Source organism: Bacillus sp. BB081 (assembly GCF_008368895.1).
In the GTDB taxonomy this organism is placed as follows: Bacteria; Bacillota; Bacilli; order Bacillales; family Bacillaceae_G; genus Bacillus_A; species Bacillus_A wiedmannii.
Genome location: NZ_QOZX01000079.1, coordinates 1 through 49,544, shown reverse-complemented (window position 1 = coordinate 49,544; position 49,544 = coordinate 1). Strand labels below are relative to the sequence as shown.

Sequence of the window (49,544 nt, the reverse complement as noted above, 5' to 3'; positions counted from 1 at the left end):
TATTAATAATAAAATAAAAATCTATAACAAGGGGATTCAATTCCAGTTAAAAAAAACTAGGACACAGTAATACATTAGTTACCAACAAATAGGATGCATAAAAAATTGTGTTCATCTTTTTTCCTAGAAAAGAAAAAAAGTTAATTTATATAATTTTTTACACAACCGCTCAATTATTAAAATTACCGACCGCTCACATTATTGAGTGACTGGAAAACAACAAAGACGTTCTTAAATGTATGTAAAAACTTTAATAACAAAGATAAAAAAAGAATAGGTAATCGGAAATGTCGAAAGGATTAAATTGATATTAAAAATTGAAGGTGATACCATAAAATTAAACGATGTTTAAAACGTTGTTTAATTGATAAATTTTAGAGGAGGAGATAAGTTGAGGGGAAATGAAAACATATCAACGAAAGAAAAGATTTTAAATACAACATTGGAGTTAATTAAAGACGAAGGATTCGAAAGTGTAACAATAAGAAAAATTGCAGCATTGTCAGATACAAATATCGCGCTTGTAAATTACCATTTTGGCTCAAAGGAGAAGTTGATTAGCGAAACAATTAAAGTCCTATTAATTAGCTTTCAAGGCACTTTTTCTATTTTAGATGATATTAAAGTGCCAGCGAAAGAAAGATTAAAAATATTTTTACTTGATTATGTACTAGTAATTCGGCAATACCCTGAGTTAGTTAGGAAAATTATTGCAATGGGAACTACGGTATTTACATCTCAATACGAATATGGAGATTTTTTGAAGAGTCTTGGTTTTAGTAAAGTGAAGAATACTTTGAGTGAAATAACAAATGAAACGGAACAGGAAATTTTAATGATGATGACAGTGCAAATATTCGGATCCGTTTTTCTTCCAGCATTAATGATGCCAATTCTTGAATCAGGAGCAGATATAAAAATACTGCCTGTAGAAAAACAAATTGATTTCCTATTTGAACGCTATTTTTATAAAAATTGAGATAGTGGGTGGTAGAGATGATTAGTTTTTTTAGAAAACACTGGTGTGATGTAGGCTTAGTAATGGCTATTGCTGTCGTAGGTTGTTTAGTCGCAAATTTTGGAGAAATGAGTGAAATAAAAGTACTGTTAGCGTTAAGTTTTGTAGCCATTTTAGTGCATCAATTTGAAGAGTATCGTTGGCCAGGTTATTTCGCTGGTCTGTTTAATGTAGTTATATTTAAAAGTGATATACCAGATCGTTATCCATTAAATACGCAATCTGCTATGGTAATAAATATTTTGATTGCGTATGTTTTTTATTTACTTCCGGTTTTCTTGCCAAATATTATATGGCTTGGATTGGCACCTATTTTAATGGGGTTTTTTCAATTCATATGGCATGGTATTTTTGCGAATATAAAAGCAAAAACAATATACAACCCAGGATTAGGTGCGGTTGTATTACTACATGTTCCGATTGGTTATGCATATATGAGATATGTTCTTTTACACAATTTAGCTACAAATTTGGATTGGATATTAGGTTTAATCTATTTTCTAGTAGCTACCTATTTTTTTATTATAAAAGGAAATATGTTACTGAAAAGTAAGGAGACAATTCATTACTTTTCAAAAAAGCAATTAGGTCCGTACAATGATGCATTTAAGTGATTCAGAAGGGATTTTGGGTGCTGAAGAGAGTACAAGTGAATTACAAAAGAAAGGTGTGTAGGCGCCTTTCTTTTGTTTGAAGGAGATTTTTGTATTTTGGGGTAGCGTCTCATGCCCATCAACCTAAGAAATTCATTGTTCCTCAAAATGAAAAAAATGACCTGAATTCTCATAAATAATGGTTGTAGTTATATAAAATTTTTGTTTTAGGGATACCTCAAAGTGTTAGCTTAATAAGAATAATCCTTAGCCTCCTTTAGATGAGAAAGGGGCTTTTTTACATATGAAATTACATGGGTCTTTAAAGATAGCTTTGAGCGTAGAGAGAAACTGAAATAAAAGTAAGGTCGGGTAAAGACTAGTATTGAAAAATATAAAAGATGGAAGTAGCATAGGGGATTTACGCATAAAGTAATATTGATGGTAAAATTAACAAAATTTTCATTTGATTCAGATAAATATGTGGTGCTTTTAACTTATAATAATGTTACTACAATGAAAATACGGCTGCGAACTAGTTATTTTAAAAATCAAATTTAGATGGGAAGAGGATAATGAAGACCAGAGATAGTTATAAAATTATTGTAATTGGTGCTGGGACTGCAGGAATATCTTCTACTGCACATTTGTTACGAAATGTACCCCTATTGAAAGAAAGTATAGCAATTATTGATCCATCAAAAAAACATTATTTTCAACCACTATGGAGTTTAGTGGGGGGAGGAATTGTTTCAAAGGAAAGTACGATGCGTGATCAAGAATTGCTTATTCCAAAAGGTGCAACGTGGATTCCTAAAAGTGTCGTTAAGTTGTTTCCGGAAGAAAATAAGCTACTTTTAGATGATGGACTGCTGATTGAGTATGAAATACTTATTGTAGCAGCCGGTATACAAATAAATTGGGACGGCATTAAAGGTTTAAAGGAGTCTATTGGGACTAATGGGGTTTGTAGCAATTACTCTTATAAATATGTTGATTCTACTTGGAGAGAAATTGAAAAATTTAAAGGAGGAAATGCAGTTTTTACCCACCCAAACACTCCAATTAAATGCGGTGGTGCTCCACAAAAGATTATGTATTTAGCAGAAGAGTATTTTTCTAATAGCGGTGTAAGAAACAAAAGTGAAGTAATGTTTTATACGGCGAACGCTAATATATTTCAGGTTCCACGTTATGCTAATACATTAGAACAAGTACTAGAAAGAAAGCAAATTATAACGAATTATAATAAAAACTTAGTAGAAATTATTGCCGAAAAAAGAGAAGCAATTTTTGAAGATACGCAAACACTGAAAAGAGAAACTGTACCATACAGTATGATCCATGTTGTTCCACCAATGGGGCCACCTAATTTTATTAAAGAGAGTGAGATAAGTGATTCTCAGGGGTGGGTAGATATAAGCCCTTATACTTTGCAGCATGTACAGTATAAGAATATTTTCGGACTTGGAGATTGTACCAATTTACCCACCTCTAAAACTGGAGCGGCAATTCGAAAACAAATACCTGTCTTAAAACAAAATATTAAGGACGTACTTAACGGAAGAGACTTGCATGCTAAATATGATGGATATACATCCTGTCCGATTGTTACAGGTTATAAAAGTCTTATACTCGCTGAATTTAACTATGAACATGAGCCTCAAGAAACATTTCCGTTTAATCAAGCGAAAGAACGATATAGTATGTTTTTACTTAAAAGATATATGTTGCCCTATATGTATTGGAATTTTATGTTGAAAGGGATGCTATAGGAGAAGATAGAAAGCAGTTATACAAATGGAAAAGTAATTTGAAATAACTATTTGGAGGGAATAGCTATGCTTTTAAAATATTTTTATGATGAAAAATTAGCACATGCTTCCTATTTGGTCGGTTGTCAGAAGGAAGGCGTAGCAATTGTAATTGATCCAGGTCGTTATATAGAACAATATATAGAATTTGCTAAGAAAGAGGGAATGGAATTAATTGCTGTGGCTGAAACTCACATTCATGCAGATTTTCTTTCTGGGTCTAGAGAACTTTCTAATCTTTATCATGCAAAGTTATATGTATCTGATGAAGGAAATTGTGATTGGAAATATCAATATCTTAACGAAGGTCGATACAAATTGGTTAAAGAGGGCACAGAGTTTAAAATAGGTCATATAAAATTTAATGTAATTCACACTCCAGGGCATACGCCTGAAAGTATTTCTTTTTTAGTAACTGATACAAGTCAAAATAATTATACAAATGATAAGCCGATGGGAATATTCACAGGTGATTTTATATTTGTAGGAGATATAGGAAGACCTGATTTATTAGAAACTGCTGTAGGTATGAAAAATACTGCAAAAATAGGAGCGAAACAATTATTTAATTCTATACAAAAAATAAAAATACTCCCTGATTATTTGCAAATATGGCCATCACATGGTGCAGGAAGCGCATGTGGAAAAGCATTAGGAGCAATTCCAACTTCTACATTAGGTTATGAAAAGATGTTCAATTGGGCATTTCAGTGTAATGAAGAAAGTGATTTTGTATCGACTTTATTGACGGGACAGCCAGAGCCTCCAAAGTATTTTTCATTAATGAAGAATTTAAATAAGTCTGGTCCTCCAAATCGTAAGAAGAGAGATGTTATTGCTATTAAAACAGTAGAAAAACTTCAAGAAGTTATGACGAGCGTTCAGCAAATAGTTGATATAAGGGATGTAGAGAGTTTTGCTTCTGGTCACATTGAGAAATCAATTAACATACCTTATAACAATTCCTTTACAACTTGGTGTGGATGGTTACTAGATTATAAAACAGAAACTTTAATCATTCTAGATGAGGAAAAGGTTAGAGTGGAGGAAGTTATTAGAGACTTTGAATCTATTGGGCTAGATAATATTATTGCTTTTGTACCTGTAAAGGTAATACAAAGATTGAATAGATTAGAAAGTTACAAAGAAGACACATCAATCGAATTATATCCGCATATAAAAGGTGGAAGTGTTAAGTTAATCGACGTGCGTAGTAAAAAAGAGTGGGAGGAAGGACATCTTCATGATGCAATACATATCCCTTTAGGAAATCTATTTAAGCAGCTAGATTGTATACCAAAAGATTGCCCAATAGTTTTACAATGTCGAACCGGATTGCGTTCCGCTATAGCAGCTAGTATTTTACAAAGAGCAGGTATAAAGGAAGTAGTGAATTTAAAGGGAGGATTTCTTGCATGGCAAAAAGAAGAGCTTCCTTATAAAACATGTAATCGCAATGTGTAGGGAAATAAATTTTATTAATTTATCCGATAAGGAAAATTGCGGATTACATAGGAGTATATCTATATATAGGAGCAATAGATGATTTATTCTATAGACCTGAATTTATTCAGAATTATGCTGATGAGCAAATAGATTTAGTGTTATCAGGGCATGCTCATGGAGGGCAAGTTAGATTGCCATTTATCGGAGGTTTAGTTGCTCCAAATCAAGGGGTTCTCCCTACATATACAGCCGGTTTATATGAAAAACAAAATACGTCTATGGTAGTAAGTAGAGGACTAGGTAATAGTATCATTCCGCAAAGAATTTTCAATAGACCAGAACTTGTAGTCGTACAGTTAAATTGAACTGTACGATTTTTTGTATAGAAAAATAAGCCATATGTAATTTATACAAGTTAACATTACAATTTTGTTAAAAATTTTCTACGTTACATAAAGTAACAAAATTTGACCCGTAAAGTTTGTTATAGTGTAAATAATCAAAAAACTTAAAAATTAGTCGAGTGAAAAGTGTGATAAGGAATCTGTATAAAAACATAAAGGGGTGTACACATGCATAAAGAATATGAAATTGAAGAGTATACGGCGATTGAGGAACAAATACATTATTATTGTAAATGCTTATTAGTAAGTCATCCTGATCAAATTATAAAGTATTTAGAAAAAAGGTTAGAAAAATATGCAGAAACATTACAATATGCCCATTTATATCCCGACACAGTTATATTACCGTTACAGCAATTAGTTATCGAATATTCTTTAGATGTTGCTAGAATTAGGAAATATATGAATTTAAAAACGTAAAATAAAATATATAATTTAAATGAAACAGAGTCGACTTTAAGAAATGATATTCTAATGTCGACTCTGTTTCATTGTTTAAGATTGAAAATACATACTAATCAATGAAGTTTGACATATAATTACGCAAGAGTAAAATAAAAGTGAGTACTCACTCATTTTAGAAAAGGGGGAAGAATACGTGCAGCAACCTGCCATTATTTTACGGACTGTATCAAAAAGTTTTGGAAAAAAAGAAGTGTTACACAATCTTTCATTGCAAGTTGAAAAAGCAGAGATATTTGGTTTAGTTGGGCCTTCAGGTTCAGGGAAAACGACTCTTATTAAATTGATTGCAGGTATTAATGAGGCAACGAAAGGTGAAGTGCTTGTATACAACACGAACATGCCTAATTTAAATGAAAAGAATTGGTTATATGGCTCAGGCTGATGCATTATATGAAGAACTATCAGCATATGAAAATGCAGATTTTATTGCAACGATGTATGGATTAAAGGGAAAACATAAAAAAGAAAGAATCGAAGAGGTTTTTGACCTTGTACAATTATCACAACATATAAGACAGCAAGTGCAGCATTTTTCAGGTGGGATGAAGAAGCGTTTATCATTAGCGATAGCACTCCTTCATGAACCTGAAATATTAATTTTAGATGAGCCAACAGTGGGGATAGATCCACTTCTTAGAAAAACAATCTGGGAAAAATTTTATGATTTGAAAAAGAAAGGCACAACTATTATTGTAACGACGCACATTATGGATGAAGCTGAATTTTGTGAACGCCTAGGATTAATTAGAGAAGGGAAGCTAGTTGCGACTGGAACACCTGAAGAATTGAAAAAACGGGTATCATCAGGACGGATTGAAGATGTCTTTTTGTTGGAAGAGGTGGCTCTATCATGAGAGTTACTGGTGTAATCATTCGTATTATTCGCCAATTTTTTCGAGATAAACGTTCGTTAGCGATGATGTTTGGGGCACCAATGTTATTACTTTGGTTATTGTCTCTAGTGTTTACACAAAAAGACTATGTACCGCATATCGCTGTAGTTGATGTGCCTGCTCCTATTGTAAAAACAATGAAAACTCAAGAAGCCTCAATTTATGAATACGGCAAAGAGAAAGCAATTTCAGAGTTAGAACTGCAAAAGGTAGATGCAGTAATTTATTTAGAGAATAGGAAAATGAATCTTTTATTAGAAGGAAGTGATTCATCAAAAAATCGTGCTGTACTTCAAGTTTTACAAAAGAGTACAGAAAAGAATGAAGTATCAGTTATGAAGCCTGAGGTAAATTACTTACATGGCTCTAAAGACTTTACAATGTTTGATGGGCTTGGTCCCGTATTGATTGGTTTCTTTACATTTTTCTTTGTATTTATATTGTCTGGAGTTTCCTTTGTTAGAGAACGTTTAAGTGGTACATTAGAGAGGTTATTGTCCACTCCAGTGAGAAGATGGGAAATAGTTGTAGGATATATTATTGGTTTTGGAATCTTTGCGTTTATACAATCAATTATAATCGTGAATTTTTCAGTTTATATTTTAGATTTGTATGTAGCTGGTTCCATATGGCTAACGCTACTTATTACATGCCTGCTTTCTTTAACGGCATTAACTTTAGGGACGTTTTTATCAGCATACGCAAATAATGAATTTCAAATGATCCAGTTCATACCGCTTGTCATTGTGCCCCAAATTTTCTTTTCTGGGTTGTTTCCAATTGAATCTATGAATAAGTGGCTACAAATGTTAGGGAAATTATTTCCGCTCACATATGGAGCTGACGCAATGAGACAAGTGATGATTCGAAATCAAGGATTTACAGAGATTGCGTTAGATCTAACTGTATTACTACTTTTTTCTCTATTATTTGCAATAGGGAATGTATTTGCATTAAAGAAACATCGGAAAATATAATGATGATACAAAGGGGCATTATAGATGAAGAAGGATTGGTTGGATGAATTAATTGCCGCAACTAATACGGATAAACGAAATGAACGTCAAATGCGTATTTTAGAGGCAGCTGTTGATATGTTTGGAGAAAAAGGATATGCATCAACTTCTACAAGTGAAATTGCAAAGCGTGCTGGTGTAGCGGAAGGAACAATCTTCCGCTACTATAAAACGAAAAAAGATTTATTGTTAGCAGTCGTCATGCCGACATTAACAAAGTTTGCTGCACCATTTTTTGTACAAGCCTTCGCAAAGGAAATTTTCAAATCGCAGTATGAATCGTATGAAGGGCTGCTAAGAGTTGTTATTCATAATAGATTTGAATTTGCAAAAAAGCATTTTCCAATGATAAAAATATTAATTCAAGAAGTGCCATTTCAGCCAGAATTGAAAAACGAAATACAACATTTAGTAGAAACAGAGTTACTTTCACATTTTAAAAAGTTGATTGTAAAGTTTCAAGAAGAAGGGGAAATTATTGAGATGCCTCCATCTTCTGTATTACGTCTTACTTTATCAGCTGTATTAGGTTTACTATTAACAAGGTTTTTATTATTGCCTGAAGAAAAATGGGATGATGAAGTGGAGATTGAAAATACGATTCAATTTATATTGTATGGATTAACGCCACGAATCTAACTATAACAACATTTTAGGGGTTTGATTTTTTGTATTTAAATAAATGTAATTTAATAGGTTTAATCATAAGTAAAAATATGTTGATGTGTGAATTTCATATACTATTTTTAAGCAAATAATAAATCGCCTTTAAAAAGGCGATTTATATTCATTATACAATTTTGATAAATAAGTACTTGTTTACTAAAAATATTTTGAATTAGCGTGTTTCTTTGTCTCTTCTTCTAAGACCTAATAATCCTGCTAGACCTAATAAACCGAGCCAAGCCCAATTATTATTTCTATCACGATTATTATTTAAATCATTTGTCGTATTTACATTTCGAGTTCTCACATCATTATTAACTCTGTTCAAGTTATTATCATTAACTCTGTTCAAGTTATTGTCATTAACTCGAGTTGACATATCAGTGTTATTAACTCTATTCATATGATTTCCATCGTATTCAGCTTGGGCAGATGTGCCTAAAAACATAATAGATAGTGCTAAAACACTTAAAATAGATGATAATTTTTTCTTCATAAATTTCCCCTCCTTTCTTATGTATTAATTTTTCCATTGCTTTTGTACATTATTCGTATCACAGTATCTAAATCATAAAGTTAAAATTATTAGAACTATCTTTAATCTCCATTATTAAAAGTACAGGTAAATACAACGAAGCGGTTAACAAAAGTTAACCGCTTATGCCATGTTATGCTTGATCAGATTGAAGAACATGTAAAGGGGGAGGAATAATCCAGCCTTTTTTCTTATTTAACCGTAGTAAAGTAGCACCTGCTTGTGCTTTTTTCATATGGAATTGTCCAAACATCATTCCTACGTCTTCTCGAAGTGATTGTCCCATCGCTTGGCTACATGCTACTAGTCCAGCAGCAAGATCCATAGAAACTTTAGCTGCAATTTCTGCGTCATTAATACGAGCACCAGGAGGGATTGTTTCAATAGATGCAACTGGACGTTCTGGAGGTGCTGGTGGTAATGCCACACCGTTTGATTTTAACAAGTTTTTTAGTTCTTCAACTTCTGATTGGATATCATTTTCTATAAGATTTTCTAAAAACTTTTTTAAGTCCTCGTCTCCAGTATGATTGACAAGAACTTGGTAACCAGCAATTGCACCTTGTGCCCCTGCAAGATAACTCCAAATTGCAAAGACTTCTCCGTAATGCATTGGTTCATTTTGGGGATTACCACTTAATACTCCCATTTTAATATGCCTCCTTAAACTGAATGGATTTTTTGAAATATTTCTTACCAAAGAAAAAATACTTCTGAAAATGTTCCGTAATAAAGAAAGTAGGTTTCTAAAATTCATTTGGAACACCCTAACTACAAGTAATACTTTCTCAGTCTATAATGTACAAATTTAAAGAATATATTCTAAATAACTTGGGATTAAAATTCATATTAAGGCTTATTTTAATTTAAATGTAAAGAGGAAAGGAAAGAATCTGTAACTATGCTAGTAAAGATGGATTGTGTTTAGACAAAAAAGTGTTAACAAGTTTGTACAAGAACTTGTTAATACATATACGAAATAGATTTGAATTGCAGTTGATATAGCATTAAATTTATAGTTATTATAAAAATAATCAATATAAACAGACTTTGCTTAAGATACTAATATCAGTACAATTTAGATTGTATGGATTGATACCATGGAGGTAATGAAATGCGGCAATTTGCAAAACCAACAATTGTTGTAAGTAAATGTTTAGAATTTGATGCCTGTCGTTATAATGCAGAGATGATACCAGATGTAACAATACGAAATTTGCAGCCATTTGTTACATTTATACCTGTTTGTCCAGAAGTCGAGATCGGATTGGGGACTCCTCGTGAAACGATACGAATTGTAGAAGAAAATGGTGTGAATAGGCTTGTACAGCCGTCGACACGAGAAGATGTAACTGAAAAAATGAAGCAATTTTCAAATGACTTTTTACAAACGATATCCGATGTGGATGGTTTTATTTTAAAGAATCGTTCGCCAAGTTGTGGTACGCGCGATGTGAAAATTTATTCTGGTTTTGAAAAAGCGCCAGTAAAAGGAAAGGGATCTGGCTTATTTGGCGGAGCAGTAATAAAAAAATTTTCGCATCTTCCAATTGAAGAAGAGGGTAGATTGTCGAATTTTATTATTAGAGAACATTTCTTTACAAGACTGTTTACAATCGCGCATTACAAAATGATTAAACATACTAAAAACATAAAAGAACTCGTATCATTTCAATCAGACTATAAGTATTTATTTATGGCATATAATCAAGTGAAACAAAAAGAATTAGGGCGTATTATTGCAAATCAAAAAAATGAAACGATTGAAGTTGTATTTGAAAACTATGAGAAGACTTTATATGAATTATTTATGCGCACCCCCCGCTATACATCGAATGTAAATGTATGTGAGCATATTTTTGGATATTTTAAAACAAAGTTGAAAAAACAAGAAAAAGATCATTTTTTAGATTTGATACAAAAGTATATAGAAAAGAAAGTCCCGCTTAGTAGCTTACTTACAATTTTAAAATCATGGGCCATTCGATTTGACGATAAGTATTTATTAAGACAAACATATTTTGAACCATACCCTGAAGCTTTAGTAGAAATTTCTGATTCGGGAAAAGGTAGAGATTATTAAACGATAAATTACATAATTCGACACAAAACTTCCTATGTTGTTGTAGAACAATGTAGGAATTTTTTTGTGCATTAGTACAGAATCTGTTTTAAAATTGAGTTATGACAGAATTATAGCAATTGTCTAACTAATATTCGTGTCTTTTAATTCGTAATGTTTGTAGTAGAAACTCGCACGCTGTCGAAACTCAATATTCGATAAGGGGTGTGTAGCGGAATGGAATTTACTCTAACTCGCGAAAAACAAATGATTAAAGAAATGGTACGTGACTTTGCTGAAAAGGAAATCGCACCGAAAGCTGTGTATTATGACAAAACTGCGGAATTTCCATATGAAACATTTCAAAAAATGGGCGAACTAGGATTATTAGGTATCCCATTCCCTGAAGAGTATGGAGGTTCAGGTGGCGATACTGTATCGTACGCGTTAGCAGTTGAAGAAATTGGTCGTGCTTGTGGTGGGACAGGATTAAGTTACGCTGCAACAATTTCATTAGGTGCTTCTCCAATTTATTATTTCGGTACAGAAGAACAAAAACAGAAATATTTAGTTCCAATGGCGTCAGGTAAAACATTAGGTGCTTTCGGATTAACTGAGCCGAACGCTGGATCTGATGCAGGTGGTACACAAACGAAAGCTGTATTAGATGGAGACGAGTATGTTATTAGTGGTGAAAAGTGTTGGATTACAAATGCAGAGTATGCAAATACAATTATTGTAACCGCTATCAACGGTGTTGAAGATAATGGTAGAAAGCGTATTTCGGCATTTATCGTACCGACTACAAGTGAAGGATTAACGATTTCAAGTCCTTACGATAAGATGGGTGTTCGTGCTTCTAATACATGTGAAATCGTACTTGATAGTGTACGTGTACCGAAAGAAAATATTCTTGGTGATGTAAATAAAGGATTTAAACAATTCTTATATACACTTGATGGAGGACGTATTTCAATCGCAGCATTAGCAGTAGGTATTGCACAATCTGCATTTGAACGTGCGCTGCAATATGCGAAAGAACGTCAACAATTTGGAAAGTCAATCTCTAATTTCCAAGCGATTCAATTTAAATTAGCTGATATGGCGACTGAAGTAGAACTTGCACGTAATTTAGTACATAAAGCAGCTTGGTTAAAAGATAATGATAAACCTTTCGGTAAAGAAGCGGCTATGGCAAAGTTATTTGCATCTGAGGCTGCTAGTCGTATTGCAAATCAAGCGGTACAAATTCACGGTGGATACGGCTATATGCGTGAATATGAAGTGGAACGACATATTCGTGATGCAAAACTATTAGAAATTGGTGAAGGAACTTCTGAAATTCAACGTCTCGTAATTGCAAGACATTTAGGATGTAGATAAAAAGGAGGAATCACTATGTTTCAAAAAATATTAATTGCTAATCGCGGGGAAATCGCAGTTCGTATTATAAAAACTTGTCAAAAACTTGGCATTCGCACTGTTGCTATTTATTCTGAGGCTGATGAAAATGCCCTTCATGTAAAAATGGCAAATGAAGCTTACTTAGTAGGTGGATCGCGTGTCCAAGAAAGCTATTTAAACCTTGAAAAAATTATTGAAATAGCTAAGAAGACAAATGCTGAAGCAATCCATCCGGGATATGGATTATTATCAGAGAATCCGTCTTTTCCGGTTCGCTGTAGAGAAGAAGGGATTGTATTTATAGGTCCATCAGAAGAAATCATTACGAAAATGGGAAGTAAAATCGAATCTCGTATTGCAATGCAAGCTGCAGATGTCCCAGTAGTTCCAGGTATTACTACAAATATTGAAACTGCTGAAGAAGCAATTGAAATTGCAAAACAAATTGGTTATCCATTAATGCTGAAGGCATCCGCAGGCGGCGGAGGCATTGGAATGCAGTTGATGGAAACTGAGCAAACGCTCACCAAAGCATTTGAAAGTAACAAAACAAGAGCACAAAACTTCTTCGGTAACGGAGAAATGTATTTAGAGCGCTATATTGCAGATGCACATCATATTGAAATTCAGCTTTTAGCAGATACACATGGTAACACAGTGTATTTATGGGAGCGTGAATGTTCCGTGCAGCGCCGAAATCAGAAAGTAATTGAAGAAGCACCTTCACCATTTTTAGATGAAGGTACGCGAAAAGCGATGGGAGAAGTTGCTGTACAAGCTGCCAAAGCTCTAGGCTATACAAACGCAGGTACAGTTGAGTTTCTTGTAGATGATCAGAAGAACTTTTATTTCTTAGAGATGAATACGAGATTACAAGTAGAGCATCCAGTTACAGAAGAAATTACTGGTTTAGATCTTGTAGAACAACAACTTCTAATTGCATACGGTGAGAAACTATCATTTACACAAGATGATGTAAAACGTAGTGGTCATGCCATTGAGGCACGTATTTATGCAGAGGATCCGAAAACTTTCTTCCCATCACCTGGGAAAATTACAGATTTAGCACTTCCATCAAATGTACGTATTGATCATTTTTTAGAGAATCAAGTCACGATTACACCTTTCTATGATCCAATGATTGCGAAAGTCATTGCTCATGGTGAAACTCGTGAAGAAGCAATTTCAAAATTACATGATGCTTTAGAAGAAATAAAAGTAGAAGGTATTAAAACGAACACGCCAATGCTACTTCAAGTATTGGAAGACGATGTGTTCAAAAGTGGTATTTATACAACGGGTTTTGTAACGAAACAACTTGTTAAAAAATAAGATTTAACAATATTAAGGGGGAAAAAATGATGACGAAGGTATATGCATCGATGGCAGGAAATGTATGGAAGATTGTTGTAGGAGTAGGAGATACAGTAGAGGAAGAGCAGGATGTCGTCATTTTGGAATCTATGAAAATGGAAATTCCAATCGTTTCAGAAGAAGCTGGCACAGTTATGAAAATTAATGTGCAAGAAGGCGATTTTGTAAATGAAGGAGATGTATTACTAGAAATTGAATAGGGAGATATAGGGGGAAGCGAATTGAAACTACCTAATTTTGCTGTCATTAAAGAAGTCGGGCCACGCGATGGCTTACAAAATGAAAAAAAGATTGTTGGCACAAAAGATAAAGTAAAATGGATTCAACTACTTACAGAGGCGGGATTATCGTACGTTGAAGTTTCCTCATTCGTTCACCCTAAATGGGTCCCTGCATTAGCAGATGCAAATGATGTGTTTTCTGAGCTAAAAAGGGATCCCAATGTTACATATGCAGCGCTTGTTCCAAATCAAAATGGTTTGGAACGAGCTTTTTTGCAAAATGTAGATGAGGTGAATGTTTTTTTATCAGCAAGTGAATCTCATAATAAAAGTAATATTAATAAATCAATTAAAGAAGCATTAGTTGTAATTGAAGATATAACAAAACAGGCATTATTCGAAGGGAAAAAGGTAAGAGGCTATGTTTCTACTGTATTTGGATGTCCTTATGAAGGGGATATAAGTACCGCAGCAGTTGACGAATTATGTAATCAACTATTTTCATACGGCATTTATGAAGTCTCGCTTGGTGACACGATCGGTGTAGCGAATCCACTACAAGTAGAGCGAGTATTAGAACATTTATTAAAGAAATACGATGCTTCGCAGTTTGCAATGCATTTCCATAATACGTACGGTATGGCTCTGGCGAATGTAGTTAAGTCTTTAGAATACGGTATTACAACATTTGATAGTTCTTGTGGTGGCCTTGGGGGTTGTCCATATGCACCTGGAGCATCAGGTAATGTTGCAACTGATGACTTAGTTTATATGCTCCATAAGTTAGGGGTCCAAACGAATATTGATGAAGAGAAGTTATTGAGAGCGAGTCAGTTTATTCAAAGTAAATTAAATATCCAATTACCAAGTCATGTGTATAGAGCGCTTCAACATAAAACGATAAGTAGGTGAGAAGATGCTACAATTACAAAATATTTCAGTTGATTATGTAACACCTCACGTTGTAAAGATTTCATTAAATCGTGAAAGACAAGCAAACTCATTATCTTTAGCGTTATTAGAAGAGTTACAAAACATATTAACTCAAATAAGTGAAGAGTCAAATACTAGAGTAGTTATTCTAACAGGTGCTGGTGAAAAAGCATTTTGTGCTGGTGCTGATTTAAAAGAACGCGCTGGTATGAATGAAGAACAAGTTCGTCATGCTGTTAGTATGATTCGCACTACTATGGAAATGGTTGAACAATTACCACAGCCAGTTATCGCTGCTATAAATGGAATCGCACTTGGTGGTGGTACGGAATTAAGTTTAGCTTGTGATTTTAGAATTGCGGCTGAATCTGCAAGTCTTGGTCTTACTGAAACTACACTTGCAATTATACCAGGAGCAGGTGGTACGCAGCGTTTGCCAAGATTAATTGGTGTTGGTAGAGCGAAGGAATTAATTTATACAGGAAGACGTATTTCGGCGCAAGAAGCAAAAGAATATGGTTTAGTAGAATTTGTTGTACCAGCTCATTTACTTGAAGAGAAAGCAATTGAAATAGCAGAGAAAATTGCTAGTAATGGTCCTATTGCTGTTCGATTAGCAAAAGAAGCAATTTCAAACGGTATTCAAGTTGATTTACATACCGGATTACAAATGGAAAAACAAGCGTATGAAGGTGTAATCCATACGAAAGATAGATTAGAAGGATTACAAGCATTCAAGGAAAAACGCACACCAATGTATAAGGGGGAGTAAATATGTTAGACCAAAAACAACAATCGAATACATTTGAAGAACGAGTTGAAACGATTAAACAAGGCGGCGCACCAAAATATCATGAACAAAACAAAGCAAAGGGAAAACTATTCGTTCGAGATCGTTTAGCGCTTTTATTTGATAATGGTGAATATGTAGAAGATGCATTATTTGCAAACTGTGAACAAACTGGATTACCTGCTGATGGTGTTATAACGGCAACGGGTAAAATACATGGTCGTATGGCATGTGTGATGGCAAATGATTCAACTGTAAAAGCTGGATCATGGGGGGCACGTACAGTTGAAAAGATTTTACGTATTCAAGAAACGGCAGAAAAATTACGTGTTCCGTTATTTTATTTAGTTGACTCTGCTGGAGCGCGTATTACTGATCAAGTTGAAATGTTCCCAGGGCGCCGTGGTGCAGGAAGAATTTTCTATAATCAAGTGAAATTATCAGGTAAAGTTCCGCAAGTATGCTTATTATTTGGACCTTCTGCAGCTGGTGGCGCATATATTCCAGCCTTTTGTGATGTTGTTATGATGGTGGAAGGAAATGCATCTATGTATTTAGGGTCTCCTCGTATGGCTGAGATGGTTATCGGCGAGAAGGTAACCTTAGAAGAAATGGGCGGAGCACGTATGCATTGCTCTGTATCAGGATGCGGAGATGTTTTATGTAAGACCGAAGAAGATGCGATTACACAAGCAAGACAATACATTTCATATTTTCCAAACAACTACTTAGAAAAGACTCCATTGGTTACACCTCAAGAACCGAAACAATTCGATAAAACGTTAGAACAAATCATTCCAGAAAATCAAAATGCTCCTTTCAATATGAAAGATCTCATTAATAGAGTTATTGATGAAGGTTCTTTCTATGAAGTGAAAAAACTATTTGCTCAAGAACTAATTACAGGCTTGGCACGTATTGATGGTAAGCCAGTTGGTATTATTGCAAATCAACCGCGTATGAAAGGCGGCGTATTATTCCACGATTCAGCGGATAAGGCTGCGAAGTTTATTAATTTATGTGATGCATATCATATTCCGTTGTTATTCCTTGCAGATGTACCTGGATTTATGATTGGTACAAAAGTAGAACGTGCTGGTATTATTCGTCATGGTGCAAAGATGATTTCTGCAATGAGTGAAGCAACTGTACCGAAAATTTCTATCGTTGTTCGTAAAGCATACGGTGCTGGTTTATATGCAATGGCAGGTCCAGCCTTTGAACCAGATTGCTGCTTAGCATTACCGACAGCTTCTATTGCGGTAATGGGTCCAGAAGCAGCAGTCAATGCTGTATATGCAAATAAGATTGCAGCTTTACCAGAAGAAGAGCGTGATAGCTTCATTGCTGAAAAACGCGAAGAGTATAAGAAAGATATTGATATTTACCATTTAGCATCAGAGATGGTCATTGATGGTATTGTTCATCCAAACAATTTACGAGAAGAGTTAAAAGGACGATTCGAAATGTATATGAGTAAATATCAAGTATTTACGGATCGTAAACATCCTGTTTATCCAGTTTAAAAGCCCTATTTAGGGCTTTCTTGCTCAAAAAGTCAAGGAGGGGAAAACATTGAAACAAGCAGTTTGGTTTCCAACAGAAGAATATAAAGAAAAAACGCGTTTATATGGTTGGATGAAATCATTGGGCTATGAAGATTATGAAACGTTTTATAATAAATCTATTGAAGAAACAGATTGGTTTTGGGGAGAAGCTGAGAAAGCGGTTGGCTATCAATGGATGAAGCCTTATACAGAAGTGCTAGATTTAGAAAATGGTACGCCGTTTGCACAGTGGTATAATGGCGGAACATGTAACGTTGTAGAATCAGTTTTATCACGCTGGCTTGCAGATGATGAAACAAGAACGCAACCAGCACTACAGTACGAGGGAGAAAATGGAACTTCAAAATCATTTACATATGAAGAGCTTGACAACTGGGTAAGTCGCGTTGCAAACGGTTTGAAACATGCGGGTATTGAAAAAGGTGACCGTGTAACAATTTATATGCCGATGATTCCAGAAACAGTTGTTTCAATGCTAGCTGTTATGAAAATCGGAGCAATTATTTCACCAATATTCTCAGGATTTGCGTCTGATGCAGTCATGACTCGCGTGCAAGCGGCAGGGTCAAAAATGATCATTACTGCAGATGGTTTTTCACGCCGCGGTAAAATTGTTTCATTAAAAGATGAAGTAGATAAAGCTTGTGAGCATTGTCCAACTGTTGAAAAAGTTGTTATCGTTCGTCATGCAGGAAATGATTTTACACCGCATCATTACGATTTCTCATGGAGTACGCTAGAAAAAGAAAAACCATTTACACATGCTGAAGAAATGCATAGTGATGATCCGTTAATGCTCATTTACACATCAGGTACAACTGGGAAACCGAAAGGAACAGTACATACACATGCTGGTTTCCCTTTGAAAGCTGCATTTGATGCAGGATTTGGAATGAATATCAAACAAGGTGACCGCGTGTTATGGGTAACTGATATGGGATGGATGATGGGACCATTTCTACTATTCGGCTCTCTCATAAATGGAGCAACGATGGTTATGTACGAAGGTGTTCCTGACTTTCCAGAGGCAGATCGTTTATGGGAGACGGTTGATAAATATGAAATTACACATCTCGGTATATCACCAACATTAATTCGTGCGTTAATGGCAAAAGGTGATGAGTATGTTAATAAACATTCACTAAAGAGTTTAGAAGTATTCGCATCAACAGGTGAACCTTGGAATCCAGACCCTTGGATGTGGCTATTTGAAACAGTTGGAAAAAGTAATGTACCAATTTGTAACTATTCAGGCGGTACTGAAATTTCTGGTGGAATTTTCGGAAACGTCCTTATTAAACCAATTGCACCGATTAGCTTTAACGCTTCTTTACCAGGAATGGCAGCGGTTGTGCTCGATGATCAAGGTAATCCAATTCGTGATGAAGTTGGAGAATTATGTTTAGAGAAACCTTGGGTTGGTATGACGAAAAGCTTCTGGGAAGACGATGAACGCTATGTGAACACATATTGGTCACGTTTTGAAAATAAATGGGTTCATGGTGACTGGGTGATTTATGATGGTGAGCAATATATTATTACAGGACGCTCAGATGATACGTTAAACATTGCTGGAAAACGTATTGGACCTGCAGAATATGAATCTATTCTTGTGAAGCATAATGATGTCATAGAAGCTGCCGCGATTGGTGTACCTGATGATGTAAAAGGTGAAGTTTGTCATTGTTTTGTAGTATTAAGGGACAATGTAACATTCACAGGAGAGTTAAAGAAAGAATTAATGAGTTTAGTAAACTCTCATATCGGAAAAGCATTGTGTCCAAAAGATATTCACGTTGTAGAAGATTTACCAAAAACACGTAATTCTAAAGTAATGCGACGCGTCATTAAAGCTGCTTACTTAGGAAAAGAATTAGGTGATTTATCATCACTTGTAAATCCTGAAGTAGTTCCGTTTATTCAGGGGTTACAGTCTAGCAAACTATAAAATTACGAATGAGCTCTATGTAAATAGAGCTCATTTTTAATGTTTACAAAAAGATAAGAGAGAAAAAGTAAATTTGAAGTTAAAAAATCTACTATTAGTGTTAAGTATGTCTGTGTTTGTTTTTAGTTTTTATCAAAATAGGATACTGTTGCATATCTATCCAATGGAGTAATTGAATTTTGTTAAGAATGAAAATTTAGTGAAGAAAAAAGTAATGAATAAAAGGAGAAATCCCTGGGGGACAGGGATTCAATAAAGGAAATATCATCGTCGTTCAATGTCGAAATTTGGCGTATTAGACAAATTAATATTATCACGAATTTTCAGGAGATTGTGATAGTGGATGTGTCAAAAATGTGTACGGTTTTCATATAAAAGTGTTAATTAAATAGGAAAAGGGAAAAGAATTAAGTTCACTCGTTCTTAAGATTTTTCCCTTTCAAATTTACTGCTTGTTCGTTGTTCTATATACATCTGAAATTGGTAAATCGTCGCCATGTAAAGCTTGAGTACTGTCCTTTTTGTTTGAATCATGTGCCTCCTGAGATGTTTCTTGCATTTGCTCTTGAGCTTTACTAGGAGTATTCAGCGCATCCGATGACACATAATCAAGTTGTTGACTTAATAGATTTTTTTTATCCATGTTATGTAGCTCCTTTTTGAATTTAGATATAAAAACGAAGTGTTTTTAAATAGTTACGTGGGTATTATGTTTCTTTGAATGGAATTATATACATAACCTATATTGAGAATTTAACTAATTATAAAAATCACTTGTGATGACAAGTTTAAGAAATATAAAGATCATTAGTTCTTAATAAAAGCTTTATTTTAGTAGGGTGTTTCGAAATTTCATTTGAAAGGAATATCCCAATGATAAGATGAGCACTGTAAATCAGTGCTCATCTTATCAGAAATTGCTTAGTACTTAAAGATAAAACCATTACGGACAATTCACAATGGTAATAGTGACGCTAGCCATTGTTCCAGGAGAATCAAGAAGTGAAGCAGTAACGGTTACTGTTCCAGGCCCATTAGCGGCTAGAAATACAGCGGTAAAGTTACCTGAAGCATTTGTAATGACAGCAAGAGGAACCATGAAAGCAAGAGAAGGATTACTAAATGAAAAACTGACCACTACTCCTGGAGTAGGACTACCGTTTACTAATACTTGACCCGAAAAAAATAAAGTATTATTTCCTTGAGTGGATACACATGTCGTGGTTTCGTTAGAAGTCAAAGTAATAGATGCAGGCCCAGCAGGAAGATTAAATCCAGTTGGTCCAGTTGATCCAGTTAGTCCAGTTGGTCCAGTTGATCCAGTTGGTCCAGTTGAACCAGTTGGTCCAGTTGATCCAGTTGAACCAGTTGGTCCAGTTGATCCAGTTGGTCCAGTTGAACCAGTTGGTCCGGTTGAACCCGTAGCTCCTGTAGAACCGGTGGGACCAGTAGGGAATTGAAAGGGTTGAACAGGTGGAAGTGTAGGTCCAATAGACCCCGGATTAAGTGCAGCAAAAGATAAAAACTCGTCCATTATTTATCACCTCTAAAAATCGTATTACTAATAGTAAATGTAATGATAAAGCAAAGTGAAATGGACAAGCGGTTGTATTTTAATAAATTAAACAAAATTTTTATTTGATAGAAAGAGAGATTAGTATGATTCCTTTAGAAATTAAATATAAAAAGGCGAGTATTTTCAAATCGCCTTTTGGGTAATGCAGTGTAATTTTATTCAGTTATTTTAAAAATAGTTTCATTCGGTTTGGAAAATCCATACAGTTTCCTTGCGAATTTTAAAATTTCTTCTTCACTATCTGTTAAAGCTTTAACATCATTCTTAAGGGAATGACCATCCTTCTTTAAAGAAGATAATTTTTGTTGCTCCGTATTAAGCGTGATTTGTTTTTCTTTAATCATTTCTTGTTGGTTATTAAGAGAATATTGAAGGACAAAAATGATAGGTAATATTAAAGCCAAAATAGTTATAATACGGCGTCTTGTTTTTTTATTATTACCTTGTTGGGTGTTAGGGTTCACTTGCTGTGAGGGTATATTAGGATTTGATTGTTGTGATGATACATTTGGGATGTTTCCCATTAAAATGCCTCCATTACTGATTGTAGAATTTAAACCATTTAAAAGTATTATAAATGTTCAATAGGGATTTTAGAAGATATTTTAATATAGGTGAGTTTTGTAAAGTTTAAACAAAATTTTTATTTAAATAAAAGAAACCCCGATTGTCTATGGGGCTCTTGAAGATAATGGTTAAGTAATGAAGTACTCCACTAATTAAAGATATCATGAATTTTTTGGTGAAAATACTGGTGAATTCATCCGAATTAATGAGAGCCTCATTTGAAACAAAAATGCTATTTTAATAGGGAGGGGAATAATGATGATTCCATGGGACAAGCGAGTATACATTGTATCAAGGTGATTATTTTATTAAAGAGGGGACAATTTTAGAGGTTAGTGAAAAGGCGAATAAATCATTATATTGGCTTCGGTGCATGTTAGCTCCAAGCTATGAAAAAGTGTGTCGTAATAGTACAAAGCGACTTTGGTTGATTCGGATAGATGATGACGAAGAATGATGTGAAAATTTCATTTCGTAGAGAAATAAGGTGATTAAGGGTGGGCATAGAATATGCCCTATTTGTATTAAAAAAGAGCAGAATTTCGCCTATATATAAAGATGTTGGAATTGTTCTAAAGGGGGGAATATCTGAAATATAAATAATTGAGGGGAGTGAATTAATAATGGAAACTAGTACTTTTTTAGGATTGTTTTGGGGATGGGTAACGGTTATCGTATCGGGAATACTTTTCGTACGTCCATCGGTACTACGTGAATTGAAAAAATTAGTGGTTGAAGACAGAGGATTTGGTATTATGTATGGTTTTCTATCGATTTTCCTAGGGTTAGGTAGTGTAATCCTACATAATGTATGGGTATTCAACTGGCAGGGGTTCCTAACTTTTATTGCATGGCTTGCATTATTAAAGGGAATCTACATAATTGCATATCCTGAACCTTCCAAGAAAACAGACTTTGAAGTAAGGGTACTATCTACACGTATAGTGCTCGCTATCATTGGCGCCTTGGCTTTATGGATGCTTATAGTAATCTATATAAAATAATCTTTTTCTAATAAGGAAGTTAATAAAATATGAGGAAATTCCATAATAATACTAATTTTAGAATGTTCCATTGCGAAATGGTCAGAAATTCTTGCTTACAAATCGTGCATTCCCTAATTTATATGCTCAAAAATTTATAGGAGCATTAGAATTTGCGAGTGTTCGGGATTTTGGTGTATGTGGTCTTTTAGTTAGACAAAATGGTGCGTACATTTTTAAAACTCATAGACGGCTGGTTGAATCTTGGCGAAGAGCAATAGATTAAATACGATTCTTTGATGTGAAGTTCGATAAAAAAGTACAGTAGATTCATCTATTGGAGGAAAACGTGGTGTTTCTAAAAGGAATAATTTACGTTTCTATGATTCACCAACTTGGCAGGATAAAGACGTTGCTGGTTCTGTTAATGTATGATTAGAGTTTATTATTGATGCAAAAGCAAGTGTTAAAGGAACATTACAATACAAGATGCACAATAGCAAAGGAAAAACATACTGCTGGTAAATAAGCTTATATGTATGTGAAGTAATTAAAGAGTCGATTTATAAGAGTCAGCTTATTTTTCAATACTCCACTCAACTAGTAATTATAGATGCCAGTTTAAATCTCTACGTGTTAATATATAAAAAGCTGACTATATTTAGTCAGCTTTTTATATATTCTAGTATTTACCGGTCCCAAAAGATATATTCTTTCCTTTAAGTTGACATTTAAAATATTACCAATGTTTTCTTTTACAATGACAACAAATAAAGAAACATTTACAGCGACACTTATTTCGTTTAGAACTCCAATCATCATTGCAATGCTGTTCTTTAGATTTCCACCAATCATCATCACAATGGTGTTTTTCTTTAGATTTCCACCAATCATCATCACAATGGTGCTGTTCTTTAGATTTCCACCAGTCATCACAACAATGCTTTTTCTTAGAACTCCAGCAATCATTTTTCCAGGACATTCTTTTATACCTCCCTTCAATAGGATTACTATTATTCTATGTTTTAGTAAAAAAATGGCTTGTTTATTCACCTATTATTTTCCCTTTAAATGATAGAGTGCTTTCTACTAGATATAGAATCCATACAAACTATGCTAAATTTTACAAAATAGTGGAGAGAACTACTGGTTATGAGATTGATCAATAAACACTTGGTGAAGAAAACGTTCTGATTATAAATAATATCTTATTTTGGAGTATGTTTTTCTGAATGTATACTTCAAAACAGCAAAGGAAAAATATACTATATTACTGCAAACAAAGTCTATGTATATGTGAAGTAATAGGAATAGCTGGAGATTCTTTAAAAAGTCAGCTTATTAATAAAAAATTTTTTTGAGAAAGGGTCTGTCTAAATTTTAAATTCAGCAGAATTAAATCCAAGTCCAATCATTAAACAGGCCTTTAATTGTTAGAGGTCCGTTTTGTTATTAATAAAGAAAAGAATGTTATTGTCGTTGAAAGCACGTTTATACTAATAATGCTACATATTTGGAGTATTTGAATTGAGTATTCATACAGTAGTATATTCGTTTTTAATATATATAAAAAGGTTTAGTACAAGTGTTTGTTTTTTTGTTTCTATGCTTTTGTCTCGTACACTTTTAAGCTATTGGACATACTTTACTAATAGAAAGGATTAGGGGGTGAGGATTTGGGTTCTCGATTTAATAATTGTAGAAAAAAATGTACGTGTAAACATGATGATTGTTGGGATGTTTTTGAAGAGTGTAAAAAAGAACAGCATGAGAAATGTGACAGCTCTTGTGTACAAGGAATTAGAGACGAACTTAAAAAATTAATTAATAAAACAGTGCGAATTAACACTGAAGGACGTACTTATATAGGTACTGTTTCTTCTGTAACTTGCGATGTTGTTAAGCTGGCTGCTATTCCTGGTTCAGTTGCAGCAATTATATCTCTTTGTAAAATTGAAGCGATTTTACCACCTGCTACAACTGTTGCTGATGAGTTTGATTTTAACGGTGTTGACGTAGCAAATAAAGAGTAATTATGCTTTATTGATTGCAAAGCCATTCTTATGAATGGCTTTTTATTTTGTTTAAAAGGGAATATATTTTTCATATAGAAATAAATTTGAAGGTGTATAAAAGGTTGTGTGAAAGGAGAATGAGAGTGATCAAGCTGAAACAATTTACAAGAACTGATTTCAAACAATTAATAAATTGGATTGATTGCGAAGAATTTTTAATACAGTGGTCAGGAAATGTATTTACATACCCTTTACATGAACAACAATTAGAAAAATATATTGAAAGCAAAAATACGCTTGCATTTAAAGTAATAGATGAAGAGACTAGAAAAGTAATTGGTCATATTTCACTTGGGCAAATTGACAATATAAATAAATCTGCAAGAATTGGAAAAGTGTTAGTTGGTGATACGAAAATGCGAGGGCGTTCTATAGGGAAACATATGATGAAAGCAGTATTACAAATTGCATTTGAAGAATTAAAACTACATAGAGTAACTCTAGGTGTTTATGATTTTAATACGTCGGCCATCTCATGTTATGAAAAAGTAGGATTTGTAAAAGAAGGTTTATTAAGAGAATCCAAAAAAGTAGGAGAAACATATTGGAATTTATGGGAAATGAGTATGTTAGAATATGAATGGAGTGATAAAAAATAATAGTTTTTTATAATTATGTTATGTCAATTAAAAGGGGTATGGTGGGAAGTTATGAATAAAAATACTAAAGTAATTTCAGTTGCAGCTGTTTCAGGAGGAGGTAAAACTACTGTTACAGAAAGTTTAACTCACAAGTTAATGAATTCAAAAGCACTATATTTTGATAGTTATAACTTTGATAATTGTCCTGCTGATATTTGTAAATGGATTGATGATGGAGCAAATTATGATGAATGGGTACTCACACCATTAATTAAGGATATTCAGCATCTGTTACAAAATAGTTATCTAGATTATATTATTGTAGATTATCCTTTTGCATACCTAAATAGTGAAATGCGACAATTCATTGATGTAACCATATTTATCGACACACCTTTAGATATTGCGATGGCTAGAAGAATTTTGCGAGATTTTAAGGAAGATACAATGAGTGAAATACAAAATGATTTAAAGCACTATATAACATATGCTAGAAAAGCTTATTTAGAGGCACTTCATACCGTAAAGCCAAATTCAGATATTGTTTTGGATGGATCTTTATCTGTCGATGAAATAATTAATCAAATTTTAGAGTCACTTAATCGGAGAGAAGTAATCGTCAATGGTTAAATGTATAGAGGAATATGTACAAGTTGATGATTTTAAAATGTATTCAAAAGTATTCCAAGGAAAGCAGTTGCAACCTGTTATTATAATGGAAGCAGGTTATGGCGATTATTCAAAGACATGGGATCATATTGCTGAAGAGTTGACGGAATATGGGACGGTACTTTCATATGATCGAGCGGGATTAGGGAAAAGTGGGAAGAGTTCCAAGAGACGTATTAGTTCTGAAATGGTAAAAGATTTAAGAAGTTGCTTAGAGCAATTACAATTGAAACCACCTTATATTTTTGTAGGACATTCTTTTGGTGGTATAAATGCACGTTTATTTGCGACTTTTTATCCCGAAGATATGTTGGGAATCGTTTTGGCGGATTCGACACCAGAAAATTATAAAGAAGATTTTCTGCCAATCATGTCTAATGAATTTCAAGAAGCTTACTATAAACAGTTTGTATATGAAAGTTCATATGAAGAGTTTACATTTAGTTTAAGTGAAGTAGATAGATGTTGTAAATCAATGAATGATATTCCACTTGTCGTGTTAGCTGCGGGTAAAAAAGCTTTTTATTCGCCAGATGAACAAATGAAATGGTTGCAATTGCAAGAAGAATTATTACGATTATCAAGCAATAATAAATTTGTAATTGCAACACAAAGCGGTCACTATATTCAAAAAGATGAGCCGTATTATGTAATAGATGCGGTTAAGTGGATTATTGGGTAGGGGAGAGATAAATATGTACACTTTATTTCAATACAATTGGCAAGTAAGAGATGATTGGTTTAAGTGGTGTGAACAACTTTCAGAGGAAGAATTGCTCCGCAAGCGTGTAGGTGGTGTAGGAAGTATTTTAGAAACATTATTCCATATTGTCGATGTTGAATACAGCTGGATTAATGCGCTTCAAGGAAAAGAAGATAATGAACCGCAGTTTAAAGATTATCAATCAATCCAAAAAGTGAAAGCGTTATCTGATTTATATAAACGAGAATTAGAAGATTTTTTACAGTTGTGGTCATCTAGCCTAGAATGTAAGATATTAAAAGCTTCGTGGACAGATAAAACATATACATACGGTGAAGTGTTAAGGCATGTAATTGTACATGAAATTCATCACATTGGTCAGCTATCTATATGGGCGAGAGAGCTAAATCTTCAGCCTGTTTCAGCTAATTTAATTGGAAGAGGACTATAGATTTAGAAACCGGCTTGCACTGTAAATACAAGCCGGTTTTTATATATAAGAAGATTTCCTAGTTGAAATCCTCGGATTTTTTCTGACGTATATGTAAAAACATTAAAAAGGTAATAATGAAGAAAATCAACAATGTTTGTATGATTAAATTTTTAAACTGAAGCAAAACTGTCCAAGATGTAACAGCATCTTTAAAAGCTTGGAGTGCAGAGTACGAGGAAGGATCAAAACCGTACTGTAGTAACTTTTTTGTTTCAATAAAAGTACTGTTTTCTTCATTGGAGTCTAATATTACGGAAATAAGTCTAGTATCTCCTCGTTTTGCTGTACTGACAAAACTATAATTACCATTAGTTGAAAAACTAGTTTGTAAGCCGTCAACACCTTGGAGTTTAATGTTTTTATTAAGAGAATAAATCATTTTATTTGTGTTGAAAACTTTTGAGTCTTTGAAGGTAAATTGGTAAGAGGTTAGTTTCGTAACATTCAATACATCTGGAAAGTCTTTTACTAATTGTGTCGCTAGTTTAGCTACGTCTATAGCTGTTGTAGTTGATTGTTTATTTGTATCGTTATTCATTCCAGTAGCATTTAGAAACGGGGATGGTTGTGATAACTTTAGTTGTTTTGCTTTCTCATTCATTAAAAGTGTAAAGTTATCTTCGTTTCCAGCAATGTGTTCTGCAAGGGCAAGTGCGGAACGATTATTCCCTGTCAAAAACAATGCATGAAGTAAATCACGAACTGTCGTTTTATCTTTCGAAGTTACTTGTATAGGACTCGTTTCTGCTCGGAAAACTTCGTTACTTATTTTTACTAATTCATCTAACTGTATTTTTCCTTCATTCAGTTGTTCCATGGTGATATACTCTGTCATTAATTTAGATAAAGTAGCTGATTGTATAGGAGTTTCTTCATTTTTTTTATAAACAACTTCACCTGAATTAGCATCTATTAAAATAGCTGATTTAGCTTGAATAATTGGACCATTTACATAGAGGTAAAAATATAAAACGATAAGTGCTGTAATAACAAAAGATAAGAATAAAATTGTGAACTTTTTCAAGAATTGCATAAGCGATCCTCCTACTATGACATCAATAATACTATTGTAAAAAGGAATGCTTAATTAGGAAGAAAGAAAAGGTAAAGAATTTCTAAAGAATTATAAAGGATTATTAAATTTTGGAGTTTAATGGAAAATAAAAGGTCCAATTTCTTATATGGTAAGAAATTGGACCTAAAATTAAGTTGTATTAACATTTATATGGTTGTAGTTTTACAGTGAAAGTTGTTTTTTTATCATCACTATATACTTCAATTGTTCCTTTATGCAATTCCACAATACTTTTTGCAATTGCCAATCCGAGTCCAGATCCACCAGTGTTCGTAGAGCGAGATTTTTCAACGCGATAAAAACGTTCAAAAATATGAGGTAAATCCGTACTAGGAATAGGTTGGCCGTAATTTGTTATATCTATATTAATCATATTATTGCTTTCATAGGCAGCAAGGTCGATATATCCACCATCGTTTCCATAAGCGATAGCATTTATAATAAGATTTTCAAACACTCGTACTAATTTGTCTCCATCAGCTAATACCATGAGTTTTTGAGATGGGAAAGAAGGTCGACATTCTATATTAGCTTCTTGAACTTGTATGCGGAATTGAACAGTTAATTGCCCCAGTAGCTCTACAATATCAATGGGAACAGAATATAAACTTAACTCTTTATTTTGAACACGTGTATATTCAAACAAATCATTCATTAATGCGTTAAGACGGGTTACTTTATCGTAAATGACTTGTATATAATGGCGTAATTCCACTTCATCTCTATAATTATCATGGTGGATTAAATTTACGTATCCAACTATAGAGGTAAGAGGAGTACGTAAATCATGCGATACATTTGTAATAAGTTCACTTTTTGCTTGTTCCGCCTGTCTTTCTTCATCAATCGAAACTTTCAATTGTTCAACAATGTGATTAACCCCGCTTGCTAACTCTTCCAGATAATTATGGTTTACGATAGAGACTTTATGATTGAAGTTTCCATTTGCAATATAACGAATCTCTTCTATCATTTTTTTAATACAAGTTTCATAATAAATCTTTCTTTCATGACGATAAAAAATGTATAGGTAGGATGAGAAAATAGAAAATAAAAACAAATAAGATACAATCATCATCCATAGAGATTCCTTTATTCCTTTATATTTTTCATATCCAAAAATTCGAATGAATTCTTTTCCAAGCTCGCTTAACGTAAGTGAACTTTCAATTACACTTGTAACGAGGCGATATATAATTAATTCAGTAATAGGAGTAAGTGTGATAGCTAACATGAACCAAAAAATTAACTTCCATTTTGGGATATCTTTTAATATATCAAATGCTTCATTTCTCAATTTTATAGCCTACTCCCCAAACAGTATGAATAAACTTCTCTCCATTCATTCCTGTTTCAAGTTTATCTCGTAAATTACTAATGTGAACCATTACAGTTTTATTTGAACCATAACCATCTTCATTCCAAACGCGTTCAAAAATTTCTTCGGAACTAAATACTCTTCCGGTATTACTCGCAAGTAAATATAAAATATCAAATTCAATAGATGTAAGTTTAATATATTCTCCATTTACTTTAACAGTATGATTATGTTTGTGTATTTCAGCAGAACGAATACGAATAATACCATCTTCATTTTTGGAGGAAGTGGCATTTTGGAAAGATGATCTTCGTAACAAAGCTTTCACTCTAGCTACTAATTCTAATGGATTGAATGGCTTAATCATATAATCATCTGCACCTGTCATAAGACCTAATATTTTATCCATATCTTCTGCTTTTGCACTCAGCATAAGAATAGGTACAGTATTATTCTCACGAACTTCCTGGCAAACTTCTAATCCATTTCGCTTTGGCATCATAATATCCAAAATCATAAGATCAACTTCATATGTAGAAATCATTTGCAATGCCTCATCTCCATCATATGCTTTATAAATGTTATAGCCTTCATTTCGCAAATAAACAGCAAGTAACTCAACAATATCTTTATCATCATCAATAATTAATATGTTTTTATTCATTATGTAGTTCCTTTCCTAACAAATCATTAACATTACTATAATATCAAACATTTATGTATTTTGTAGCAATGATTCGCCATAAAATTTCATGTAACCTATAAAAAAGGGATTAAAACATTCATAACGAATACAAATAAAAAGGATATTTAAATACAGCGTTATATTGAATGTTAGGAAGAAAGGTGACTTGAGATGTTATATATGGATATATATTCATTTACTCCAACTGGAAAAATTGAAAATGATATAAAATCGTTTCTATTAAAATACAATAAAGAACTTACTTATAAACATTCAATTCGGGTGGCAAAAGAAGCCCGTAAAATTGCGAGTACGTATCATGTAAATGAAGAAAAGTCAGCGATTGCAGGATATTTACATGATATTAGTGCAATCTTTCCAAATGAAGATCGGGTTGCAGTTGCTGAACAATTTGGAATAGAGATATTACAAGAAGAACGAGAATTTCCAATGATTATTCATCAAAAGTTATCGAGAGTAATTGCAAAAGAAATATTTAAAGTGGATGATGAAGAAATCTTAAATGTTATTTGCTGCCATACTACACTACGTAAACATGCAACGAAAATGGATTTAGTGTTATTTGTTGCTGATAAAATAGAATGGGATCAAAATGGAGCACCACCATATTTAGTAGAAGTAAAAAAAGAATTAGAAAAATCTTTAGAACATGCTGCTTTTGCATATATTTCATATTTGTGGGATAGAAAAGACACGTTGAAAGTTATACATCCATGGCTAGAAGAAGCATATTGGCAGTTAAAAGAAATTGTAGAGTAGAAAGGAATTAAGAATGCAATTAAAAGAATATATGAATCAAACATTCCCTAGGGTTACATTAGTACCACATATATACTTTCAGTGGAAAAATCATCTGCATTTTAACTTTGGGAAAGGGAAATATCAAAATGTAGAAGGAACCGACGATGTAAATATGGAATACTTCTCTCAACTTTATACATATAATAAACACTTATTTGAAGATATATTTTCAAAAGAAGATGAAGTCTTTTTAGTAACAAATGTTTATCGATTTTAAAAGGAAAATGTGAAAAATCCGCAGAAAATTAATATATATAGACGTTTTATTCATAATAGAGATTTAAAGTATCATATAAGGCAAGAAACAATACCTTTTTTATTTGAAGAAGAAGAAGCTGACTTGTATTGTACTTACCAATTTTCATTAAAATGTTTTGCTTGTGATATAAAGTATACACCGCTTATTCAAGCTGCAAATCATAAAGATTTTCCGGGTCTTTATCCTCGTTTTGGACGCAAAAAAGAAATTTCTTATCCAGATGTATTTCTCATAAATGTAACGAAAGATATTATCATGTTTATTTACGATGATAGAGGATGTGAAGTAATTGCGAAGAATAAAGAAACAATACGAAATTTATATGAGAAATATAAAGAGTGGATTCCAGATTATGAACGAGAAAGTATAGATAAAGTATTTACATGATAACAATAGGGGAAGTGAAGCGTGTAATGAAACGTATTGCAATCGTATCCGCATGGGAACCAGAACTTACGTATTTGCATCAATATTATCCAAGTGAACGTATTGAAAAACGAGCAGCTTGGGAATTTCATTTTCACTATATTAATAATATGGAAGTTATCTCCGTAATAACAGGAGTTGGGAAAGTAAGTTGTGCTAGTTGTGTGCAATTATTAATTAGTGAGTTTCATCCAGGTGAGTTGTTTATGACAGGAATATGCGGAAGTCTATCAAATAAGGTGAAAAATGGACATATTGTAGTAGCCCTTAATGCAATACAACACGACGTTACTGCTGCTGGTTCAGGGGAAGATATTTTTAATTTATATAATGGTAGGACAGCACCTATTGAAACAACAAAGTCACTTGTAAGAAGAATAAAAAAGATACGATCTTATGATCCGATTCATTATGGTACATTTTTATCTGGAGATCAACGTATTCGTAATTCGGAAATGAGATATTTACTCCATACTGTATATGGAGCATTAGCGGTTGATCAAGAAGTGGCAGCTTTTGCTTATGTGTGTCAAATCAATAACAAACCTTTTCTCAGTTTAAAAGCTGCATCAGATCAAGCAAATGATAAAACGAAAGAGGAACAAAAAATCTTTAAAATGTTAGCGTGTGAACGAGCGTGCGAGCATTTAATTGCTTTTTTACGTGTACATGAGATTAATGTAGTAAAGAATAGATAGTAAGAGGGGTTAATATTGGAAAGTACAAATAAAATAGCTATTCTAGGTGCAAACGGAAAAGCCGGGAAATTCCTTGTAAACGAAGCGTTAGAAAAGGGATATCAAGTAAAAATATTAACAAGAAATTCTAATAATATCAAAATAACAAATGGAAATTTAGAGATTATTAATGGAGATGCACGTGATTTTGCTTCAATACGGGAATTACTTAAAGGTTGTCGAGCTGTAATTAATGCGGTAGGTCAACCGAAAAATGAATCTTATATTTTTAGCGCAGTAACGAATCATATTCTAGAAGCAATGAAGGAGTTTGAAATAAAAAGATATATTGTAATTTCCGGAGGTTCTTTAAATGTTACAGGAGATCAAAAGGGAATTGTAAATAAAATAGGGGCTACCTTATTTAAAGTTTTTTTATCAAAAATGATGCAAGATAAATATAAAGAATTACAAATTATCCAAAGTAGTGAAGTAGATTGGACAATTGTTAGATTACCATTTGTTATGGAAGGGAAGAGCATCGGAGATATAAAAGAGAGTTTAGTAGATATGCCAGGAATCAAAATTCAAAATAGTGATATTGCACCATTTGTTATAAAACAAATTAACAGTGAGAGTTATGTAGGGAAGTGCCCGTTTATTTCAAATTAAATGTTAAAGAATGATGGGTAGAGTGGAACTAGTACATTTTACGTATTTGAATGCTAAGTTTAATACGAGTAAGTGGGGGAGAATTTTATATGATTCAATACAAAAGATGCAGTGAAGTACGTATAGATTTAGTGTATGAAGCTTTTAAAGATGGATTTTCAGATTACATTATTAAAATGGAAGTTTCAAAAGAAGATTTTATAAAAAGGTTTTTGGGATCAGAAGGGAATTCACTAAAACATTCCTTTCTTGCTTTAGACGGTAACAAATCTGTTGGTGTAATACTTGGCGGGATAAAGGATTATGAAAACATAAAAACAATGCGTTGTGGAACATTAGCGATTCATCCTAATTACCGCGGTATTGGTGTGAGTCAAAAATTATTTGAACTGCATAAAGAAGAAGCGCTTCAAAATGAGTGTAAGCAACTTTTTCTTGAAGTCATTGTAGGCAATGACCGAGCGATTCATTTTTATACGAAATTAGGCTATGAAAAAGTGTACGATCTATCTTATTATAATTTAAAAGATATGACTAAAATAATAACTAAAGAATGTAAGGGAATTGAAGTAAAACAATTAGAATTTCCAGCTTTCAAAGTTGCAATTCAGAAATGGTTACACTTCCATATAAATTGGCAAAATGATATGGATTATATCGAAAAAACAAATAATACATTTTACGGCGCATATGTCGATAATGATTTAAAGGGTTCTATATGTTTGAATGAACAAGGTAAAATTAGTTTTATTTTCGTAGACAAAGACTATAGAAATCGTAGTATTGGATCAAAATTATTACAAATAGCAAAAGATGAGTTAAATTTAACAAGTTTATCAATTGGGTTTCCAAACAACAATTTACTGGAAGGTTTTTTAAAGAAAACTGGATTTGAAAAGAATTCATTAGCACAATATGAAATGTATATTTTGTTATAAAAAGCGAAAGGAGTCATTCTTTCGCTTTTTATTTTTGTACCATATTGATATTTTACTTTGTATAATATTCTTTTTTTATGTAGAATAGATAGGATGGGAGGGGATGAAATGAATAATGGATTAAAGTTTAAGATTTTTGAATTGCATTGTTTCGTTCAAAAGACTTATTCTGATATTAAAATAGCATGTGATATTGCTATTTATCAAGAAAACACTTCTAAATATTTAATTTCATTAGGGTTTTTAAATAAATCATATATGACTTATATAGAAGCAAAAAGATTTTATCGTGAAAATGAAGAACTTATAAGTGTAGAATTTGATAATTTCTTTGATACATATGATAAATTAGAACAAGAATTAAAAAAAGTTATTTCAACTGAAGATAAGAATCCTTCATTGCTACATAACAGGCTTGATCAGTTTCAGCAAAAAGTTGAAAATATAAATGACCTAATAAAAGTATTGCAAAACGCTCGTTAAAGAATACTTTTTCTTTTTCATATAGAAAGTATGCATTAAAAACAAATTAGGGATATGACATATTGAAGAGGTGACTTTTGTTGATGACAGAAGTCATCTTTTTATAATACGGTTTTGCACAATGTGATGTACTTTTTATTTTTTTCTATTTTTGATAGGAATACATTTAAACAGTTTCATATTTTAGGAAATTATACGAGGAAAATAAAATGAATAATAAAAAAGAAATAGCTATAGTTGCATTAACAACAGGGTTAGTTTTAACAAGTGTAACACCATATTGAGTAGCTTATGCAGAAGAAACGGATCAAATGCAAGTTGAAATTCAAGAGGATTCGTTCCGTACAGGTGAACTTACACAACCATCACAAAAGACGCCAGAGAATGTAGTGAAAGATGCACTTAAGGAAAAGAACGGGCATGCTTTGTCACCAAAACAAGTTAGTGGAGACAAAGGGGTAGATTACACCGTTGTTCAAAAACGTAGTTCTTATGATGGGACTACACTTGTGCGTATGCAACAAATATATGAAGGTAAAGAAGTATATGGACACCAATTGACTGCTCATGTAGATAAAAAGGGTATTATTAAAAGTATTTCAGGAGAAAGTGCACAAAATTTAACACAAGAAGATTTAAAGAATGCTAGTAATTTATCAAAAGAAGAAGCAAAACAATATATTTATACGAAGTACGGGAACGATATTAAATTTATTTCTGAGCCAGAAGTTAAGGAAGTTATTTTTGTTAATTAGAATTATGGGAAGGCTAGCAATGCATATCAAGTTACATTTGCCGCTGCAACACCAAACTATGTATCTGGAACTTATTTAGTGAATGCTCATAATGGTGATATGTTGAAAAATATGGTGCAAGAGTCAATCTTAAAAGTAAGTGAAGAGCAAGTGGAATCTTTAAAGGAAACTAAAAAAAGCAATTCCATATCATTAACCGGAACTGGTAAAGATGATTTAGGGATAACTCGCACATTTGGTATTTCTGAACAAAGTAATGGGAAATATGCGCTTGCAGATTACACAAGAGGGCAAGGAATTGAGACATATGATGTGAATTATAGAGATATTAGTTTTGAAGAAAAATATTATCTTGGTATATTAGCAACTAGCACTTCAACAACATTTAATGATCCAAAGGCGGTAAGCGCTCATTTTTTAGCAACAAAGGTATATGATTTTTATAAAGACAAATATAAGCGAAATAGTTTTGATAATAAGGGGAAAAAGTAGTATCAGTTGTACATGCATGGGATTCTGGAGAAACCGATGATCCTAAAAGTTGGAATAATGTATTTAGTGCTAATGTTAACAATGTTAGTATGCTTATATATGGTGATTCAATGGTTAGAGCATTTGACATAGCGGGCCATGAATTTACTCATTCGGTTACATCTAGCGAATCTAATCTTGAATTTTTCGGAGAATCTGGGGCAATTAACGAGGCGTTATCTGACATTATGGGAACGGCTATTGAGAAATATATAAATAATGGGGAATTTAACTGGACAATAGGAGAACAATCGGGATCAGTGCTCCGTAATATGAAAAATCCATCTTCAGTCAATGATCCAGATGATTATAGTAAATACAGTGATTTAAACGGAGAAGATAATGAGGGCGTTCATTTCAACTCAAGTATTATTAATAAAGTCGCGTATTTAATTGCACAAGGTGGCACTCATAACGGTGTAACTGTAAATGGTATTGGTGAAGATAAAATGTTTGATATTTTCTATTATGCAAATATTGATGAATTGAACATGACTTCTAATTTCTCTGAATTAAGATTAGCGTGTCTTAAAGTTGCAACAAATAAATATGGGGCGAACTCAATTGAGGTTGAAGCGGTCCAAAAAGCTTTTGATGCAGCAAAAATTAAAGGGACAGTGAAAGAAAACGAAAAAACTGCAGAAAACCAAGTCCTGAATTAACTGTACCGCTTACAATTACACTACGTGTTGGTGATACGTTTGACCCGATGAGTAATGTAAAAGCTGTTGATAAAGAAGAGGGTGATTTAACAAATAAAGTAAAACATAAAGGCGATGTAGATACTTCTAAACCAGGTACATACATTGTGGACTACTCGGTCGTTGACTCTCAAGGGGGGAATGCAACGGCTACACAGACGGTAATTGTAGAGGGAAATGGAGAAATATTAGATTTAAAGCATACATTAACAGTGCCAACTGCAACGACAATTCAGGTAGGAGATTCATTCGATCCATTGGAAAAAGTATTAGCTATCGATAAAGAAGACGGTGATCTTACTTCTAAAGTAAAACTTAATGGTGAAATGAATACCTCTAAAGCAGGTACTTACGTATTAACGTACACAGTAACAGATTCTGTAGGTAATGAGGTACATGCAATACAAAAAGTATTAGTGAAGGATAAAGACACTAGCAAAGCTAAAGGTATTACTAATAACAGTAATAACGGTAATATCCCGAACAGCATTAATTCTGATAAAAAGAATCTACATATAAAGAGCTTCCCAACACCGGTGCCAGTACAACTAACAGTGCAACAATGGGCATATGGATGGTTATTGCAGGTACAGTACTCACTTTGGCTCGCAAATTTAGAAAGATATAAAAATAATAGTAGGGATTATTTCTCACACAATAATTATTAGATGAATTTTTTACTTAATAAGATTTTAGTATTTAAGTAGTGTATTTTGCTTCTATAAAAATTTGTGCTTGGACGCTATTTTGCCTACAGACCTACATTACATATAAAGCACGTTACTATTCTCATTCAAATAAAAGAATAGTGACGTGTTTTTTGCTTTAAAAATAGCCTAAATTCAAAAGGTCATGGGTGTGGAAGTAATTCTAATCTGCCATTGATAAGTTACTAGAAACACTTTGTTTTAATGAAAGTTTAACTCTATATGACAACATGAGATTTTCGATATTTACCAGGTGTTTCGTTAGTGAATTTTTTAAAAATTTTAGTAAAATAGCTTTGATCACTAAAGTTGAGTGAAGCACATATGTCTGATAAGGGATAGGTTGTGAAAGTTAATAATTTTTTTGCTTCTTCAATTCGTTCACGTTGAATGTACTCAATTAATGAAATACCGACTTCTTTTTTGAATAATATAGATAAATAATCCGAATTTATGTTTGCAAATTTAGCAAGTTGTTTAACAGATATTTGATTGTAAATATTTTCAAAAATATAGTTTTTGCAAATAGCGATAGTCTTTGAGTGTTTCTGTACTTTTTGTGCTTTTACACGGTCTGCAAAAGTACAGAAAACATTCCTTAATAAATCCCAAACAGATTCTGCGTCTTTTAAATCCTCTGTCTTTTGGATGTATAGATCATAAATCTTGTAAGCAATCCCGGAAGGAAGTCCTCCTTTTATCGCATATCTAGTAGCAAGTGTGATGGATGAAATACAAATGTTTTTATGACGTCTTAATTGATGGAATGAAGATAAGGATGAAAGAGTCTCTTGTTGGAATTCATAATAATATTTGAGTACGCTTTCTTTATCCCCATTTTCTATAGCTCCAAGTAGTTGGTTCTCTATATACAAATTATGACAGATGGATTTGTTTTTTTGCATTGAAATATATACATCCTCGTTTAAGATACTGCTATGACTTACATGAAATGAGTCACTGTTATTTGAAAAGGTACTTACATTTGAATTTTTTTTATAGAGAATGTTATAGAACAATATTGCTATATTTACAAAGAAATTTTGATCTTTGACTGACAATGAAAAATAATGGTCTCTTGTTCTTTTATAATTCGAAATAAAATTAAGGTTACTATCCGTTTTACTTGTAGAAAAATTTACATGTGTCAAGGGCCCAATAATAACAGTACCGTTCACCATATAATGGCTCTTTATGTGAATTAAAATGAAGTGCCCTAAATATTGGTGAGTTCTGAAGATAGGCGAATTAAATGAATCATTTTTTTGAAAAAGCACATGTAACTGTTCTATTTTTGATTTATAAAACGAATGTGAATCATCTTTTGATGTAAATTCTAAAAGAATATTTTTGTTACAATCTAAAAAACAAACTGGAATTTCAAAATATCGGAAAAACATATTACAAATGTACTCTATCTCAACTAGACTGAGCTTTTTAGTCATATTATTCCTCCTTACAGTTGTGCGTATTAGTTGAATGTTTACATATTCCTTTCTTTCATATGTAGAAACGGAAAAACTTTATCTATAAAAATTATAAACTTCTAAGAATAATACCATAATTTAACATGAATAGCACATATTATTTGAATATACAGGTAATAGTTTTAGGGAGTAACGTAAAATATGAATTGTCACACTTATTCGTTGTTCATTGCTTATATGTATCAAAAATGATTAAGATTGGATTTTAAATAGGGATAGGAGGGGAGAGATTAATGAATTGAAGTTAAGTAATTAATGAAAATTAGCGGTAGAAGTAAATGTGTAACGATTTTTGAAGTAGAGATATAAGTGTAATTCAGGGGGAAACTACATATATCATACGGAGAAACTACGTAATAATAGAAAATAAGTAGAGTGAATAAGTGTTTGTAAACAATGGATTGTTGGACGACTATGTTTTAGGTTACTCGTTTAAATCTGGTACTTGGCACACTATTGCTTTTAAGAGGGTAATAGTAATAAAGGGATTTTTAAAATGATAGAAGTAGTAAAGGGGATAAGAGAAATGAAAAAAATATTTAGTGTGCTTTTAGTATTTTTCTTAACATTTTCTACATGGTCTAGTGTATTAGTAAAGGCAGCTTCACCATCCAAAGGTACTTTAACGATTCATAAATATGAACAAGAAAAAGATGGCGCACCGGGGCTAGAAGGTGATGGTTCTGCAAATCAAGAGGTACCAACAAATGCGAAACCGTTAAAAGGTGTAACGTTTGAAGTGAAAAGGGTTGCGTCGTTTGAAAAAATTTCAAACGATGGGAAAATCGTGAAAGAAGATGTGAAGCCTGTAATAGGAGCAACTCCAACTCAAGTAGTAACAGATGATAACGGACAAGCTGTATTAAAAGAACTGCCGCTAGGACGTTATGAAGTGAAAGAAGTGGCAGGACCTCCGCATGTTAACCTAAATCCAAATACGTATACAGTGGATATTCCTTTAACGAATAAAGAGGGTAAGGTGCTAAACTATGATGTTCATATGTATCCGAAAAATGAGATTAAACGTGGTGCAGTTGATTTAGTAAAGACTGGTGCAAATGAAAAAGCATTAGCAGGTGCAGTATTCTCTTTATTTAAAAAAGATGGTACAGAAGTGAAAAAAGAGTTAGCAACAGATGGTAATGGGCATATTCGCGTGCAAGGATTAGAGTATGGGGAATACTATTTCCAAGAGACAAAAGCGCCGAAAGGGTATGTACTAGATCCGACTAAACACGAGTTTTTTATAAAGACCTCCGGAACTATCAACGAAGATGGAACAATTACTTCTGGTACAGTAGTTAAAGTAGAAGTGCAAAACTATGAAGAACCAAATATTGATAAAAAGATTAACGGGGATTTGGAAGCGTTACCAATTAATCCGTTAACTAATTACAATTATGATATCAAAACATTAATTCCAGAAGACATTAAAGAATACAAAAAATATGTAGTAACAGATACTTTAGACAATCGTTTAATGATTCAAGGAAAACCAGTCGTGAAAATTGATGGAGCGGAAGTAAATGCAAGCATTGTAGAGGTAGCTGTAGAAGGCCAAAAAGTAACAGCCACAGTAAAAGATTTCACAAAGTTAGATGGTAAAAAAGAATTTCATTTACAAATTAAATCACAAGTAAAAGAAGGCGTACTATCTGGTTCGGAAATTTTAAATACAGCAAAAATTGATTTTATAAATAAAAATGATGTATTTGGAGAAAAGGAATCTAAACCTGTAGTTGTTGTTCCGACAACTGGAATAATTGAGTTAACAAAAATTGATGGTGCTAATAAAAAGAAATTAAAAGGTGCAGAGTTTGTACTTAAAGATAAAAATGGGAAAATAGTTGTTGTGGCAGGTAAAGAAGTCACTGGTGTATCAGGTGAAAATGGTGTTATTAAATGGACTAACATTCCGTATGGAGACTATCAAATTTTTGAAACGAAAGCACCAACATATACAAAAGAAGATGGTACAACAGCTTCTTATCAATTATTAAAAGACCCCATTGATGTAAAAATTAGCGAAAATAATCAAACGGTTAAATTAACGATAGAGAATAATAAAAGTGGATGGATGCTTCCAGTTACGGGTGGTATAGGAACGACTCTATTTACTGTACTAGGCCTTGCGTTAATGGCTACAGCGGCATTTGTTTTCTTTAGAAAAAAGTTTGCTAATAATTAAGGTTTTAGGAACATGTAACCATGTGATGTGAAAAGGGGAGAAGTAAAATGCTCCCCTCTTTTCGATATTTTAGTATATACAGAGGTGGAAATATGAAACGAAATCTTGTTTTAGGAGGTATTTTTTTATTTGGTTTAGGTATTTTTTTATATCCTACTATTAGTAATTGGTTGGCGACTCGTGCACATTATTCTGAGGTTAGCTCTTACGATAAGAAGATCAAAGCACTACAAAAGCAAGAAATCGTACGAAGAGAAAAAGAAGCAGCCGAATATAATAAACAAGTTCAAACTTCCATGAAAACATTTGCAGATCCATTTTCTGAAGAAAAAAGTAATCATCAAGCGTATGCCGATGCGTTAAATTTAGGTGATGTAATGGGTTATATTGAAATATCGAAAATTAATATAAAACTACCAATCTATCAAGGGACTTCTGAGGAAGTATTGAGTCGTGGGATAGGTCATTTAGATTATTCTTCGCTGCCGGTAGGTGGAGAAAATACGCACACTATTTTAACAGGGCATCGTGGTTTACCATCAGCAAAATTATTTACAGATTTAGATAAGTTGAGTGAAGGAGACCGTTTTTATATTCACTCTTTAGACAAAGTTCTTGCTTATAAAGTAGATCAAATTAAAGTAGTTTTACCACACGAAACGGACGATCTACAAATTGTAGAAAATAAAGATTATACAACATTAATTACGTGCACGCCTTATGGAGTAAACACCAATAGATTGCTAGTTCGGGGTGAGCGTGTAAAGTTCAACCCGGAAGAAAAACAAGGAATGAGTACAGAGGTATCTATGTTTAATAAGTGGACGGTAATAGTTCCAATCCTATTGTTATGTACGCTTCTGGTCGTAATTTATAAGAAAAAAATAATTAGATAGAATGTATGTAGGGAAGGATTACTAATAAAAGTGCATTTTATTCAACTGTAGAAAAAATACGGTAAAGGTGGGAACAAAGGAATTGAGTCTACGATTAAAACTGGTAAGTATTCATTTTATCGTTTTGTTAATGTTATGTGTAAGTTTTGTCGTATATGTACCAAAAGAAGCATATGGATCCACGACTAACTTAGAAGATCTAGGGGATATATCGCGTTATAATGCTGTTGTCTTTGGTAACCATATAGCAGTAGGTGGCGATATTGAAGGAGCAATCGCAGTTCAAGGTGATATGGATGCATCAGGTTATACGATTGTAGGTGCAGCAGCAGGAACATCTAATATAGTAGGTGAAAAATGGAGTAATGAGGGATATCCATCCTTGTTATTGTCTGGAAAATTTAAAAAATCAAGAGAGGAATCTTTTATTATTCAAAACGGAATAGTCGTAATGACAAAAGAGAGTGATCCAGATCGTATCATACAATCTTCTTATGATCGTATCGTTTATAAAGAAAAACTAGAAATTGATGCGAAATTTAATGAATTTCGCATCATAGTCAACCAAGTCAGTAAAAATGCAGGTCAATATAAAACGGATACCCCAATTTCAAATATGAGTTATGGTATTGGAAAAGATATAAACAATCCTAATATTTATGTTTCATCAGAATTGACCGGGAAAATCAATTTAGATATAAGAGATGTATTTTTACCCAATGCTAAAGGAAAAGATTTTATCGTTATGTATTCGGATGCAATAGAGGTTACATTTAAAAATGGGTCCATTCTATATGACACGAACAATATTGGTAGGGCTACGGATATAATTCCTACATCTCAGCCCTATTCTCCTAATTCACCGTTCACTGAGCTATACGGGAAGGTGATTTGGGTTTTTCCTAATGCGAAAAAGATCACAACAGAGGGATATGGTGTTGTTGGGAGTGTGTTTGCTCCAAATGCTGTATTAGAAACAAAAGGCGGCTCAATTAATGGACAAGCATTTGTCAGTACGGTACAACAAACTGGTGGATTTGAATTTCACAATTTCAAATTTAACTGGCAACTATGGAACAAGCCTAGTACAGGAAAAGTAAAGATAAAAAAAGTAGATAGTAATAATGATAATAAAGAATTGATGGGGGCAAAGTTTCATATTGAAGATTCAAATAAAAAAGTAGTTGGTGAGTTAGTAACAGATGAAAAAGGGGAAGCGATATCAAAAGAATTACCAATAGGTAACTATACTCTTGTGGAAACAGAAGCGCCTAAAGGTTACGAATTATTAAAAGATAAAATAGCTGTAAAAATAGAAAAAGATGCAGTAGTAGAAATTAAAATAGGAAATAAGAAATTACCAGATCCGGTGGGGAAAATGAAGCTAGTGAAAGTAGATACGGGAGATAAAAATAAAAAGCTAGCAGGAGCAAAGTTTCATATTGAAGATTCAAATAAAAAAGTAGTTGGTGAGTTAGTAACAGATGAAAAAGGAGAAGCGATATCAAAAGATTTGCCAATAGGTGACTATACCCTAGTGGAAGTAGAAGCACCTAAAGGTTATGAATTATTAAAAGATAAAATAGCTGTAAAAATAGAAAAAGATACAGTAGTAGAAATTAAAATAGGGAATAAGAAATTACCAGATCCAATGGGGAAAATGAAGTTAGTAAAAGTAGATACGAGCGATAAAAATAAAAAGCTAGCAGGGGCAAAGTTTCATATTGAAGATTCAAATAAAAAAGTAGTTGGTGAGTTAGTAACAGATGAAAAAGGAGAAGCGATATCAAAAAAATTACCAATAGGTAATTATACTCTTGTGGAAACAGAAGCACCTAAAGGTTATGAATTATTAAAAGATAAAATAGCTGTAAAAATAGAAAAAGATACAGTAGTAGAAATTAAAATAGGGAATAAGAAATTACCAGATCCGACTGGGCAATTTGAAATTGAGAAAGTTGATGATAAGGATATTAATGTAAAACTAAAAGGTGCTGTATTTCAAGTTTTAGATAAAGAAGGTAAAGAAGTTACTAGATTAACAACGGATGAAAAAGGAAAGGTGATTTCCAATCAGTTAGTACTTGGAAAGTATACGATTAAAGAAATAAAAGCGCCAAACGGATATATGTTACTTAGAGATCCAATAGAAATAGAAATTACAGAAGCGGTAAGGACACAAAAACTAACAGTGAAAAATGTGAAAAATAATTGGGTAATCCCTAATACTGGTGGCAGCGGAACAACAAGTTTTTACGTGATTGGTTTTGTGCTAATGTTTGGCGTGCTATATTTCTGTAAGAAAAATCGTTACATTAGATAATTTTTAGGGGATGAGTTCGTTATTGTACTGGATTCATGCTATTAAATTTGTTGAAGAAGGAAGGATAATAGTAAACATAGAATATATTAATAAATGAAAATGTTTACGAGGTGAAAGTGATGGCAATAAAACAGGACGAAATTAAAGTAGTAGTCGGAGCTGGAGTGTTTAATAATAATCCAGGTTGGATTCAAACGCAAGAAGATGAACTTAACTTACTAGATAAAGCTACGTGGGAAGAAAGATTTGAATACAACTCTATTTCAGCTATTTTAGCTGAACATGTATGGGAGCATCTTACGTTTGAAGAAGGTGTAAGAGCAGCTGGAATTTGTTATGAATTTTTAAAGCCAGCAGGACACATTCGGTGCGGTGTTCCTGATGCATTTTTCCGAGATGAATTGTACCAAAATATAGTTCAAGTAGGCGGACCAGGCCCGAAAGATCATCCAGCAGCAAGTCATAAAATTGTTCATAATTATAAAACATTAACAAAAATGTTTGAAATTGCTGGATTTGAGGTAGTTTTACTTGAATATTGTGATGAAAATGGGCAGTTTTATTATAAAGAATGGGATGCTAATGACGGTGTTATTTTCCGTTCGAAAAGGTATGATTCTAGAAATCGAGGAGATAAACTTGGGTTTCCATCGTTAATTGTTGATGCGATTAAACGATAAGTTTTTCAAGCATGTAGATTTAGTACAATAATTTCATGAGTTACAGCGTTTTTTTATATGCTGTAATTCTATGTTCGATGATGATGAGGTCATAACAAAAGGAGAAATTCTTAAAGCTACATGATATGAGTTAAATTGAGCATAAGAAATATAGTACTTATTATTAAATTGGCAGAAGGTATTCTTTCTGCTTTTTATTTTGCAAAGGGGATGAATATACTATGCAACCTATAAAACAAGTGGCATTAACATGCATTAATCACGATCCAACAGGGAGCTTATTATCTACAATAAAAGAACTAAAAGAGGAATTATTAAATTTAAATTATGATAAAAAATATTTAACAATTAGTAATGTAACACCGAAAGAAATTGTAAAAGAACTAGAGGAATGTAACTTCCATATAAATATAGTAGAAAAATCAGGGGTAGGGAACGCACGTAGGGATTGTTTGAAGTTTGTTAGTAACAATGATCATGATTACTATTACTATCACTATTGTGACTTTGATCGTTTGCTAACTTGGATGAAAGAATATCCAACTGAACTTAATTCGTTCATTCAGAATATAGTGGATGTAGATTACTTAATCATTGGCAGAACGGAGAAAGCTTTTCAGACACATCCTGAAGAATGGCAAGTTACAGAAACAGTATCAAATAAAATTATGTCATTACAATTAGGGAAACAAGTAGATATTACAGCTGGTTCATGTGCGTTATCTAAACGAGCAGTTAATTACATAATAAAATATTCTAAATGCAGAATGACTGATGGAGAATGGCCGATGATTATAAAAGAATTTACAGATTTTAAAATCGGGTATATTGCAGTAGATGGTTTAAAATACGTGAATAGTCTTAACCAAGATAATATTATTGATCCAATAAAAGCATGGTCAACCAGATTAGAACTTTCTTATGCAATAAGTCAATCGATTTTGAATCTAACGAAAACTCATTAAACTAAGCGGGTTGGAATAGAGATTTCTTTTTTTGATGAAATCATGTAAAATAGAACGTATATTCGTTTTTGAAAAGGGAAAAGGGGGGTAATTAATAATGTTAGCTGTAATAGATAAACAAGATAATGAATACGTAGTACAATTTGATCGTCATTTTTCATATTCAAAAGAAGAGGTTTGGTCAGTTTTAACAGAAAACAGTAATTTAAAAAAATGGATGTCTAATTTACAAATTGAAAGCCTTAAAACTGGTGGAATAATAAAGTTCAACATGATGGACGGTTCATTCATAAACATTGATATTTTAGAGTGTCAAGTAAACTCAGTACTTGAATTTACTTGGGATAAAGATCGTGTCCGATTTGAAATACATAAAGAGGAAAATGGTACTCTTTTACTTCTTAAAGAATACATTCATGAGTTAACAGATCATACACCGAAAGATATAGCTGGTTGGCATATTTGTTTAAATCTTTTTTCTTCCGTTCTAAAAGGAGAAGAAAAAGAATTTTCTAAAGATGAATGGCAACAATGGTTTGATATATATAAGGAGAAGGTTATTGAAGTAAGAGGATAATTACATAAGAGGTTATATTCATTGTGTAATTATTACACTGTAAAAATGATTTTAATGAAAAATAAGAATTGAGGTTAATATGAAAGTAAATCAATTAATTGCTAATAACATAAACAAATTAGATACATTCATTCCATTTAATAAGTCTTTTGGAATCGCTGGTTTATCAGGCTCAGGTAAAACAACTTTTTGTCAAACGATTGGTGAAGAATCAAAAAAACGATTAGTTTCTTTATTGCCAAAGGCTGAATATCAATATTTATTTCCTAACATTATGGAAACGAATTTTAGTGCTATTAAGATAGAAGGTATGCCTTTAGTTCTTTTTCTAGGAAAATCATCGATTTCTTCCAATCCACGTTCAACAATCGGTACACATACTGGTGTTTTCACAGAGGTACGTGAAAAACTTGCTGATGTATTTCATCTTTCACCTGAGGTTTTTTCATTCAATAACCAGTTAGGCTGGTGTACTGGCTGTAAAGGCCGAGGTACTACTAAAAATATTGAGTGTAAAAAATGTAAGGGAAAACGTTATAGCGAAGAAATCGAACAACATACGATAGATTTATTTGCTAAACCACATACAATTTCAAATATTAATGATTTAAGTGTGGAGTCTATTCTTTCGTTAGCGGAAGAGTTAAATATTAGTGAAGCAAAGCAACATATACTGCAAAATATAATTAATATGAACATTGGTTATTTAACATTAAATCGAATTATGGGTACGTTGTCAGGTGGAGAGTTAACAAGACTATATTTGGCTGAATTTATGGCAGTAAGCGAAAATGCTGTAATTATTATTGATGAGATTTCAGTTGGACTTGATCATGAAACATTATTACAAATATTAGAAGAGATTAAGCAGTTAGGGTGTAAAAATCAAATTTGGCTCATTGATCATTCAGATACTGTACTGGATACAACAGATGAGCAATTGTTCTTTGGACCTGGTAGCGGAAAATATGGTGGACAAATTGTGAAAGAATCGCCAAGACCAAAATCAATACTGTGCGATCTAAATAAAGAAGTACTAACAGAATATTATACATTCCAAGAATTATATTGCCGTAATATCCAAATGGCGGAGTTTCAGATTCCTAAAAATAGGCTTGTAACAGTTACAGGAGAATCTGGTTGCGGGAAATCTACACTTGTCAATGAATGTTTAGCTACAGATTTCTTGAAACGATATCCAAAAGATAAACTAGTTATGGTAGGGCAAGATCGCAATCAATCCATTACAAGTCGATCAACTGTAGCTACTTTCCTAGATATTAAAAAGAAACTAACAAAGTATAGTGAAGAAATCGATGATATTTTCGAGCGCTCGATTGAAGATATTATTGATGAACTTCCAAATGAAGATATTGCGTATAAACGCTTGAGCCTATTAATTAAACTAGGACTTGGCTATTTAACGTTAGAACGAAAAACACAAACATTATCAACGGGTGAGTTTCAATGTGTTCATTTAGTTTCGGAGTTATTTGCAAACACAAGAAATCCACATACATTATTTATTTTTGATGAACCTTCAAAGGGGTTATCACAAAATATTTTAAATCAATTTATAGATAGTGTTAGAGGGATATTGCAAGATGAATCAGTTTCTATCATTATGATTGAACATAATAGTTACATGTTAGAAAGCTCTGATTATATTGTAGATTTTGGGAAGAGACAGCTTAAATCTATAAAGCATCTTGATGTAGTAGGTCATGAAGATTATTATCGTCAAAAAAGCAGTGTGAATAATGCTGAGCAAATACATATTTCTTCAGCACTTAAGCATAAAGAAGGCGTTCACTATTTAGAAGAAAATCATATTCACTATTTTAAAAATGCCGAAAACATTTATAAGGGTGGTATTTTAAAAAGTTTATCATCAATGGCCCGTTTAATTTATAGTGAATATGAATCTGATACAATTGCACCTGTTGTTGCTATTGATCTTGAAAGACATTTATACAGTCAATATAGTTTCTTATATGAAATTGGTGGATTAATTAATCATATTGTAGCTGCTCATCCAACTAATAAAGATACGAGAAGTTTTGATTTCTATTCACAGGACAACCATTGTCCATCTTGTTCTGGACGTCTTCAAATTGAAGTTTTCGATAAAGATATTACAATTCAAGATAAAAACGTTCCATTTTGGGACGGTTTATTCGATCCGGAAATCATGAAAGTATTAAAATTTTATCAATATGAAAAAATAGAATTTCTATTTGAAGAAATTAAAAATGAGCTTGGTCACGATTTATCAAAGAGCTATAAAGATATGTCAGAAGAAGAAAAGCATACGTTTTGGTACGGATATTTTGATAAATCATTTTATGATAAAAAAGGAAAGACACGCAGAACATGGGTAGGATTTAATACGATTATTGGTGGATATATTGTTATTTCAAAAGCAGCTATTAAAGAAGAAATTAAGACTTCTAAAGAAAAGATGACATGTCCAATTTGTGAAGGGACGGTATTAAATCATCATAAACCGCTTAAATTTGGTAACTTCGATATTCGTGAAATTATCAATCAACCTATTGATGAAGTGTTGAAGATAGTCGGTGATTTACCTGCACTTCAAAAATTGAAATCTATTGTTGGTGGCGATATGATATTGACAGAAGATGTTTCTTTATTGCCAAGAAAAGTACAAGTTGCACTGAAAATGTTTGAATTAGAACAGGCAAGCTTTTCAAACTATGAAATGGTGTTACAAAATGTCTTACCATTCTGGGACGAAATAAAAGGAAATATCGAATCCATTAGTGTTAATAATCAAGTAACTGTTTGTGATTTCCCTAATGTTTATGAAACGAGAGAAAACATTATAGATAAGTATTTCACAAATGGTAAATATAAAAAGCTTACGTATGTATATGAAGCGTTTGGATACAAAAAGTTAGTTACCCAAATTAATAAAATTAAAAAAAGTAATCCATGTCCATTCTGTAAAGGAAAGAAAGTTATAACGGAAGATAATCTACATGATGGTGTATTTAAACTAACAATCCCATGTGTAACTTGTAATGCAACTGGTATTAATGACGAAGGACTAAAAGAAGTTGTTGAGGGCGTGGATGTACAAACATGGTTAACTGGAAAAGTTAATGATGTTGTGGCTGAAAGCTTATTAACAGAAGCTGTTGCGCAAATACCAATTTTTAATCGCATTCGCGAATTGGATAAACGAGATATGATGGCGGTTTATGAATGTCTTGAGAGTAATCAGTAAAGTTTTATTAGTTTATGTGTTATTAACATAACTTATATAAAACGTATATTCTTTATAATAACGCAGTATGAGTATTACAAGGTAATGAAAGAAGATCCAATTTCTTAATGTGAAAATTAAGGAATTGGATTTTTTAGTATTTTTATGTCCCTTATACTACAATATAATATGGAGGAGAGATAGAAAAAAAGAGACGAACAGTTGATATATTATGTAATTATTATATTATAAAAGTGATTATTAGGGGTAAAAACAGTTCGCAAGTAATATCTTTTGCTTATAATATCTTCATTCCGTTGTCTGATTTTTCGGATTTAACAGAAATATATACT

44 protein-coding genes and 7 pseudogenes are annotated in these 49,544 nt (G+C 32.7%); 41 read left to right on the top strand and 10 right to left on the bottom strand.

Going from position 1 to position 49,544, the window contains the following annotated elements; translation table 11 throughout:
- The first annotated feature begins 391 nt into the window (after positions 1–391).
- From DN394_RS24970 to DN394_RS24930, 9 genes and pseudogenes are all read left to right on the top strand, one after another.
- A complete protein-coding gene (locus DN394_RS24970) occupies positions 392–979 on the top strand; it encodes a TetR/AcrR family transcriptional regulator (RefSeq protein ID WP_001214842.1) in 588 nt (195 codons plus the stop codon).
- Between the two features lie 17 nt (positions 980–996).
- On the top strand, positions 997–1,632 hold the full coding sequence (locus DN394_RS24965; RefSeq protein ID WP_000622767.1) for an HXXEE domain-containing protein: 636 nt from the start codon (positions 997–999) through the stop codon (positions 1,630–1,632).
- A gap of 554 nt (positions 1,633–2,186) precedes the next feature.
- The gene (locus tag DN394_RS24960) at positions 2,187–3,386 is read left to right on the top strand and encodes an FAD/NAD(P)-binding oxidoreductase (RefSeq protein ID WP_064056235.1); all 1,200 of its coding nucleotides are present in this window, start codon (positions 2,187–2,189) and stop codon (positions 3,384–3,386) included.
- Positions 3,387–3,452: 66 nt separating this feature from the next.
- Positions 3,453–4,889 carry an MBL fold metallo-hydrolase gene (locus DN394_RS24955; protein WP_000925294.1) on the top strand — a complete coding sequence of 479 codons (1,437 nt, stop codon included), beginning with the start codon at positions 3,453–3,455 and terminating at the stop codon, positions 4,887–4,889.
- Between the two features lie 83 nt (positions 4,890–4,972).
- A pseudogene (locus tag DN394_RS24950) lies at positions 4,973–5,236 on the top strand (metallophosphoesterase); the annotation flags it as partial.
- 207 nt (positions 5,237–5,443) lie between these two features.
- The gene (locus DN394_RS24945; protein ID WP_000548621.1) at positions 5,444–5,695 is read left to right on the top strand and encodes a hypothetical protein; all 252 of its coding nucleotides are present in this window, start codon (positions 5,444–5,446) and stop codon (positions 5,693–5,695) included.
- Positions 5,696–5,873: 178 nt separating this feature from the next.
- Positions 5,874–6,594 (top strand): annotated as a pseudogene (locus DN394_RS24940) (ABC transporter ATP-binding protein).
- Positions 6,591–7,610, top strand: coding sequence for an ABC transporter permease (locus DN394_RS24935; protein ID WP_001266752.1), 1,020 nt, complete (start codon positions 6,591–6,593; stop codon positions 7,608–7,610). The pseudogene DN394_RS24940 and the gene DN394_RS24935 overlap by 4 nt, the downstream one beginning before the upstream one ends.
- A 24-nt stretch (positions 7,611–7,634) precedes the next feature.
- Positions 7,635–8,288: a TetR/AcrR family transcriptional regulator gene (locus tag DN394_RS24930; protein WP_000711163.1), complete on the top strand. Its 654-nt coding sequence runs from the start codon at positions 7,635–7,637 to the stop codon at positions 8,286–8,288.
- Between the two features lie 199 nt (positions 8,289–8,487).
- Here DN394_RS24930 and DN394_RS24925 read toward each other — a convergent pair whose 3' ends face one another.
- The gene (locus DN394_RS24925; protein ID WP_000728149.1) at positions 8,488–8,811 is read right to left on the bottom strand and encodes a WGxxGxxG family protein; all 324 of its coding nucleotides are present in this window, start codon (positions 8,809–8,811) and stop codon (positions 8,488–8,490) included.
- 172 nt (positions 8,812–8,983) lie between these two features.
- Complete coding sequence (locus DN394_RS24920) at positions 8,984–9,499, bottom strand: DUF3231 family protein (protein ID WP_000538613.1); 516 nt, start codon at positions 9,497–9,499, stop codon at positions 8,984–8,986.
- Between the two features lie 465 nt (positions 9,500–9,964).
- On the opposite strand from DN394_RS24920, the gene DN394_RS24915 reads away from it, so the two are divergent.
- The 8 genes from DN394_RS24915 to DN394_RS24880 all read left to right on the top strand — a co-directional run bounded on the left by DN394_RS24915 (position 9,965) and on the right by DN394_RS24880 (position 19,150).
- Complete coding sequence (locus DN394_RS24915; RefSeq protein ID WP_001248620.1) at positions 9,965–10,933, top strand: YbgA family protein; 969 nt, start codon at positions 9,965–9,967, stop codon at positions 10,931–10,933.
- Positions 10,934–11,149: 216 nt separating this feature from the next.
- Positions 11,150–12,295: an acyl-CoA dehydrogenase gene (locus DN394_RS24910; RefSeq protein ID WP_098704975.1), complete on the top strand. Its 1,146-nt coding sequence runs from the start codon at positions 11,150–11,152 to the stop codon at positions 12,293–12,295.
- Positions 12,296–12,310: 15 nt separating this feature from the next.
- Entirely contained in the window at positions 12,311–13,648 is a 1,338-nt protein-coding gene (locus DN394_RS24905; protein WP_048566382.1) for an acetyl-CoA carboxylase biotin carboxylase subunit, read from the top strand.
- Positions 13,649–13,674: 26 nt separating this feature from the next.
- A complete protein-coding gene (locus tag DN394_RS24900) occupies positions 13,675–13,890 on the top strand; it encodes an acetyl-CoA carboxylase biotin carboxyl carrier protein subunit (RefSeq protein ID WP_001985297.1) in 216 nt (71 codons plus the stop codon).
- A gap of 21 nt (positions 13,891–13,911) precedes the next feature.
- Entirely contained in the window at positions 13,912–14,823 is a 912-nt protein-coding gene (gene mvaB / locus DN394_RS24895) for a hydroxymethylglutaryl-CoA lyase (protein ID WP_016087805.1), read from the top strand.
- A gap of 4 nt (positions 14,824–14,827) precedes the next feature.
- Positions 14,828–15,616 (top strand): enoyl-CoA hydratase, encoded by a 789-nt coding sequence (locus DN394_RS24890; protein ID WP_000939808.1) that lies wholly within the window; start codon positions 14,828–14,830, stop codon positions 15,614–15,616.
- A 2-nt stretch (positions 15,617–15,618) separates the two neighbouring features.
- On the top strand, positions 15,619–17,160 hold the full coding sequence (locus DN394_RS24885; protein ID WP_000886749.1) for an acyl-CoA carboxylase subunit beta: 1,542 nt from the start codon (positions 15,619–15,621) through the stop codon (positions 17,158–17,160).
- A 49-nt stretch (positions 17,161–17,209) separates the two neighbouring features.
- Positions 17,210–19,150 carry an AMP-binding protein gene (locus DN394_RS24880; RefSeq protein ID WP_048566381.1) on the top strand — a complete coding sequence of 647 codons (1,941 nt, stop codon included), beginning with the start codon at positions 17,210–17,212 and terminating at the stop codon, positions 19,148–19,150.
- Positions 19,151–19,595: 445 nt separating this feature from the next.
- Here DN394_RS24880 and DN394_RS24875 read toward each other — a convergent pair whose 3' ends face one another.
- On the bottom strand, positions 19,596–19,793 hold the full coding sequence (locus tag DN394_RS24875) for a hypothetical protein (protein WP_000358738.1): 198 nt from the start codon (positions 19,791–19,793) through the stop codon (positions 19,596–19,598).
- Between the two features lie 316 nt (positions 19,794–20,109).
- Between DN394_RS24875 and DN394_RS29590 the strand changes: the two genes are divergently transcribed.
- The gene (locus DN394_RS29590) at positions 20,110–20,325 is read left to right on the top strand and encodes a hypothetical protein (protein ID WP_000237380.1); all 216 of its coding nucleotides are present in this window, start codon (positions 20,110–20,112) and stop codon (positions 20,323–20,325) included.
- Between the two features lie 45 nt (positions 20,326–20,370).
- Positions 20,371–20,610: a hypothetical protein gene (locus DN394_RS29585; protein WP_252197161.1), complete on the top strand. Its 240-nt coding sequence runs from the start codon at positions 20,371–20,373 to the stop codon at positions 20,608–20,610.
- 17 nt (positions 20,611–20,627) lie between these two features.
- Here the strand turns inward: DN394_RS29585 and DN394_RS29580 are convergent.
- A pseudogene (locus tag DN394_RS29580) lies at positions 20,628–20,684 on the bottom strand (exosporium leader peptide-containing protein); the annotation flags it as partial.
- A 197-nt stretch (positions 20,685–20,881) separates the two neighbouring features.
- Positions 20,882–21,250: an FtsB family cell division protein gene (locus tag DN394_RS24865; protein ID WP_000526893.1), complete on the bottom strand. Its 369-nt coding sequence runs from the start codon at positions 21,248–21,250 to the stop codon at positions 20,882–20,884.
- Positions 21,251–21,916: 666 nt separating this feature from the next.
- Here DN394_RS24865 and DN394_RS24860 point away from each other — a divergent pair.
- The 3 genes and pseudogenes from DN394_RS24860 to DN394_RS29570 all read left to right on the top strand — a co-directional run.
- Positions 21,917–22,297 (top strand): hypothetical protein, encoded by a 381-nt coding sequence (locus DN394_RS24860; RefSeq protein WP_000450249.1) that lies wholly within the window; start codon positions 21,917–21,919, stop codon positions 22,295–22,297.
- Between the two features lie 57 nt (positions 22,298–22,354).
- Positions 22,355–22,523, top strand: a pseudogene (locus DN394_RS29575) (terminase large subunit); the annotation flags it as partial.
- Position 22,524: 1 nt separating this feature from the next.
- A pseudogene (locus tag DN394_RS29570) lies at positions 22,525–22,801 on the top strand (N-acetylmuramoyl-L-alanine amidase); the annotation flags it as partial.
- A gap of 111 nt (positions 22,802–22,912) precedes the next feature.
- On the opposite strand, the gene DN394_RS29885 reads toward DN394_RS29570, so the two are convergent.
- Positions 22,913–23,329, bottom strand: a complete 417-nt coding sequence (locus tag DN394_RS29885) for a hypothetical protein (RefSeq protein ID WP_001041113.1) — start codon at positions 23,327–23,329, stop codon at positions 22,913–22,915.
- A 623-nt stretch (positions 23,330–23,952) separates the two neighbouring features.
- On the opposite strand from DN394_RS29885, the gene DN394_RS24835 reads away from it, so the two are divergent.
- The 5 genes from DN394_RS24835 to DN394_RS24815 all read left to right on the top strand — a co-directional run bounded on the left by DN394_RS24835 (position 23,953) and on the right by DN394_RS24815 (position 26,755).
- Positions 23,953–24,309, top strand: coding sequence for a hypothetical protein (locus tag DN394_RS24835; protein WP_000535579.1), 357 nt, complete (start codon positions 23,953–23,955; stop codon positions 24,307–24,309).
- Between the two features lie 119 nt (positions 24,310–24,428).
- Positions 24,429–24,950 (top strand): GNAT family N-acetyltransferase, encoded by a 522-nt coding sequence (locus tag DN394_RS24830; protein WP_074650392.1) that lies wholly within the window; start codon positions 24,429–24,431, stop codon positions 24,948–24,950.
- 51 nt (positions 24,951–25,001) lie between these two features.
- Complete coding sequence (locus DN394_RS24825; protein ID WP_001039243.1) at positions 25,002–25,562, top strand: nucleoside/nucleotide kinase family protein; 561 nt, start codon at positions 25,002–25,004, stop codon at positions 25,560–25,562.
- Positions 25,555–26,283 (top strand): alpha/beta fold hydrolase, encoded by a 729-nt coding sequence (locus DN394_RS24820; RefSeq protein WP_061672035.1) that lies wholly within the window; start codon positions 25,555–25,557, stop codon positions 26,281–26,283. The genes DN394_RS24825 and DN394_RS24820 overlap by 8 nt, the downstream gene beginning before the upstream one ends.
- A 13-nt stretch (positions 26,284–26,296) precedes the next feature.
- Positions 26,297–26,755: a DinB family protein gene (locus DN394_RS24815; protein WP_000288262.1), complete on the top strand. Its 459-nt coding sequence runs from the start codon at positions 26,297–26,299 to the stop codon at positions 26,753–26,755.
- Positions 26,756–26,813: 58 nt separating this feature from the next.
- Here DN394_RS24815 and DN394_RS24810 read toward each other — a convergent pair whose 3' ends face one another.
- The 3 genes from DN394_RS24810 to DN394_RS24800 all read right to left on the bottom strand — a co-directional run bounded on the left by DN394_RS24810 (position 26,814) and on the right by DN394_RS24800 (position 29,854).
- Positions 26,814–27,830, bottom strand: coding sequence for a D-alanyl-D-alanine carboxypeptidase family protein (locus DN394_RS24810; RefSeq protein ID WP_001160065.1), 1,017 nt, complete (start codon positions 27,828–27,830; stop codon positions 26,814–26,816).
- 181 nt (positions 27,831–28,011) lie between these two features.
- Positions 28,012–29,169: a sensor histidine kinase gene (locus tag DN394_RS24805; protein ID WP_001243286.1), complete on the bottom strand. Its 1,158-nt coding sequence runs from the start codon at positions 29,167–29,169 to the stop codon at positions 28,012–28,014.
- Positions 29,159–29,854, bottom strand: a complete 696-nt coding sequence (locus tag DN394_RS24800) for a response regulator transcription factor (RefSeq protein WP_001038798.1) — start codon at positions 29,852–29,854, stop codon at positions 29,159–29,161. Before DN394_RS24800 ends, DN394_RS24805 begins: the two co-directional genes overlap by 11 nt.
- 192 nt (positions 29,855–30,046) lie before the next feature.
- Between DN394_RS24800 and yqeK the strand changes: the two genes are divergently transcribed.
- The 7 genes and pseudogenes from yqeK to DN394_RS24765 all read left to right on the top strand — a co-directional run bounded on the left by yqeK (position 30,047) and on the right by DN394_RS24765 (position 36,767).
- Positions 30,047–30,655 carry a bis(5'-nucleosyl)-tetraphosphatase (symmetrical) YqeK gene (gene yqeK / locus DN394_RS24795; protein WP_048566376.1) on the top strand — a complete coding sequence of 203 codons (609 nt, stop codon included), beginning with the start codon at positions 30,047–30,049 and terminating at the stop codon, positions 30,653–30,655.
- A 13-nt stretch (positions 30,656–30,668) separates the two neighbouring features.
- Positions 30,669–31,343: pseudogene (locus DN394_RS24790) on the top strand (DUF3885 domain-containing protein).
- A complete protein-coding gene (locus DN394_RS24785; RefSeq protein ID WP_141522612.1) occupies positions 31,343–32,080 on the top strand; it encodes a phosphorylase family protein in 738 nt (245 codons plus the stop codon). Before DN394_RS24790 ends, DN394_RS24785 begins: the two are co-directional and overlap by 1 nt.
- Before the next feature lie 15 nt (positions 32,081–32,095).
- A complete protein-coding gene (locus tag DN394_RS24780) occupies positions 32,096–32,731 on the top strand; it encodes an SDR family oxidoreductase (RefSeq protein WP_098150161.1) in 636 nt (211 codons plus the stop codon).
- Between the two features lie 89 nt (positions 32,732–32,820).
- On the top strand, positions 32,821–33,669 hold the full coding sequence (locus tag DN394_RS24775) for a GNAT family N-acetyltransferase (protein WP_098704973.1): 849 nt from the start codon (positions 32,821–32,823) through the stop codon (positions 33,667–33,669).
- Positions 33,670–33,777: 108 nt separating this feature from the next.
- Positions 33,778–34,152: a hypothetical protein gene (locus DN394_RS24770; RefSeq protein ID WP_001059012.1), complete on the top strand. Its 375-nt coding sequence runs from the start codon at positions 33,778–33,780 to the stop codon at positions 34,150–34,152.
- A gap of 209 nt (positions 34,153–34,361) precedes the next feature.
- Positions 34,362–36,767, top strand: a pseudogene (locus DN394_RS24765) (M4 family metallopeptidase).
- A 297-nt stretch (positions 36,768–37,064) separates the two neighbouring features.
- Here the strand turns inward: DN394_RS24765 and DN394_RS24760 are convergent.
- On the bottom strand, positions 37,065–38,291 hold the full coding sequence (locus DN394_RS24760; protein WP_097917178.1) for an AraC family transcriptional regulator: 1,227 nt from the start codon (positions 38,289–38,291) through the stop codon (positions 37,065–37,067).
- Positions 38,292–38,859: 568 nt separating this feature from the next.
- On the opposite strand from DN394_RS24760, the gene DN394_RS24755 reads away from it, so the two are divergent.
- The 7 genes from DN394_RS24755 (at position 38,860) to DN394_RS24725 (ending at position 49,212) form a co-directional block, all read left to right on the top strand.
- A complete protein-coding gene (locus DN394_RS24755) occupies positions 38,860–40,521 on the top strand; it encodes a SpaA isopeptide-forming pilin-related protein (protein ID WP_149294345.1) in 1,662 nt (553 codons plus the stop codon).
- Positions 40,522–40,613: 92 nt separating this feature from the next.
- Positions 40,614–41,417, top strand: coding sequence for a class C sortase (locus DN394_RS24750; protein WP_170955589.1), 804 nt, complete (start codon positions 40,614–40,616; stop codon positions 41,415–41,417).
- Between the two features lie 82 nt (positions 41,418–41,499).
- Positions 41,500–43,740, top strand: coding sequence for an MSCRAMM family protein (locus DN394_RS24745; RefSeq protein WP_098155911.1), 2,241 nt, complete (start codon positions 41,500–41,502; stop codon positions 43,738–43,740).
- A gap of 119 nt (positions 43,741–43,859) precedes the next feature.
- Positions 43,860–44,420, top strand: coding sequence for a class I SAM-dependent methyltransferase (locus tag DN394_RS24740; RefSeq protein WP_098150272.1), 561 nt, complete (start codon positions 43,860–43,862; stop codon positions 44,418–44,420).
- A 221-nt stretch (positions 44,421–44,641) separates the two neighbouring features.
- Positions 44,642–45,385 (top strand): hypothetical protein, encoded by a 744-nt coding sequence (locus DN394_RS24735; protein ID WP_098150273.1) that lies wholly within the window; start codon positions 44,642–44,644, stop codon positions 45,383–45,385.
- 97 nt (positions 45,386–45,482) lie between these two features.
- Entirely contained in the window at positions 45,483–45,962 is a 480-nt protein-coding gene (locus DN394_RS24730) for an SRPBCC family protein (protein WP_098150274.1), read from the top strand.
- Positions 45,963–46,041: 79 nt separating this feature from the next.
- Positions 46,042–49,212: an ATP-binding cassette domain-containing protein gene (locus DN394_RS24725; RefSeq protein WP_098150275.1), complete on the top strand. Its 3,171-nt coding sequence runs from the start codon at positions 46,042–46,044 to the stop codon at positions 49,210–49,212.
- Positions 49,213–49,544 lie beyond the last annotated feature (332 nt).

Bases quoted from the DNA above. Each gene is read 5' to 3' on its own strand.
- DN394_RS24905 (WP_048566382.1), top strand. From the start codon at position 12,311: ATGTTTCAAAAAATATTAATTGCTAATCGCGGGGAAATCGCAGTTCGT.
- DN394_RS24945 (WP_000548621.1), top strand. From the start codon at position 5,444: ATGCATAAAGAATATGAAATTGAAGAGTATACGGCGATTGAGGAACAA.
- DN394_RS24960 (WP_064056235.1), top strand. From the start codon at position 2,187: ATGAAGACCAGAGATAGTTATAAAATTATTGTAATTGGTGCTGGGACT.
- DN394_RS24820 (WP_061672035.1), top strand. From the start codon at position 25,555: ATGGTTAAATGTATAGAGGAATATGTACAAGTTGATGATTTTAAAATG.
- DN394_RS24730 (WP_098150274.1), top strand. From the start codon at position 45,483: ATGTTAGCTGTAATAGATAAACAAGATAATGAATACGTAGTACAATTT.
- DN394_RS24810 (WP_001160065.1), bottom strand. From the start codon at position 27,830: ATGCAATTCTTGAAAAAGTTCACAATTTTATTCTTATCTTTTGTTATT.
- yqeK (WP_048566376.1), top strand. From the start codon at position 30,047: ATGTTATATATGGATATATATTCATTTACTCCAACTGGAAAAATTGAA.
- DN394_RS24830 (WP_074650392.1), top strand. From the start codon at position 24,429: ATGAGAGTGATCAAGCTGAAACAATTTACAAGAACTGATTTCAAACAA.
- DN394_RS24815 (WP_000288262.1), top strand. From the start codon at position 26,297: ATGTACACTTTATTTCAATACAATTGGCAAGTAAGAGATGATTGGTTT.
- DN394_RS24740 (WP_098150272.1), top strand. From the start codon at position 43,860: ATGGCAATAAAACAGGACGAAATTAAAGTAGTAGTCGGAGCTGGAGTG.
- DN394_RS24955 (WP_000925294.1), top strand. From the start codon at position 3,453: ATGCTTTTAAAATATTTTTATGATGAAAAATTAGCACATGCTTCCTAT.
- DN394_RS29590 (WP_000237380.1), top strand. From the start codon at position 20,110: ATGGTAATAGTGACGCTAGCCATTGTTCCAGGAGAATCAAGAAGTGAA.
- DN394_RS24760 (WP_097917178.1), bottom strand. From the start codon at position 38,291: ATGACTAAAAAGCTCAGTCTAGTTGAGATAGAGTACATTTGTAATATG.
- DN394_RS24725 (WP_098150275.1), top strand. From the start codon at position 46,042: ATGAAAGTAAATCAATTAATTGCTAATAACATAAACAAATTAGATACA.
- DN394_RS24755 (WP_149294345.1), top strand. From the start codon at position 38,860: ATGAAAAAAATATTTAGTGTGCTTTTAGTATTTTTCTTAACATTTTCT.
- DN394_RS24925 (WP_000728149.1), bottom strand. From the start codon at position 8,811: ATGAAGAAAAAATTATCATCTATTTTAAGTGTTTTAGCACTATCTATT.
- DN394_RS24865 (WP_000526893.1), bottom strand. From the start codon at position 21,250: ATGGGAAACATCCCAAATGTATCATCACAACAATCAAATCCTAATATA.
- DN394_RS24890 (WP_000939808.1), top strand. From the start codon at position 14,828: ATGCTACAATTACAAAATATTTCAGTTGATTATGTAACACCTCACGTT.
- DN394_RS24930 (WP_000711163.1), top strand. From the start codon at position 7,635: ATGAAGAAGGATTGGTTGGATGAATTAATTGCCGCAACTAATACGGAT.
- DN394_RS24750 (WP_170955589.1), top strand. From the start codon at position 40,614: ATGAAACGAAATCTTGTTTTAGGAGGTATTTTTTTATTTGGTTTAGGT.
- DN394_RS24825 (WP_001039243.1), top strand. From the start codon at position 25,002: ATGAATAAAAATACTAAAGTAATTTCAGTTGCAGCTGTTTCAGGAGGA.
- DN394_RS24775 (WP_098704973.1), top strand. From the start codon at position 32,821: ATGATTCAATACAAAAGATGCAGTGAAGTACGTATAGATTTAGTGTAT.
- DN394_RS24800 (WP_001038798.1), bottom strand. From the start codon at position 29,854: ATGAATAAAAACATATTAATTATTGATGATGATAAAGATATTGTTGAG.
- DN394_RS24965 (WP_000622767.1), top strand. From the start codon at position 997: ATGATTAGTTTTTTTAGAAAACACTGGTGTGATGTAGGCTTAGTAATG.
- DN394_RS24770 (WP_001059012.1), top strand. From the start codon at position 33,778: ATGAATAATGGATTAAAGTTTAAGATTTTTGAATTGCATTGTTTCGTT.
- DN394_RS24915 (WP_001248620.1), top strand. From the start codon at position 9,965: ATGCGGCAATTTGCAAAACCAACAATTGTTGTAAGTAAATGTTTAGAA.
- DN394_RS24875 (WP_000358738.1), bottom strand. From the start codon at position 19,793: ATGGATAAAAAAAATCTATTAAGTCAACAACTTGATTATGTGTCATCG.
- DN394_RS24920 (WP_000538613.1), bottom strand. From the start codon at position 9,499: ATGGGAGTATTAAGTGGTAATCCCCAAAATGAACCAATGCATTACGGA.
- DN394_RS24935 (WP_001266752.1), top strand. From the start codon at position 6,591: ATGAGAGTTACTGGTGTAATCATTCGTATTATTCGCCAATTTTTTCGA.
- DN394_RS24900 (WP_001985297.1), top strand. From the start codon at position 13,675: ATGATGACGAAGGTATATGCATCGATGGCAGGAAATGTATGGAAGATT.
- DN394_RS24885 (WP_000886749.1), top strand. From the start codon at position 15,619: ATGTTAGACCAAAAACAACAATCGAATACATTTGAAGAACGAGTTGAA.
- DN394_RS24735 (WP_098150273.1), top strand. From the start codon at position 44,642: ATGCAACCTATAAAACAAGTGGCATTAACATGCATTAATCACGATCCA.
- DN394_RS24910 (WP_098704975.1), top strand. From the start codon at position 11,150: ATGGAATTTACTCTAACTCGCGAAAAACAAATGATTAAAGAAATGGTA.
- DN394_RS24860 (WP_000450249.1), top strand. From the start codon at position 21,917: ATGGAAACTAGTACTTTTTTAGGATTGTTTTGGGGATGGGTAACGGTT.